Below are 54,439 nucleotides of genomic sequence, written 5' to 3' on the forward strand. Positions count from 1 at the left end.
CGACACGTCGCTGCGCAGGACATCGCGCACGAGATAGACTGGCCGGTCCTTGCTTTCCGAGAGTGTGACCCAGACATATTCGCCGATCAGTCCGAGCAAGGTGAGGTTGAGGCCGCCGAGCAGCACGACGGCGACCATCAGGCTGGGGTAGCCAGGCACGGCGATGCCGTAGAACATCACTTCGAAGAACACCTTGGCGCCGTAAACGATGCCCGCCAGCGCCGCCAGCATGCCGCTCAGGCTGATGATGCGCAGCGGGATGACCGAAAACGACGTAAAGCCTTCCAGCGAAAAGGCGATCAGGTTGAGCCGGCTCCATTTCGAGGTGCCGATGGCGCGGTTCTCCGGCGAATAGGGTATGGCTTTCTGGCGGAAGCCTGCCCAGGCGAACAGGCCCTTGTTGAAGCGCCGCTTGTCGCGCAGGCTGGTCAGCGCGCGCGCGACGGCACCGCGCATGACACGAAAGTCTCCCGCGTTCTCGGGGATGTCGAAACGCTGGCTGCTGTTGATCAGGCTATAAAACAGCTTCGCCAACTGGCTGCGCCGCCAGCTGGCCTCGCGCCGGTCGTTCTGGGCGTAGACGACGTCTATATCGGGGTGCTCCACCAACTCGGCAATCATCTGCAGGCTGATGTCCATGGAATGCTGCAGGTCTGAATCCATGATCAGCACCATGTCGCCGCGCGAGTGGTCGAGGCCGGCAAGCACCGCGACCTCCTTGCCGAAATTGCGGCTGAGGCGGACGATCTCCCACGATCCCGACAGGGCCTGGGAAAATCGCCCGGCGCCATCGTCGCGGCTGCCGTCGTCGACCAGGATCTTGTGGATGGCCATGCCGAAACGGCTCGATACCGCTTCCTCGAGCCTGTCGAGCAGCGCGGCAAAGGCCGACGCCGACTGCGCCTCGTTGAAGAAGGGCGCTACGATATCGAGTTTCTGACGCAACTCAGCCATGTGCAACGGGTCCGACATTCAGTGTCTTTTGGCGCGCCTTGGCCCAGAACCACCAGATCAGCGAACAGGCGATGAAGGTGATCGCGAGCGGCCGGAACCAGGGGTAGAAGAAATCATGCATGTGGCGCTCGACGCCGGTCAAACCTGTGAGGAACAATACCGTCGACAGCACCGAAGCCAGGACACCGCCACGCTCCTCCCGCCACAGTATGGCGATAGCGAGGCCGGCAGGCACGGCGATCATGGCATAGGTATTTGGCTCGACGCGCGGATTGAAGACGCACATGTAGAAGGCGGCCGTCAGGAAGATCGCCAGTCCCGCCATCCCAGGCTGGAGCTTGCGGTCGAACCAGAGGACGATCGATAGCGTGAGCAGTGCCACGACGACACGCACGATCGTGGCGGCGAATTCAGGCATGGGCACTCCCGCCGAGGTGAAAGGCGCCGTGAAGTCGGTGGGGACGAAGTGGCCGGACTTGTCGACGGCCATAGAAGTCAGCATGCGGGCGAAATCACCGTACTGCTCGTTGACGTAGCCTGCAGGTGCGAAGGCATATGGTATGGCGAGCACGAACAACACCGCCAGCGCGAGCATGGGTATCAGCCGTAGGCGCAGAGCCCCGACCAGCAAAAGCATGATGATCGCGGTTGGTTTGGCGATGATGGCGACCGAAGCCCAGAAGAAGGTCTCGGCGCGCCGCCCTTCGAGCGCCGACAGGGTCAGGAGCCAGCATGCGCCGGTCAGGAGGATCGTCGCCTGGCCGTTGCGGACAGCACCCAGCGCCATCGGCAAGGCAAGGAAGAGCCCGAAGGAAAGCAGCCACGGCAATTCTTCACCGCCAAGCTTGCGCACCTGCCGCATCGCCGCGAAGGTGAGCGCCGCGAAGCCCACCGCATGCCACACCACGCCGCCCAGATACGGTCCAAGCTTCAGCACCGGAATGTAGAGCGCGGCGAAGGCCGGCGCGTAGAGATAGCCCATTTCCGACTGGAGATTGTACAGTGGCTGGCCGCTGAGGAATGCCTCGCTGCCATATCCGTAGGCCTGCATCACCGTGCGCGTGTAGGGCGACCATAACACCAGGCCGAGAACGACCAGGAATGCCCCGACCCACATACCCAGCCCCAAACGGTCGAAAACCGGCTTGGAAATCGTCATCAATACACCCCGCACGCCATCGCGGAAGACGCTTCAGCCTGGCGCCTTCCCGGCATTCGATGGCGGCGACATATCACGGACAAAGCGACGAGGCATAGGGGGCTCAATGGTGCAAGCCGCGATCCGGCCGGTCCGATGGCAGCCGGACACGTGATTGTGTCGACCGTCGAGAGCAAGGTCACCCCTTTAGGGCCGGATGAAAACCTTGCCGTTGGGCTTGGCCAGTTCCGCCGGCACGCGCACCATTGCCTCGGCCAGCGGAATGACCGCCGTCACGTCGGTCGACCAGCGTCCGTCGGAAAAACGCTTCTGCGCTTCGACGATCGCCGGGCCACGGCGATCTCTAGATTGCCGCATCCATTCGCTCAGCCAGAAGCCCTCGATGTGCTTGTGCTGAAAAATCAGCTGGCCGGGCTCGCGGATGATGGTGGCCTCGGGATCGAGCCGGCCGTAGATGATCCAGCGCGCCCGTTTCGGCATCGCATTGAAGATGGCTGACGCCAGCGGGCCAGTGACCGCATCGAGGAAGATGCGCGGCTGTTCGGCCTTCATCACCTCGCGCAGCGTGGCCTCGAAATCCGGCGCCTTCTCGTTGAGGACATGCGCCGCGCCAAGCTCTTTCAGCAACGCGATCTGCTCGTCGCGGCGCACGGTGACAACAGGCCGGAACCCTTCCTCGCTGGCGAGGCCGATGATCAGCTTGCAGAGCTGGCTGGCGCCGGCGGTCATGACGAAGGCCCTTTCGCCTTCCTGTTTGACGATGTCGAACATGGCGATCGCGGTCAGCGGATTGACGATCATCGCCGCGCCATCCTCGTCGCGGACCGTATCGAGGAGCGGAATGCAGGCTGCCGCTTCGGCGACGGCATATTCAGCCCACGAGCCCCAATTGCTGAGGCCGGTGGCGAAGGCGACACGCTTGCCGACGAGGCTCTTGGCATAGGGCTCCTCGCCACCCGCGACGACCGTGCCCACGCCCTCGAAACCGGCCGGCTGGCCCTTGGCGCGTGGCTGGCCGTACTGGCCCTTGATGAAGGCGATATCCGACGGATTGATCGAAGCCAGGCTGACCTTGATCAGCACCTGGCTCGGTTCGGGCGCCGGCACCGCAATGCTGCCCGGCTGGAGATACGGCTCCATCGCCTCGAGCACACTGCCGCTCGGCGTCCTGGTATAGCCGTCACCGACCAAGAGCAGCGCCTTCATTTCGGACGGAATCGTCATTGGTGATATTCCTTTTTCGTCGGCGGCAAGGCGGCCGGACAGCGCTCAGACCTTCTCCTGCGTGTATTTCTTCAGCTCCGTCCGCGCCACCTGCCGCCGATGCACGGCATCCGGCCCGTCGGCGAGGCGCAGCGTTCTGAGATGCGTCCACGAACGCGCCAGCGGCGTGTCCTGGCTGATGCCTTGCGCACCGAACATTTGCACCGCCTCGTCGGTGACCTTTAGCGCGACACGCGGTGCGATGACCTTGATCTGGCTGATCCAGGGCGCCGCGGCGCGCGCGTCGCCCTGGTCGATCATCCACGCCGCCTTGAGGCAGAGCAGCCGGGCCATCTCGATCTCCATGCGGCATTCGGCGATGATGTCGAAATTGGCGCCGAGCTTCGCCAGGGGCTGGCCGAAGGCCTCGCGGCGCACGGAACGCTGGCACAGCATCTCCAGCGCCATCTCGGCCTGTCCGATGGCGCGCATGCAGTGGTGGATGCGGCCCGGCCCGAGCCGGCCCTGCGCGATCTCGAAACCCCTGCCCTCGCCGAGGATCAGGTTCGAGGCTGATATCCGCACATTGTCGAAGCGAAGATGCATGTGGCCATGCGGCGCGTCATCGTCGCCATAGACCTGCATGGCGCGGACCTTGGTCACGCCCTTCGTGTCCGAGGGAACCAGGATCATCGAATGACGGCGATGCCGTGGCTCGTCATCGCCGCCGGTCCGCACCATGACGATGTAGATGGCGCAGCGCGGATCGCCGGCGCCCGACGCCCACCATTTCTCGCCGTCGAGCACATAGTCGCCGCCTTGCCGCTCGCAGCGCATGGAAATGTTGGTGGCGTCGGAGGAAGCGACATCCGGCTCCGTCATCAGATAGGCCGAGCGGATTTTTCCGTCCAGCAACGGCTCGAGCCATTCCCGCTTATGCTCGGCCGAGCCGTAGCGCTCCAGAACCTCCATATTGCCGGTGTCGGGCGCGGAGCAGTTGAAGGTTTCGGCGCCGAGATGGGCCTTGCCCATCTCCTCTGCCAGATAGGCGTATTCGACGGTGGACAGGCCGTAGCCGCGTTCCGAGCCGGTCAGCCAGAAGTTCCACAGCCCTCGTTCCCAGGCGGTCTTCTTCAGCCCTTCGAGGATCTCGCTCTGTCGCTTGCTGTAGACCCAGCGGTCGCCGGCCTTGCCGACTTCGCCCAGAAATTCCTTGTCGAGCGGCATGATCTCGTCGCGCACCATGGCCGCGACGCGTGCGTGGATCGGCTTCAGCCGCTCGGTCATGCCGAGATTCATCTGCGTCATCGGTCGCTAACCCTTCATGCAGGCCGGGCATTTTATCCGTGGCAAGGATGACCGTACTTCGGATAGCCTTGTCAACGCGAACTGTTTTGCCCGCAGGCGAGGCAAAGGCGCGGAGAATTTGGATGAGCTATCTGGATGAGCTGTTTTCGGTTGCCGGCAAGACGGCGCTGGTGACGGGAGCGGCGACCGGCATCGGCCGTATGGCGGCAACCGCGCTGGTCAAGGCCGGTGCCAGCGTGATGATCGCCTCGCGCAAAGGCGAGGACTGCATCAAGGTCGCCGGCGAATTGAACGGACTTGGCGCCCCGGGCCGGGCGGAAGGCTTTGCCGGCGATGTCTCCAGTGAGGCTGGCATTGCCGCTCTGGTCGGCGAAGTCAAGGCACGGACCGAAAGACTGCATATTCTGGTCAACAATGCCGGCGTGTCCTGGGGCGCGCCGCTGGAGAGCTTCCCTTATTCGGCATGGGCCAAGGTGTTCGGCGTGAATGTCACCGCGGTCTTCCATCTGACACGCGAATTGCTGCCGCTGCTCGATGCTGCTGCAAGCGACGCCGATCCGGCCCGGGTGATCAATCTGGGCTCGGTGATGGGCACGCAGCCGCTGGCCGATGACGCCTACTCCTACACTGCCTCAAAGGCCGCGGTGCACCACCTGACACGCACGCTGGCGATCGAATTCGCTGGCCGCCGCATCACCGTCAACGCCTTCGCCCCAGGCCCGTTCCAGAGCCGCATGACCGCATTCGCCACCGGCACGGACGAACAGGCCAGGCATGTCGGCAGCCATGTCCCGATCGGCCGCATCGGCACACCGGATGACATTGCCGGCGCAACGCTCTATTTGTGCAGCCGTGCAGGCAGCTATGTCACCGGCGCCATCCTGCCGATCGACGGCGGGCAGTCGGTGCAGCATGGGTTGACCTTGTTCAAGGAATGACATTTTCCGGCCGCAGAAGCCGGGGGTGAAACAGGAGGACATGAGCGTGGAACCGATAAGTCTCGATGTGCTTCTGGCCAGCGTCGGCAAGGAGGTCGGCGTTTCGCCCTGGCGTGTGGTTACGCAGCGCATGATCGACCAGTTCGCCGACGCCACCGACGACCACCAGTTCATCCACTGCGATCCAGAGCGGGCCAAGCGCGAAACACCGTTCGGCGGCACCATCGCGCATGGTTTCCTGTCGCTGTCGCTGCTGTCGGCGATGACGTTCGAGACCATGCCACCGCTGGAAAACGGCAAGATGGGCGTCAACCATGGCTTCGATTCGCTGCGCTTCCTGGCGCCGGTGAAGACCGGCGCGCGCATCCGCACCCGTTTCGTGCTGGCCGACGTCAAGGTCAGGCCATCGGGCTGGGTGCAGACGGCGCACGACGTGACCATCGAGATCGAAGGTTCGAAGAAACCGGCGCTGACCGCCCGCTGGCTGACGCTGACCTTGATTGAACGTCAGCCCGAGACTGCATGAGCGACCCGAACGCGCTCGACCAGGCGGCGCTTGCGCCTTACCTCGAGGCGCACATCCCGGGCTTTTCCGGGCTCACGGCAATCGAAAAATTCAAATCCGGCCAATCCAACCCGACCTATCTCCTGACGGCGGCAAGCGGCCGTTACGTGCTGCGCGCCAAGCCGCCAGGCCAACTCCTGAAATCGGCGCACCAGGTCGACCGCGAATTCCGGGTGATGAAGGCGCTTTTGGGCACCGCCGTGCCTGTCCCAGAAATGCTGCATCTGTCGGCCGAGGATTCGCCGATCGGCCGCATGTTCTACGTCATGGATTTCCTCGATGGCCGCATCTTCTGGGATCCGGCGCTACCTGACGCCCGCGACAACGGTGAGCGCGCCGCGATCTACGACGCCATGAATGCGACGCTCGCCGCCCTGCACGATGTCGATGTCGAGGCCGTGGGTCTCGGCGATTTCGGCCGCCCCGGCAATTACTTCGAACGGCAGCTGGCACGCTGGACCAGCCAGTACCGTGCCTCCGAGACCGGCACCATTGCCGAAATGGATCAACTGATTGCCTGGCTGGAACCCCATATGCCGGCCGATGATATCAGCGTGTCGCTGGTGCATGGCGACTACCGGCTGGACAACCTGATCTTCGCGCCGGACCAGCCAAAGGTGCTGGCGGTGCTCGACTGGGAATTGTCGACGCTTGGCCACTCCTTCGCCGACATCGCCTATCAGTGCATGCAATGGCGCCTGCCGCATGATTCCGGCTTTCGCGGCCTGGGCGGCGTCGATCGCTCGGCACTTGGCCTGCCCGGCGAAGAAGATTATGTCACCGCCTATTGCCAGCGGCGTGGGCTCGCCGGCATCGACAACTGGACGTTCTTCCTCGCCTTCTCCTTCTTCCGGTTGGCGGCAATCTGCCAGGGTGTCTACAAGCGGGCGCTCGACGGCAATGCTTCCAACCCGGAGAAGGCCAAAACCTATGGCGAGGCGGTCAAATTGCTCTCGCACCTCGCCGCCAAAATGATCGACGAGCAGACGTAAAGGGGGAGACGGATGGGTCGCTTCGACGGCGCAACGGTGCTGATCTCGGGTGCGGCCGGCGGGCTTGGCCGGGGAGCCGCAAAAGGCTTTGCCGCCGAAGGCGCGCGGCTAGTTCTGTCTGATATCGACGGGATGGCGCTGGCCGTCGATGGCGGCGTCCGTGCCATCTGACGCCTGCCGCATGGGAACCGGCGGCACCCTTGTTCGTTTCCGTACAGCGTATATAATTTAGCCAGGCACCAACCAGACAAGGGCAACTGACTTGCCGCTGAGCGTCCAGAAACGCCGCGAGAAACAAAAGGCCGAACTGCGCTCGGAGCTTGTCGCGGCCGCGCACAAGCTCGTCCAGGAAGAAGGCTATGAAGGCCTGACCATCCGCAAGCTGGCCAAGCGGGTCGGCTATGCGCCGATGTCGGTCTATTCCTACTTCGCCGACAAGCAGGACATCCTGTTCGCGCTGGCCGAGGACGCGTTCGAAACGCTTGCCCGGCGCATCGAGGAGCACCCATCGGACGATCCGATCGAGGCCTTGCAGGCGGTCATGACCGAATATGCCGCCTTCGGGCTCGGCAATCCCAACGAATACCGCACCGTCTTCATGACCGAAAAGACCAAGCTGCCGGAAGGCAGGAGTTACGAGGACATGGAGGAAGGCAACCCGGCGATGAAGGCGCTGATCAGCAGGGTCGAGGCCTGTGTCGCCGCCGGCAAATTGCATGGCGATCCGCGCGCCATTGCCACCATGCTGTGGGCGGTCGGCCATGGCACGATCTCGCTGTTGATCACCTTCCCCTTTTATCCGTTCGGCGACCCGCAGGCTTTCGTCAAACGCATGTGCGATTTCACCCTTGCCACGCTCAGCACGCAAGATGTGCCGCCGTTGACCGAGACACCGGTCAACTGCTGAGCGCCAGCCCTTTCGTCTTCCCGTTTCCTCACCGCCCTCGCAGCCAAGTCTAATGCATGTCGCCCGGAAGTGTCCTCGGTTCCGGGATAACGACATGCATAAAATCAGAAGCTTACAGCAGGTCGGGCGAATCTTATTCGCCGCGACACGCTGTAGGCGAATTTCTTGGTTAACAAAAATTTACCGTACATGTACGATTTTCCCTTGAACTCCCCGATCGTCGGACGTATCTGTACGAAGCAACGTACATGTACGGAACAAATTCACCGTCAAAAACGGAGACCGACAATGAAAAAGACACTTCTCACCCTCGCCGCCGTGCTGGCACTTTCGGGCTCGGCTTTTGCCGCCGGCTCCGCTCACCCGGTCAAGCACCCGGCTGCCGCGACCTGCGTCGACACCAGGACCAATGTGAAGCTCGATTGCGCTTCGACCGGCTCGGTCGACAAGAAAGCCTCTACGGAAGCCACCACCGACGGCAAGGGCCCGCGGCTCGGCATCACGGTGAACCCGTGGATCATGCCGAGCGCCTACTGAGATTTTCCGAAAGCCGGTTCTGGCCGGCTCGGCCGGCCAGATGCGGTTTCAGGCGACCGAGACCGGCAGCTTGGTCGCGGAACTTTCGAAGGCCGCGTCGATCAGCTTTTGCATGTCGGCAGCCCGCCGGAATGACGGATCGCCGTTCTGTCCCGCGTCCAGCGCATCGGCAAAGCGCCGGGCATTGTGCTTGACGTCAGGCGGCGTCAGCGTCCGCCAACGGTGCTGATCGACGTCGTCACCCAGGCAAGCCGACAGCCGCGAAACCTTGCCGTCGGTTTTGACCTTGAGCGCGCCCTTGGTGCCGTGCAAGGCCAATGACAGATCATTGCCATGGCCCGTCGTGTAGCGGCTGGCCATGATCGTGGCCAGCGCGCCTGATCTGAGGCGCGCCGTCATCGCCAAGCTGTCATTGACGTCGAGCACATAGTCGCCGATGCGGTCGCCCTCCGCCTTCGGAAACGTCACCAGATCGGCATGCAGACTGACGATATCCTGGGCCGCCCCATAGGTCGCGAAGTCGAGGATATGGATTCCGACATCGCCCAGCACGCCCGTCGAACCGTGCCGGCTCGACAGCCGCCACAGCCATTTGTCGTCGATCCGCCAGTCGCCCCAAAATTTGCTGACCAGCCAGCTTTGCCTGTAGCTCGCCTCGACATGGCGCAGCTCGCCGATCTCGCCGGCCTGCACCATGCGTCGGGCCTCGTGGATCACGGGTGAGTTGCGATAGGTCAGGTTGACCATGTTGAAGAGCCCGGCCGCCTCGGCGGCTTCGGCCATCGCAAGCGCATCGGCATGGTTCGGCGCCAGCGGCTTTTCGCAGAAAACATGTTTCCCGGCGGCAAGCAGGGAGAGCGTCGTCGCCTTGTGGACTTGGTCCGGCGTCGCATTGATGGCGGCATCGAACTCGCCCCAGGCGATCGCCGCTTCGAGGCTCTCGAAGAAAGTGCCTATCTTGTTGGCGGCGGCGAACGCCGCCGCGCGGCCCGGCAGATGATCGACGCAGGCGACGATGCTGCAGCCGGGAACCTGACCGAACTCCTCGATATGATGCGCCGCGATCCAGCCGGTGCCGAGCAAAAGCAGGCGATGCATCAGCTCAACCCCTTATCGCCGTCGGCATGCAGGCGCAGGCCTTTCTGGACGATCTTCTCCTTGGCCTTGTCCGTCGGCACGTTCGGCGCGTTGGTGATGCCGGACCAGGCCGAGGCCGGGTTTTGTGCCCAATGCACGGCGTTGCGCAGCACCTGCTGAACGCCTTCATTGTGATAGATCGGATAGGTTTCGTGGCCCGGGGAGAAGTAGAAGATTTTTCCCGCGCCCCGCTGGTAGGTCAGCCCCGATCGGAACACCTCGCCGCCTTCGTACCAGGAGATAAACACCGTCTCCAGCGGCTCCGGCACCGCGAACGGCTCGCCATACATTTCCGTCTCGCCGATCTCCAGGCATTCGCCGATGCCTTGGGCGATCGGGTGGCCGCGGTTGATCGCCCAGACCCGCTCGCGCTCGCCCGCCTCGCGCCATTTCAGCGAACAGGGCGTGCCCATAAGCCGCTTGAATATTTTCGAGTAATGGCCGGAATGAAGCACGATCAGCCCCATCCCTTCCCAGACCCGCTTCTGCACGCGCTCGACGATCTCGTCCTTGACCTCGCCATGGGCGGCATGGCCCCACCATAGAAGCACGTCGGTGGCCGCCAGGCGCGTCTCGCTCAGGCCGTGTTCGGGTTCCTGCAAGGTCGCGGTGGTCGCCTCGATGCGCTTGTCCTGGTTGAGCGCGGCGGCAATGGTGCCATGCATGCCCAAGGGATAGAGGTCGCGCACGGCGGCATTGGTCTGTTCATGGACGTTCTCGCCCCAAACAACGGCTCTAACAGGCATTTTTCCTCTCCAAAGCGCTTTGAATACCGCATCCGCCGAGGCCTTGGGAAGATGCCTTCAGCCAAATTTCAGAAATCAGGGCTTGCGGGTCTTGCGGCCAGGAACAGTCTTGGCCTTGCCGGCTTTGGCCGGTGCGCCAGAAATGGACGACCCCGTAATCGACACGGGATCGCTGGCCGGGAACGTATCCTCGAGACCTTCCTCGAGCTCTTCTTCGGCGTCGGCTTCGTGGCGCCGCTCAAGTTCTAGCGAACGGACTGCCGCGGTTTTCGGCGACTTCGGCGCGGACTTCGACGGCATCGGCATTCTCCTCGACCTGTCGCCGCACAACGGACGCGGGCGGCAAACGTTCCGGGTCAGCCGGCGGCGTCGCGGGCTCCCTCGGACAGGAAAGTAAAGACATAGTCCGAGAAGGAACGCCAGCATTCGACCCTGAAAGCCTCGTCGGCCGTGCGCAACAGCACGATCTCGGCCTTGCCCAGGATGGTGCGCGAAGCGGCGCCCACCGGGAAGGCTTCGAGCGACAGATCCTGCGGGCAGCCCGAATTGATCGCGGCTTCCGCCGCCGGACCGGTGACTGCAATCGCGATGTTGCGATGCGAGATACCGACCGACGAGTGCAACGCTGAAACCTTTGCGCAATCGGCGAGTGGGTCCTTGCCGGCCTCGTCGATGACAAGCCACTCGTCCGGCCCAAGCCACAGCGCCGTTCGCCCGCCCTTCGACGCCGAGGTTTTCGGCTGCTTCGGCAAGAATACGCCGAGTGCCTTCGACAGGGCAGCGACCGAAGCTTCCGGCGCGCGCAGCGAGACGCGCTCGGCCGGCGGCAGCACCTCGACCTTAACACCCGTTGCGGAGACGGTGCGCCCGGCCAGTGCCGGACGCCGCTCTGCCGAGGGCGAAACCGTCGCGGCCGTCTTTGCAGCAGCCTTAGCCATTGAGGCGCCCTCCCGTCTCGTCGAAGAACACCATGCCGGTAACCTCCACTTCGATCACCCCGTTCGGCATCGGCACGTAGAGCGTATCGCCCATCCGGTCACGACCGCCGGCGACCAGCGCCAGCGCGATGGAACGGCCGCAATTCTGCGACCAATAGCTCGAGGTGACATGGCCGATCATCTTCATCGGAATCGCCTGCTTCGGGTCCTCGACGATCTGCGCGCCTTCTTCCAACACCACCTTGGAGTCCTTGGTCTTGAGGCCGACCAGTTGCTTGCGGCCTTTGGCCACGAGGTCAGGCCGCGTCAGGCCGCGAATGCCGACGAAGTCGGCCTTCTTCTTGCCGACCGCCCAGTCGAGACCGGCATCGTTGGGCGTCACCGTGCCGTCCGTATCCTGGCCGACGATGATATAGCCCTTCTCGGCGCGCAACACGTGCATCGCCTCGGTGCCGTACGCGGTGGCGCCATGCTTCTGGCCCTCGGCCCACAGCGCTTCCCAGACCGCCTGGCCATGGTCGGCCGGCACATTGACCTCGAAACCGCGCTCGCCGGTGAACGACATGCGAAACAGCCGTGTCGGCACGCCGCAGATCTTGCCCTCGCGCACCGACATATGCGGCAGCGCTTCATCGGACATGTCGATGCCTTCGACCAGCGGCGCGATGATGTCGCGGGATTTCGGACCCTGCACGGCGATGACCGCCCACTGCTCGGTGATCGAGGTCAGCCAGACATTGAGATGCGGGAACTCGGTCTGGAGGTAATCCTCCATGTGGTTCATGACGCGCGGCGCGCCGCCCGTCGTCGTGGTGACATGGAAACGGTCCGGCGCCAGCCTGCCGACGACACCGTCATCATAGATGAAGCCGTCCTCGCGCAGCATGATGCCATAGCGGCAGCGGCCTGGCTCCAGCTTCTCCCACGGGTTGGTGTAGAGCAGTTCCATGAATTTGGCCGCATCCGGCCCGACCACTTCTATCTTGCCCAGCGTCGAGGCATCGAACAGGCCGGCCTGGTTGCGGACGGCGACGCATTCGCGGTCGACCGCCGCATGCATGTCCTCGCCGGCTTTCGGGAAATACCAGGCGCGCTTCCATTGGCCGACATCCTCGAACACCGCGCCTTGCGCCTCGGCCCAGGGATGGATTGCCGTCTTGCGGGTCGGGTCGAACAGCGGCCCACGAGCGTGGCTGACGATCGCGCCGAAGGTGACCGGCGTGTACGGCGCGCGGAACGTGGTCAGGCCGACCTCGGGGATCGGCTTGCCCAGCGTCTCGGCGGCAATCGCCAGCCCGTGCATGTTGGACGTCTTGCCCTGGTCGGTCGCCATGCCGTTGGTGGTGAAGCGCTTGACATGCTCGATCGAGCGCATGCCTTCATGCACCGCCTGGCGGATATCCTTGGCGGTGACGTCGTTCTGGAAATCGACGAAGGCTTTCACCGTCGTGTCCGGCCCGGCGCCGGGTGCCGCACCCAGCATGCCGCGCGACCAGCTCTCCGAGGCGTCCACCTTCGGCTTCACACCCTTCGCGGCTTTCGCGCCAGCATCCTTGGCCGCCTTGGCGCCCGCCGCATAGGCTTCGTCAACCGTTGCCGACAGGCCGTCAGTGCCGTTGCAGGCGCCGACCGAGACGCAGTCCTGCGCATAGGTGCCCGGCACGAAGCGCTTGGTCTCGTCGTTGAAGGCGACCTTGCCGCGCGACTGCGAGAACAGATGCACCGACGGCGTCCAGCCGGCCGACATCAGGATCGCATCGACCGAGATGGTGCGTTCGCCGCCGCCATTCTTCGGCTGCACCGTCATCGACGACACGCGCAGCTTGCCGCCGGCGCGGATCACGGCACGGCCGAAATTGATCTCGATGCCGAGCGCCCTCGCCTCGTCGATCACCGGGCCGGTCGGGTTGTCGCGCAGATCGACGATCGCCGCCACGTTGACGCCGGCCTTCTTCAGGTCGATCGCGGCGCCGTAGGCTGAGTCATTGGCCGTGTAGACACCGACATTTTTTCCGACCGCGACACCATAGTGATTGAGGAAGGTGCGCGCCGCGCCCGCCAGCATGACGCCTGGCCGGTCATTGTTGGCGAACACCATGTGGCGCTCGATGGCGCCGGAGGCCAGCACCACGCGCTTGGCGCGGACCTGCCAGAGCCGTTCGCGCGGCAGGTCGTGGCCGGGAGCCTTCAGGTGATCGCTGACCCGCTCGACCAGGCCGACGAAATTCTGCGCGTAGTAGCCGAACGCCGTGGTGCGCGGCAGCACGCGGACATTGTCCATCGCACTCAGCCTGGCGATCGCCGCTTGCGCCCAGGCAAAGCCGCCCTGGCCGTCGATTTTCGCACCAGACTCGAAGCGCAGGCTGCCGCCGAACTCGGCCTGCTCGTCCGCGAGGATGACGCGCACGCCGGTCTCCGCCGCGGCAAGTGCCGCCGCGATGCCGGCGGCACCGCCGCCCAGCACCAGAACGTCGCAATGGGCGTAGCGCGAGGAATAATGGTCGGGATCGGGCCTGTCGGGAGAGGCGCCAAGGCCGGCGGCCTCGCGGATCTTCGGTTCGTAGAGGCTCTTCCAGGCCGCCTTCGGCCACATGAAGGTCTTGTAGTAGAAACCGGCCGAGAACAGCGGCGATGCCAAATCGTTGACCGCGCCGATATCGAAGGACAGCGACGGCCAGCGGTTCTGCGAATTGGCGGCGAGCCCGTCATAGAGCTCCTGCACGGTGGCGCGCACGTTGGGCGTCTTGCGCGCGTCATCACGCACGATCTGCACCAGGGCGTTGGGCTCTTCCGCGCCGGCCGACAGGATGCCGCGCGGGCGGTGGTACTTGAACGAACGGCCGACCAGATGCACGCCGTTGGCAAGCAGCGCCGAGGCCAGCGTGTCGCCCTCGATGCCGGCGTAGGACTGGCCATCGAAGCTGAAGCGGGCGGTCTTGGCCTGGCTGAGGCGTCCGGCACCCGGAATGCGCAATGCGCCGCTCATTTGGCAACCCCTTCGTTGGAGTTCTTGGGCAGCTTGGAAGGTTTCGGCTCGCCGGCCTTGTAGGTCATGACGAACTTGTCGGTGACGGTATCGCGCACCGCGTTGAAGAAGCGCGCGCAGCCATGCATGTGCCGCCAGCGCTCATAGATGATGCCCTTGGGATTGGAGCGGATGAAGAAGAACTTCTCGAAGTCGTCGTCGCTCTCGCCGGCCATGTCGGCCGAGCGCGCTATATGCGCCTCGCCGGCGTTGCGGAATTCGAGTTCCGGGCGCTCTTCCTCGCAATAGGGGCAGCGGATGAGAAGCATCGTGTTTGTTCCTACAATTCGCCGTGGCCGACGCGCGCGCCGGGGGGTTGGTCGCAAAGCTTCTGGCCAATGATCATGAATGGAGTCCCCGCCAGCATCAGCGGCATCGCCACAGCCATCTCGGTCATCATCAGTGCGCCACCGCCGCCGCAGCAGCCTCGTCGATGAGGCGGCCGGTGCGGAAGCGTTCGATGGTGAAGGGCGCGTTGATCGGATGCGGATCGTCCTTGGCGATGGTGTGTGCAAAGACATGGCCCGAGCCAGGCGTGGCCTTGAAGCCGCCCGTGCCCCAGCCGCAATTGACATAGAGGCCTGGCACCGGCGTCTTGGCCAGGATCGGCGAGCGGTCGGGCGTCACGTCGACGATGCCGCCCCACGAGCGCAGCATCTTCATGCGCGTGAAGATCGGGAACATTTCGCAGATGGCGTCCAGCGTATGCTGCAAGATGTGAAGCCCGCCGGTCTGCGAATAGGAAACATACTGGTCGGTGCCGGCGCCGATCACCAGTTCGCCCTTGTCGGACTGCGAGATATAGGCGTGCACCGTGTTCGACATCACAACGCAGGGCACGACCGGCTTGACCGGCTCCGACACCAGCGCCTGCAGCGGATAGCTTTCCAGCGGCATGCGCACGCCTGCCATGTTCATGATGACGGAGGAGTGTCCGGCGGCAACGACGCCGACTTTCTTGGCGCCGATGAAGCCGCGCGTCGTGTCGACGCCGGTCACCGCGCCATTGGCGGCCCGCTTGACGCCGGTGACCTCGCAGTTCTGGATGATGTGGACGCCGCGCGCCGAAGCGCCGCGCGCATAACCCCAGGCGACCGCGTCATGGCGCGCCGTGCCGCCGCGGCGCTGCAAGGCCGCTCCGACGACCGGATAGCGCGCGTCTTTCGAGATGTTGAGCGGCGGACAGAATTCCTTGGCCTGCTCCGGCGACAGCCATTCATTGTCGATGCCGTTCAGCCGGTTGGCATGGACATGGCGCTTCAGCACCTGGATGTCGTGCACATTGTGCGCCAGCATCATGACGCCGCGCGCCGAATACATGACGTTGTAATTGAGCTCCTGGGAGAGCCCATCCCACAGCTTCAGCGCATGGTCGTAAATCCCAGCGCTCTCGTCATAGAGATAGTTGGAACGGATGATGGTGGTGTTGCGGCCGGTGTTGCCGCCGCCCAGCCAGCCCTTTTCCAGCACCGCGACATTGGTGATGCCGTGCACCGTGGCCAGATAATAGGCGGTGGCCAACCCATGGCCGCCGGCGCCGACGATGATGACGTCGTATTCCTTCTTCGGCTCTGGCGAGGACCATTGTTCCTCCCAGCCCTTGTGGCCGCGCATGGCCTCGCGGGCGATGGCGAATACAGAGTATTTCTTCACGGTCCAGCCTCGCAAATGGCAGCCGGGCGTTCATCATCAAGCCCCGGCGCGCGAGGTGTATCACTAGCGAAACAGCGCTGCCATCCTTGCGCTGTTTGCGACGGCGCTTGCCGTTTTGCGCCGCGCTGAAAAAGAGGTATCCGGTCTGGCCCCGATGATTGCCTTCAGTCACACTCCTCGGCGTCGGGGATTCGGAGGACGATGGTGGGCAACGCCTGGTGGAATCTTACATTGCGCTTCCTGCTGGAGCTTGCCGCGCTGCTTGGCCTCGGCATGGCAGGCTGGAGCCTCTTCGAAGGCTTGTGGCACTGGATCCTGGCCCTTGCCCTGCCACTCGTTGCTGCAGCGCTATGGGGGATTTTTGCCGTGCCCGGCGATCCGAGCCGCTCAGGAAGCGCACCGGTGCCGGTGCCGGGCGCCGTCAGGCTGGCGCTGGAATTCGTCGTCCTGTTCGGCGGCGCCGCGGGGTTCCATGTGGCAGGCCATGCCACCACGGCCATCATCATGGCCGTGCTGATCGTCATCACCTACGCGTTCTCGCTAGACCGTCTGGCATGGCTGCTGCGGCAATAATTGGTGCGAACCTCTGCAGGTATCGGGTGGCTGCTCCTGAAGCGGATGGCCCAGCCGCAAGAGATCGCCCGCTCCGCGCTCTACCTTGCCTCCGACGCCTCGAGCTTCACCACGGGAACCGCGCTGTTTGCAGATGGCGGCGTGTCGATCAACCGGACGTGAAGGATTTTTATGGGGAACGGGCCTGTTCGTCGTTGTGACGCAGGCCGCAGGACTTGCTTTTTCGGCGCGATTTGGCGATTCCGTTTTCTGTCTAAACGGGTCTTCTTGCCAAGACGGGTCCTGGAACCATGATGCTGATCCGAACCTATGTCGCCCAGAGCGCAATCGAAGGCGTCGGCATGTTCGCCGCCGAGCCCATCCGCAAGGGCGCCTCGATCTGGCGCCTGGAGCCGGATTTCGATCGGCTGATCCCGATGAACAAATACGAGACGGCGCCGCAGGCCCTGAAGGAATTGCTCGACCGTTATGCCTATCCGAGCCCGGACAAGCCCGGCTTCATGGTCTACGAGGTCGACAATGGCCGCTTCATGAACCATTCGGCGACCCCGAACACCGATTTTTCGCAATATGGCGGCGCCATCGCGACCCGGGATATCGCCGTTGGCGAGGAGATCACCTGCGATTACGGTGAGTTCTTCGACGATTTCGAGCGGCTGCACCTGGCGACGGCGTAACGGGCACACTATCTCCAGGCGACCGTGGCAATTTGGCTGTCGTCTCTCATTTCGACTGTGGACAGCGAGGCTTGATTCTGCTATCAGCCGCCACAATTCGTGGTGTCGAGCGCCGCGGAGGCTTGTGGCTATGGCTGCTTGCCTGTTGATATCAAACCCGAAAGACAGGATTGCCCGTGCAGGTACTCGTCCGCGACAATAACGTTGATCAGGCGCTTCGCGCGCTGAAGAAGAAGATGCAGCGCGAAGGCATTTTCCGCGAAATGAAGATGCGCGGCCACTACGAGAAGCCTTCCGAGAAGCGAGCCCGTGAAAAGGCCGAAGCCGTTCGCCGCGCTCGCAAGCTGGCCCGCAAGCGCGCACAGCGCGAAGGCCTGCTGCCGATGACCCCGCGTCCGGTCGCTGCTGGCGGTGCCGCGGGTGCAGCGCGTCCGCCGCGCTGATTATCGCCAATATTTCGTCCTTTTCGAAGGATACCAGGGTGGCGCGATGCGGAATCGCCGCCACCCTTTTATTTTGATTGTGACCCGGCCCGGAGGGGGGAACCGGACCTGAACGACGGCGCAAGTGAGGACAGGGCAGACATGAACGCAACAAGCGTGGAGCGCGGGACCGCATTGCGTGGTTTCGCCCTGACAGCGGCCCTGCTTTCCGGACTGGTGCTTGCGGGCTGCCAGACATCGGGCCCGGCCGGCGAGTTCAACAACATCGATAAGGCGCAAGGGTCGAGCGAGAACATCTCCTCGCTGTCGGCGGTCATCCAGCGCAATCCCCAGGATCCCGAAGGCTACAATGTGCGCGGTTCCGCCTATGGCCGCGGCGGCCAGTACCAGCAGGCGCTCAAGGATTTCAATCAGGCCATCCAGCTCAACCCGAATTTCTACCAGGCCTATTCGAACCGGGCTCTCATCCAGCGTTTCCTCGGCAACCAGGAAGCCGCACTCGCGGACTACAACCGTTCGATCCAGATCAACGGCAATTATGACGCCGCTTATATCGGCCGCGGCAATCTCTACCGCAAGGCCGGCCGCACCCAGGATGCCTTCAACGACTTCCAGAAAGCGATCCAGCTCGATACCACGGACGCCCGCGCCTACCACAATCGCGGCCTGATCTATCAGAGCCAGGGCCAGCACAAATTCGCCATCGAGGATTTCTCGACCGCTATCTCGCTGGCCCCTGACGCCGCCGAACCTTACAATGGCCGTGGCCTCTCCTATCTGGCGACGGGCGACGAGGACAATGCCTTCTCCGACTTCAACATGGCGATCAAGCTCGATGGCCAGAACGCCGAGGCCTGGGCCAACCAGGCGCTGATCTACGAACGGCGCGGCGACAAGGCAAAGGCGGCGAAGGCCTATCGCGAGGCCGTGCGCCTCAACCCCAGCTACCAGCCGGCCAAGGACGGCCTCGCCCGCGTCAGCTGACATCGGCTTCGTCAGGCCCGCGCCAAGCGCCCCACTGCATCGTGTGCGTGTCCGAAAGGACACGCGGCGTTGAAGATCGCCGCCAATCCGGCAACCCTGTGTTAACCCCCGCGGCAAGCCGTTGACCCTTGCCTTGTTCGCGCCAAGTTTTCGGCGGAACGGTCTGACCATTCAAGCCGTTATCACGAAGCGATTTGCGAAAGGACCCTCCCCATGATCAAGAAACTCGCCTGCGCCGCCGCCCTTGCAACGACTGTCTTCGCTGCCGCCCCCGCCAGCGCCGGTAGGTTGCAACTCGGCACGCTCGACTGCACCATCGATGGCGGCACCGGCTATATCGTGACCTCCAACAAGGGCGTGTCCTGCGTCTTCCGGCCCCATCATCACGGGCCGTCGGAGATTTATACCGGCGTCATCTCCAAGCTCGGCGTCGATGTCGGCAAGACGCATCAGGGCCAGCTCATCTGGGCGGTTTTTGCCGCGACCCGCGACCGTGACGCGGGCGACCTTGCCGGCAGCTACTACGGCGTCAACGCCGAGGCGAGCGTCGTGACCGGCGGCGGCGCCAACCTGCTGGTCGGTGGCTTCGACAGCGCCTTCATGCTGGAGCCGCTCAGCGTCCAGGCGCAGACCGGCGTCAATCTCGCCGTGGCGGTGACTTCGCTGGAGCTGATCCACTCGCTCAAATAAGTGGTTTGGAGCTCGGCTCCAGGCCCTTCACTCTGCGGCGCGGAACCGGACAGGATGGTTCCGCGCCGTTTGATTTTTGGGGGGACGAGGACAGCCATAGCCGCTGCCATCACTGCAACCTGCCGGCAAGCAGTCCATCCAGGTCGACGCTGGCTCAAACATATCTTGAAAAATCCCTTGAGCTCAACCGAGGTTGAGGTTCTACAAACCCGCCCCGAGCAAGGCCGCGTCTCGACGCCGCGCCCATGGTCCTGCCAGAAGCCTCGCGCTGGCTCCTGGCGCCATGCGGCTGCATCGCGATATGCAAAAGCAGGGGATGGACATGACTGAAATCAGCACAAACAGGGTTGATTGGCGCGCATTGTGGGCGAGCGGCGACCTGGCGCGCTTCTGCTTCATCAGCCTCGGCATCCTGCTGCACGCCACCAATGAGACTATGGTGGCCACCGTCATGCCGGCCATGGTCGGCGAACTGGCCGGCGTCCAGCTCGTCGGCTGGTCGCTGGCGATCTACGAACTTGGCGCCATCGTCGCCGGTGCCGCGGCCGGACGGCTCGTGAGCTATGTGGCGCTGCGCACCAACATGGTGGTCGCGGCTCTGCTCTACGCGGCCGGGGCGCTGATCTGCGCCACCTCGCCTTCCATGCAATTGTTCCTGGCCGGCCGTCTGATCGAGGGTCTTGGCGGCGGCGCGCTGGTGTCGCTGGCCTTCGTCTCGGTCGAGCGGCTGTTTTCGCGTGCCATCTGGCCGCAGCTTTTCGGCATCATGTCGGCGATCTGGGGCGTCGCCGCCTTCAGCGGCCCGCTACTCGGCGCAATCATGACCGAATTGCTGTCCTGGCGCTGGGCCTTCGGCGTCTTCACCCTCGGCGGCACCGCCATGGCGCTGGCAAGTTTCCTCGTGCTCGACACACCGGAAGCGACAAGACCCGGCACGAGGGCCGGCAAGGCGCCGCCCTTCCCGTTCACGGCGCTTGGCTGCCTTGCCATTGCCGTGGTGCTGATCGCCTCGGCCGGCGTCGACATCGCCCTGCTGCGTTCCTCGCTGTTGATCATCCTCGGTCTGGCGGGTCTCGCGCTGTTCTTCTACATCGATGCGCTGAAGCCGCGCTCCCGGCTGTTCCCGGCGCGGCTGTTCTCCTGGCGCACGCCGGTCGGCGCCGGCATGACCATGGTCGCCGCCTTTTCGATCGCGACCTGCTCCTTCGGCGTCTACGGGCCGCTGCTGCTGACCAGCCTGCACGACATTCCGCTGCTGACCACCGGCTATATCATCGCCGCCGAATCGATCGCCTGGTCGATCCTGTCGATCCTCGTCGCCAACGCGCCGCCACGGCGCGAACGTATGATCATCGTCTGCGGCGCCCTGATGATCGCGGCGGGCATCGCCGTCTTCGCCTACACCATACCGCTGGGCTCTATCCCGCTGATCCTGGTCTGCGCCCTGCTGCAGGGCGGCGGTTTCGGCATTGCCTGGCCGTTCCTGACCCGCGTCATCGTCGCCTCCGCGCCGGACGAGCAGACCATCGCTTCGGCCGCGGTGCCGACCATGCAGCGCATCGGTTATGCCGTGGGTGCCGCCCTTGCCGGCATCGTCGCCAATGCCAGCGGTTTTTCGCAAGGGCTGAACCATGACGCGGCCGCTGGTGTCGCGAGCTGGCTGTTCCTTGCCTTCGTGCCGCTCGGCATTCTCGGCTGCCTCGCCGCCTTGCGGACCTCGGCGGCGGCAAATCGTCCGCTCGCAGCCATTGGCTGACGCGGGGTTGTATCGGGCGGGTTATTTCACTCGACACGCAGGCGGTATCCGACGCCGGTTTCGGTGGTGATGTAGCGCGGCTGGTCGGGGGTTTTTTCGATCTTCTGCCTGAGTTGGCGCACATAGACCCTGAGATACTGCACGTCGGTCGAATCGTCCCAGATCTGCTTCAGGATGAAGTGGTGGGTCAGCACCTTGCCGGCATGCTGCACCAGGATGCGCAGTATGTCATACTCCTTCGGCGAGAGCTTCACCTCCCTGTCCTCGACCTTGACGATGCGCTTGACCAGATCGACGCTCAGGTCGCCGCTCTGGAAAACCGGCTTCTCGCCCTGTTGCTGGAACTTGTGGCGCAGCGCCACGCGGATGCGCGCCACCAGTTCGTTCATGCCGAACGGCTTGGTGACATAATCGTCGGCGCCGAGTTCGAGCGCGCTGACGATGCCGGCCTCGTCGGTGCGGCTGGAGAGGATGACGACGGGAATGTCGACGCCGTCGTCACGCCATTGGCGCAGGAGCTCATGGCCCCCCATCCCGGGCAGGCCGAGATCGAGCAACACCAGATCCGGCTTTTCCTGTTCCATCAGCTCGATAGCGACCTTGGCGTTCGGCGCCTCGCTGACCGCATACCCCTGGCTGGCGAGGCCGACCCGCAGCAGCTTGCGGATCGGCGGCTCGTCATCGACAACCAGTATCCTGACATTCGAATTGGTCATCGGGGCTGGTCCACGCCGGGCTCATCGCCGCGGTTGTCGATATCGCGCGCTTGCGCCGGCACGGGCATCCTGATGGTGAAAGCGGCACCGGGGCGGTCGGTCCGGTTGGCGGCCGCGATCGTGCCGCCCATCGCCTCGACGAAGCCACGGCAGATCGACAGGCCGAGCCCGGTGCCGGCGCGCACCTGATCGCCCTTGCGCACCCGGTAGAAGGTATCGAACACGCGTTCCAGGTCTTGCGCCGGAATGCCCGGCCCCTCGTCCATGATCTGCACGACGACGGAGCCATTGTCGGTCCATCCCTGGACACGGATCGTCGAGCCCGGCGGAGAATATTTCGAGGCATTGTCGAGAAGGTTGAACAGGACCTGCTCGAACAGCACGGGATCGAGCCGCAACATCGGCAGGTCGGGCGGAATATCGACCTCGATCTCGTGTTCGCCGGTGATCTTGCGGGCGCGGTCGAGTGCCGTGCCGACGATATCGCCGAGATAGTGGAGGGCGTAGTTGGGCTCCATCGCCCCGGACTCGATCTTGGTCATGTCGAGCAGGTTGGCGATGAAGCGGTTCAGCCGTTCCGATTCGTCGATCACAGTCGACAGAAGCTCCACCCTGTCCTGCTCGGGCAGGTCGGGCGCGAATTCCTTGAGTGTGCCGGCCGCGCCCATGATGGCCGAGAGCGGCGTTTTCAGGTCATGTGAAATCGATGTCAGCAGCGCCGAGCGCAGCCGGTCAGCCTCGGCGGCGAGCTTGGCACGGTCGACATCGGCGACGAGCTGGACGCGTTCGATCGCCACCGCCGCCTGGTCGGCCAGCGCGTCGAGCAGCCGCTGCTGCTCGGGCGTCAGCAGCGGGCCCTGCTTGTCATTGTCGAGGCCGACGACGCCGATCGCCGTGCGCCCCGTACGCAAGGGGAGATAGAGGCGCTTGGCGCCAGGCAGCGTGTCCGCGCCGCGTCCTGCGGCGCGGTTGTGCTCCCAGGCCCAGCGGGCGGCGGCGATGTCGGCCTCGGCCAGCGTGTCGTCGGGCGGATAGCCTGCCTTGACTGTGATGGTGCCATCTTCCGGCAGAAGCAGCACCACGCGCAGCTTCAGCATCGAGGCGATCTGGAAGGCGGTGGCCCAGAGCACGTCATCGAGCGTGCCGGCGCCGGCGAGCTTCTTGGAGAACAGATAGATGTCTTCGGTTGCCCGCGCCCGCGAGCGGGCGGCGGCGGCCTGACGCTGCACGCGCGCCGTCAGGTTGCTGGCGATGACGGCAACGGCGAAGAAGACGGCAATCGCAACGATGCTCTCCGGATCCCGGATCGTCAGCGTGTAGCGCGGCTCGAGGAAGAAATAGTTGAAGGCAAGTGTGCTCAGGAAACAGGCGTAGAGCGCCGGCCAGAGACCCCCGGCCACCGCCGATGTCAACACGGAGAGCAGGAAGACGATCGCCAGGTTGCGAACGTCGAGAAACTGGTCGAGGGCGGAGCTGACGGCCAATGATCCGGCAACGTAAGCGGTAGCCAGCAAATACGGCTTGGGCTGGAACCGCCTCTGCTCGGCGGCCGCGCTCACTCTCCTGGAAGGCGTCTCGGTGTCCCGCTCCGTTCCGGAGATGACATGGACGCTGATGTCGCCGGCATTGCGGATCAGATCGTAGGTGAGCGACCCCTCGATCAGTTCCCGCCAGCGCGAACGGGTCGGCCTGCCGACCACGATGTGCGTAAAATTGTTCACCGTCGCGTGGCGCACGATATCCTGTGCCAGGTTCTGCCCTGGAATGGTCGTCACCTCGGCGCCGAGCTGCTCGGCCAGGCGCAGGAGTGTGGCGAGCCTGTCCTTGTCGTCCTCGGACATGCCGGCCGAGCGAGGCGTGTCGACATGAAGCGCCGTCCACGGCGCACGAAGCCTGTCGGCCAGCCTGCGTGCATAGCGAATGCGGGCTGCACCGCCCGGACGCGCATCGACGCAGACGAGAACCCGTTCCCCGGCAGCCCACGGACCCTGGATGGCGTGGGACTGCATGTGGTTGAGCAACTGCTCGTCAACGCGCTGGGCGGTACGGCGCAACGCCAGTTCCCGCAACGCCGTCAGATTGCCCGGCGAAAAATAGTTCTCGACGGCACGCTGCGCCGTGTTGGGGAAATAGACCTTCCCCTCCTCCAGCCGCTTGATCAGGTCGTCGGGCGTCAGGTCGATGATTTCGACGTCATCGGCCTGGTCGATGATGGAATCGGGCACCGTCTCGCGCACCCTGACCCGCGTGATCTGGGCGACGACGTCGTTCAGGCTTTCGACGTGCTGGATGTTGAGCGTCGTATAGACGTCGATGCCCCGCGCCAGGATTTCCCGGACGTCGAGATAGCGCTTGGGGTGGCGGCTGCCGGACGCGTTGGTGTGGGCGAGTTCGTCGACCAGGACCAGCGCCGGGTGCCTGGCAAGGATGGCGTCGATGTCCATCTCGTCGAGGACACGCCCTTTGTAGTCGACCTTGCGGCGGGCAATGACTTCATACCCCTCGACCAGGGCCTGGGTTTCCTTGCGGCCATGCGCCTCGACCACGCCGACCACCACGTCGACGCCGTCGGCCAGCCTGGCACGGCCCGACATCAGCATCTCGTAAGTCTTGCCGACACCCGGTGCCGCGCCGAGGAATATGCGCAGACGGCCGCGCCCTTCCCGCTCGGCATGCTCGAGCAGCGCGTCGGGGGATGGTCTGTTTTCGACGTTGCTTCTGTCGTTCGGCATCGGATCCGATCATGAATGGCGCCGGGGACCGTGTCGATCCCCGGCGCCGGCCATCACCTATTTCGCGGCATCCAGCGCCAGGTTGAGAGCCAGCACATTGACCGCCGGCTCGCCGAGCACGCCCAGTTCCCGGTCCTCGACCTGACTGTCGACGAGCGCCTTGAGCTTGGCTTCGTCGATGCCTCTGGCCTTGGCCACGCGCGGAACCTGGAAATAAGCGGCCTGCGGGCTGATCTGCGGGTCGAGGCCGCTGCCGGATGTGGTCACAAGGTCCATCGGCACCGGCTGGTTCGAGTTCTCCGCCGTCAGCTTCTCCGCATCGCCCTTGATGCGTTCGATCAGCTTCGGGTTGGTCGGGCCGAGATTGGAGCCACCCGAGGCGCCGGCATCATAGCCATTGCCCGCGGCTGAAGGTCGTCCGTGGAAATACTTGTCGCTGGCGAAGGCCTGGCCGATCAGTTCAGAACCGATCACCTTACCGTCCTTCTCGATCAGGCTGCCATTGGCCTGGCGCGGGAACAGCGCCTGGGCGATGCCGGTCATGCCCAAGGGATAGATGAGCCCGGTCAGCACGGTGAAGAAGACGATCATGATGATCGCGGGTCTGATTTGCTTGAGCATCGCAATGATCCTTATGCAAGGCCGAGCGCCGTGACGGCCATGTCGATTGTCTTGATGCCGACGAATGGCACGACGATGCCGCCGAGGCCGTAGACGAGAAGGTTGCGGCTGAGCAGCGCGCCGGCGCCGATCGCCCGGTACTTCACCCCGCGCAGCGACAGCGGGATCAACGCGATGATGATCAGCGCGTTGAAGATGATGGCCGACAGGATGGCGCTCTGCGGTGTCGCAAGGTGCATGATGTTGAGCGCCTGCAGCGGGCCGGTCGTCTGGCCGGGCGCGACGTAGAAGACGGCGAACATGGCCGGGATGATGGCGAAGTACTTGGCAACGTCATTGGCGATCGAGAAGGTCGTCAGCGAACCGCGCGTCATCAACAACGCCTTGCCGATCTCGACGATCTCGATGAGCTTGGTCGGATCGCTGTCGAGGTCGACCATGTTGCCGGCCTCGCGGGCGGCGACCGTGCCGGTGTTCATGGCGACGCCGACATCGGCCTGCGCAAGGGCCGGCGCATCGTTGGTGCCGTCGCCGCACATGGCGACCAGCTTGCCCTTGGCCTGCTCGTCGCGGATCAGCTTCAGCTTGTCCTCGGGCGTTGCCTGGGCGAGGAAGTCGTCGACGCCGGCTTCCGCCGCGATGGCTGCCGCCGTCATCGGATTGTCACCGGTGATCATCACCGTGCGGATGCCCATGCTGCGCAGCTCGGCGAAGCGCTCGCGGATGCCGCCCTTCACGATGTCCTTGAGATGGACGACGCCGAGCAGCCGCCCGTCCCTCTCGACCGCCAGCGGCGTACCGCCTGATTTGGCGACCTCGTCGGCGATCGCCTGCAGGTCGCGCACGGTATCGCCTCCAGGCCGTGTGCCATGCGTGGCCGATGTCGACTGTCTGACATAGGTCAGGATCGAATCGACCGCGCCCTTGCGCACCGAGGAGCCGTCTATGTCGACTCCGCTCATGCGGGTCTGCGCGGTGAAGGGCACGAAAGTGGCGTGCAATGTCGCCATGTCGCGGGCACGGATGGCATATTTCTCCTTGGCCAGCACCACGATCGAGCGGCCCTCCGGTGTCTCGTCGGCGAGCGAGGCAAGCTGTGCCGCGTCGGCCAGCTCCTGCTCGCTGACGCCCTTGACCGGGCGGAACTCGGTCGCCTGGCGATTGCCGAGCGTGATCGTGCCGGTCTTGTCGAGCAGCAGCGTGTCGACGTCGCCGGCGGCTTCCACGGCGCGGCCCGACATGGCCAGCACGTTGAAGCGCACCAGGCGGTCCATGCCGGCAATGCCGATGGCCGACAGCAGCGCACCGATCGTGGTCGGGATGAGCGTCACGAACAGCGCGACGAGCACGGTCACCGAAATGTAGCCGCCCGAGTAGGAGGCGAAGCTCGGGATGGTCGCGGTGGCCAGAACGAAGATCAGCGTCATGCCGACGAGCAGGATGTTGAGCGCTATCTCGTTCGGCGTCTTCTGGCGCTCGGCGCCCTCGACCAGCGAGATCATGCGGTCGAGGAAAGTATGGCCGGCGGCGGCGGTGATGCGCACGCGGATCCAGTCGGAGAGCACCTGCGTGCCGCCGGTGACCGCCGAGCGGTCGCCGCCGGATTCGCGGATGACCGGCGCGGACTCGCCCGTGATCGCCGCCTCGTTGACCGAGGCGACGCCTTCCACCACCTCGCCGTCGGACGGGATGATGTCGCCGGCCTCGACGAGAACGATGTCGCCGACCTTCAAACCGGTGCCCGGCACCAGCTTGAATTTCGTCCGATCCTCGCCGGCCAAAAGCTTGGCCTGGGTTTCGGTGCGCGCCTTGCGCAGCGAATCCGCCTGTGCCTTGCCGCGACCTTCGGCGACGGCTTCGGCGAAATTGGCAAACAGCACGGTGAACCACAGCCAGATGATGATCTGCAGCGTGAAGCGCGGATCGCCGCCTCCGGTGACGAGGTCCTTGACGAACAGCACCGATGTCAGTGCCGAGACGACGGCGACGACGAACATCACCGGGTTGCGGGCCAGCGTGCGCGGATCGAGTTTGCGGAAGGCACCGCCAATGGCGGGCCACAGGATGCCGGCATCCATGATGTTGGCCGATTTTGAGTGGCTCATTTTGAAGCTCCGGCTTCAATGTTGATGTGCGGCACCGATTGGTCGGTCCGGAAAAAGATGAGGAAGTCCGTAGGCCAGCAGCCAGAGCGCGATCATGGCGGCGGCAAGCCCAAGAAATGTCGACAGGGTCGGGAAAGGAGGCGGCATTCCCTCCTTCTCCGGATCGGCCCGATGCCTGACATTGCGGCGCTTGTTGTTGAACCAGGACATGTCCGCCTCAGAATGTCTGTCCATGGATCATCGCCAGGTGCTCGACAACAGGTCCGACGGCGAGCCCCGGGAAGAAGGTCAGGCCGCCGACGATGACGATGACGCCGACCAGCAGCCCGACGAACAGCGGGCCGTCGGTCGGGAAGGTGCCTGCCGAGGCGGGCACGGTCTTCTTCGCCGCCAGCGCGCCGGCGATGGCGAGCGCTGGGATGATGACCAGGAAACGGCCCATCAGCATGCCGATGCCGAGCGTGATGTTGTACCAGGGCGTGTTGCCGCTGAGACCGCCGAAGGCGGACCCGTTGTTGGCCGCCGCCGAGGTGTAGGCATAGAGGATTTCGGAGAAGCCGTGCGGCCCGCCATTGGCGATCGAGGCCACCGCGCTCGGCAGCACCACCGCGATGGCCGTGAAGACCAGCATCGCCAGCGGCAGGCACAGGATGGCCAGCATCGCCATCTTGACCTCCTTGGCCTCGATCTTCTTGCCGAGATATTCAGGCGTGCGGCCGACCATCAGGCCGGCGACGAAGACGGCGATCAGGATGAACATCAGCATGCCGTAGAAACCCGCGCCGACGCCGCCGACGATGACCTCGCCAAGCTGCATGTTGATGAGCGGGATCATGCCGCCGAGCGCGGTGAACGAGTCATGCATGGCATTGACCGCGCCGCATGAGGCCGCCGTGGTGATGACCGCGAACAGCGCCGAGAGCGCGATGCCGAAACGGGTCTCCTTGCCTTCCATATTGCCACCGTCGATGCCGAGCGCATGGACCAGCGGATTGCCCGCGGCTTCCGCCCAATAGCAGACGGCGACGCCGGCGATGAACAGCGCGCCCATCGAGGCCAGGATTGCCCAACCCTGACGCTTGTTACCGACCATGCGGCCGAAGACGTTGGTCAAGGCAGCGCCGATGACGAAAATCGACAGCATCTGGATCAGGTTGGAGGTGGCGTCGGGATTCTCGAAGGGATGTGCCGCGTTGGCATTGAAGAAACCACCGCCATTGGTGCCGAGCATCTTGATGGCGACCTGCGAGGCGACCGGGCCGAGCGCGATCGTCTGCCTGGCGCCCTCCAGCGTCGTGGCATCCACGTAAGGCCCGAGCGTCTGCGGCATGCCGAGCCAGACATAGACCAGGGTGAGCACGATGCAGAGCGGCAAAAGCACATAGAGCGTGGCGCGCGTCATATCGACCCAGAAATTACCGATCGATCTTCCGGAGGAGCGCGCAAATCCGCGGATCAGCGCAATCGCAATGGCGATGCCAGTAGCGGCCGAAACGAAATTCTGGACCGTCAGGCCGGCCATCTGCACGAGGTAGGACATCGTGCTTTCGCCGCCGTAGTTCTGCCAGTTGGTGTTGGTCATGAAGCTGGCGGCGGTGTTGAAGGCGAGCGCCGGGTCGACCGCGCTCATGCCGGCCGGATTGTAGGGCAGGCTGCCTTGCAGGCGCTGCAGGACATAGAGCACCAGGAAGCCCGCCAGGTTGAACAGCAGCAGGGCCACCGCATAGGTGGTCCAATGCTGTTCCTCGCGCTCGCTGGTTCCGCAAATGCGGTAGAGCCCCCGCTCGAGCGGGCGGAAGACTGGCGAAAGCGGCGTGCGATCGCCTTTGAAGACGCGGTGCATGTAGAAGCCAAGCGGCTTCACCAGCAAAGCGAGGATCCCGCAATAGAGGACGATCTGTATCCACCCGTTCAGTGTCATGGCTGTGGCTTTCCGCGCCTTCAGAAGCGTTCTGGACGAATGAGGGCGTAGGTGAGGTAAGCAAGCAAGAACAAGGTTACGCCTCCACCGAGGATGTAATCGAAAAGCATGATTCGATCCTTCCGCTCAGATTCTGTCGCAGGCTTTGACGTAGACGAGGGATAGAGCGAAGAACAAAACCCCGATCCCGACAACAATGACGTCCATGATTGCCTTCCTTGCTTCTACTTTGTCTTTCGGCCACGATGGAAGAGGCCAAAAACCGTTCGCGCTTGCTCGTCGCCTCGATGGCGACGGCATTCAAAGCTTCTGTGGCGTGTTATATGGACCCGATCGCCATAAAGGTTCGAGACGGGGCGGATGGGAAAGAAATAGGAATTTTATAAAGGTTTTCGGGGTGGGCGGCGGGCCACCCTAGACGCAGTGACGCGCTATAGATGCCGTTGCACCCAGTCGCATCCAATGGCATTCTGAGGATTTATGGCGGAGAGAGCGGGATTCGAACCCGCGTTACGGTCTCCCGTAAACACACTTTCCAGGCGTGCGCCTTCAACCACTCGGCCACCTCTCCGTCCTTGCATTTTTCGCGATGGCCGGTTTCGCCGCGCGGGTTGGGGACAATGCAGTCCCTTCAGGGAGGCCGGTACGCGATATCAGCGCCGTGGATGCCGCCAACCAGCGAACACCTTCCCTTCGCACCTGAGCCGTCGAAGCAACAGGCGCGGGGCTCATCTAGTCGATCCCGCGCCGAATGCCAAGCCATAACGGCAGTCTATTCGCTTTGCCGGCCACACACCGCTCCGCCAGGGCGCGCTCGCGCCCGTCTTTCAGGCTGCCGCCCCCCGAATGATGTGCACAGCCAAGGCCACAAGGCCGGCCGCGCTTGACTTCGCGGCGGGCCACCTGTCGAGTGAAACGGAGGCTTTGCGGGGGCATCGTCCGGACATGACATCAAGCAATGAACAACCGGCCAGTGGGCAGCAGCCAGTCGGGCGCCCAGGCAGCGACCTGTCTTATGTCCCGGTGGGCTGGCTCATCTTCGTCATGGCGTGGTCGGTCTACGGCCTGGCCTCGGCCTGGTGGCTGACCGGCAATTCCGGCCTGCCGGACAGGATCTTCTATTTCCTCCTAGGCGGGCTTGCCGTCGACGTCATCACCATCCTGTGGGGGCTTTACCTGCTCGGCCTTGCCTTTGGCCGCTCGGCGCGCTTCCCGCGCCACTTCATCATATGGCAGGTGGCGACCATCGTCTGGGTGCTGGCGAGGCTGGCCTATGTGCTGGCCGTGCCCGATTTCGTCTTCTCGGCCAGGAGCTTGCTCATAGCCGGCGCCGAGATCGCCATCGGCCTGCTCTGCATCTATCTGCTGCGCCGCGGCTCCGGCGCCGAAGGCGTCTATTCCAGGCCGTCGACCGAAGCGCCGTCGGTCTTCGTTTCCGTCGTCGCTGCCTTGCTCGGCATCATCCTGGGCGCGGTCATCGGCGCCGTTGGCGGCTTCCTGGCTGGCTCGGTGATCGCCGATGTCGCCGAGGTCAGTTGCTTCGAGGGCGGCTGCGGCTACTTTGCGGCCTTCATCGGACTGGCCGGGCTGGTGGTCGGCGCCATTGCCGGAGGCATTCTTGCCGTCTTGCTCGTTCACCGCCGCGGGCGCAAGCCAGTCGCATAGGGTTCAGAAGGCGCCGCCTTCAAATTCGCGTATCGCGATTGCGGACAAACCGCACGCATTCTATTTCTGGTTTCGGGACATGTGCCGGAGGTCTCCTGGTTAGCGTCCAGGATCAGCCGGGGGAGAGCCTTGATGTTTCGCTTCGTCTTTCGTCTTGCGGCCATGATCGCGCTGTCGGTTTCCGTCATCATGGCGGTGCTCGACACGACGCGCACGGTGGCGGCTTCGGCCCTTGTGCTGACCCCGCTCAACGCGAGCTGGCTGGCCGTCTCGCCGGACACGCGGGCCGCCTTCGAAAGCTTCGTGCGCGCCAAGGCCAGTCCACTGCTGTGGGATGGCGCCATCGCCTGGGTGCTCAACCAGCCGGGCTTTGCCGTCTTCGCGGTGCTGGCTTTCCTGCTTTACGCCATCGGCTACCGGCGGCAGCGGCGCACGGGACAGTTCGCCGCGAACTGACCCGGCGCCATTCCGGCCACCTCCCGACGGCTTGCGCGCAAGGAGCGGATCGCAGCGTGGCTTGCCCGTGGCACGCTTTTCCAAAAGGTCAAAATTCCGCGTGAATTTTGTTTCGGGCCGTGCCAGATTGCCCGGGAGCTGGAGGGGAATACACTCCTGGCTGACGTCGTTTGCCGGCCGGAGAACCGGGCAGGCAGGCGGTGCGTAACGGAAAAAATAACCGACAGGGTGTGGATCACATGAAACGTATCGTTCTCGGCCTCCTGGCCGCAACCGCAATGGTTCTTCCGGCTTTCGCCGCGGATGTCCAGCCGGCCATCCTCTATGATCTGGGCGGCAAGTTCGACAAATCCTTCAACGAGGCTGCCTACCACGGCGCCGAGAAGTTCAAGACCGAGACCGGCACCCCCTATGTCGAGTTCGAAGTGTCGAACGCCTCGCAGCGCGAGCAGGCGCTGCGCCGCTTCGCCGAGGACGGCCACAACCCGATCGTCATGGCCGGCTTTGCCTGGGAGGATGCGCTGAAGAAGATCGCGGCCGAATATCCGGACCTCAACTTCGCGATCATCGACGATGCCGTCGACCTGCCCAACGTCCGCTCGCTGGTGTTCAAGGAGAATGAAGGCTCCTATCTCGTCGGCATCATGGCGGCGATGGCGTCGAAGTCGAAGAAGGTTTCCTTCGTCGGCGGCATGGACATCCCGCTGATCCGCAAGTTCGAATGCGGCTATGTCGGCGGCGCCAAGTCGGCCGGCGCGACCGAAGTCATCCAGAACATGACCGGCGACACGCCGGCCGCCTGGAATGACCCGGCCAAGGGCGGCGAAATCGCCAAGACCCAGATCGACCAGGGCTCCGACGTGGTCTATGCGGCCGCCGGCGGCACCGGCGTTGGTGTGTTGCAGGCGGCGGCGGATGCCGGCAAGCTTGGCATCGGCGTCGATTCCAACCAGAACGGGCTGCAGCCCGGCAAGGTGCTGACCTCGATGCTGAAGCGCGTCGACGTTGCCGTCTACACCGCCTTCATGGATGGCAAGAACGGCACCTTCAAGGGCGGCGTCGAGAATCTCGGCCTCAAGGAAGGCGGCGTCGACTACGCCATGGACGACAACAACAAGGCGCTGGTGACCGACGAAATGAAGGCGGCCGTCGAAAAGGCCAAAGCCGACATCATCGCCGGCAAGATCCAGGTGCACGACTACACCGCTGACAACGCCTGCCCCTATTGATCGGTGGCCATACGGCAATGACTGGAACCGCCGGGCGTTGCCCGGCGGTTTTGCATCGGCCTATAGCTTGCCGGCCAAGTAACCGAGCGCGAAGACCGCCATCAGCCCGATGGCAATGACAAGTCCAAGCCGGCCGCCAAGCGCGTGCACGCCAACGCCATGTGGTGGCCGGGACAGGCTTCGGATCACCGTCGGCGACCTGGCATCGTTGCCGCCCAGGCCAACGCTGCGCATTTGCGGCAATTCGGCGAGGCGTTGCGTAACCAGCGGCCAATGATTGGCGCCCGCTGGTTTTTCTGCGCGGTCGAAAACATGCATGCGTTCGGCGAGCTGCACCACCGCGTCGCGGAAGGCAGGATCGATTTCGAGATCGCGCTCGGCCCGCTCGCGCTCGGCATCGTTCATCAGGCCCAGCACATAGTCGCCGGCCCTTGCGATGCGGTCGCTTTCACCGGCCATGGCCAGGCCCCTCCCCTTCTGCTTACCAGTGTGGCGGTTTGGTCACCGGCACATCCGGTGCCGCCTGCTCTTCAAGCGCCAGGAAGCGGTCGGTCAGCGCGTCGAGCTTGCGCTGCATGCGTTCGATCACCTTCCACTGCTCGGCGATCTGGCCCGATAGTTCCTCGATGGTCTTCTCCTGCTCGGCAGCGCGGATTTCCAGCGTCGTCAACCGGTCGGCGGGCATGATCATGCAAAGTCCTCAGTTTTGTACCGCGACACCTTGCGCCGCAACGTCAAATCGACCTCGGCATATTAGCGAAGGCGAGAGCTTCGGCCACGTTCGAAATTGACAAGCGCGCGCGGATTTGTCGAGAGTGGACGCTGCTCCGGACAATTGGCACGGGCGGAGCGTCATGCTAGGCGTCTTGACCAAGCGATAAAAAAATTATGAGTGGGACGGGCTGCATGGCGCAAGCCGCAATCGAACTGATCGGTATCAACAAGAGTTTCGGCGCGGTGCGCGCCAACCGCGACATCAATCTGGAGATCGCGCGCGGCACCATCCACGGCATCGTCGGCGAGAACGGCGCCGGCAAGTCGACGCTGATGTCGATCCTCTACGGTTTCTACCAGGCCGACAGCGGCGAGATTCGCGTCGGCGGCAAGCCGGCGTCGATCAAGACCCCCAACGACGCGATCGCGCTCGGCATCGGCATGGTGCACCAGCATTTCATGCTGGTCGACAATTTCTCGGTGCTGGAGAACATCATCCTCGGCGCCGAGACCGATGCGCTTCTGAAGAGCAGCATCGCCAAGGCGCGCTCCGAGCTTGACCGGCTGGAACGCGAATACGGGCTGGAAGTCGATCCCGATGCGATCATCGAGGAACTGCCGGTCGGCCTGCAGCAGCGCGTCGAAATCCTGAAGGCGCTCTATCGCGGCGCCGAAATCCTGATCCTCGACGAGCCGACGGGCGTGCTCACACCGGCCGAGGCCGACCACCTGTTCCGCATCCTCAGGCAATTGAAGGAACAGGGAAAGACGGTGGTGCTGATCACCCACAAGCTGCGCGAGATCATGGCCATCACCGACACCGTGTCGGTGATGCGTCAGGGCACGATGGTGGCGACCCGGGAGACCAGGAAAACCACCGTCGAGGAACTGGCGGAACTGATGGTCGGGCGCCGCGTACTGCTGAGGGTCGAAAAGGGCGAGGCCGATGCCGGTGCCATCAAGCTCGCGGTGAAGAATCTGACGGTCAGGGATTCCCGCGGCGTCACCATGGTCGACGACGTCTCCTTCGATTTGCGCGCCGGCGAGATCGTCGGCATCGCCGGCGTCGCCGGCAACGGGCAATCCGAATTGCTCGAGGCGATTTCCGGCATCAGGCATGCCGTTTCCGGTTCCGTGATGCTCGAGGGCAAGCCGATCGATCTCACCGGCAAGGCCGATCCCGGCGAATTGCGCGACCGCGGCCTCGCCCATGTGCCGGAAGACCGCCACCATGTCGGGCTGGTGCTGGCCTTCGAGGAAAACGAGAATTCCATCCTCGGTTACCACGACGATCCCCGCTACCTCAAAGGGCCGTTCCTCAACGTCGACGCCATCATGGCCGACGCCAAGGACAAGATCGAGAAATACGACATCCGTCCCGGCAATCCGCGCCTGAAGACGGCCAATTTCTCCGGCGGCAACCAGCAGAAGATCGTGCTCGCGCGCGAAATCGAACAGGATCCCGGCGTGCTCATCGTCGGCCAGCCGACGCGCGGCGTCGATGTCGGCGCCATCGAATTCATCCACAAGCGCCTGATCGCCATGCGCGACCAGGGCAAGGCGGTGCTGGTGGTCTCGGTCGAACTCGACGAGATCCGCTCGCTCTCCGACCGCATCCTGGTGATGTTTGCCGGCCGCATTGTCGGCGAGCGCGGCCCCGACGCGACCGAAGGCGAGCTTGGCCTGTTGATGGCCGGTGTCGAGCATCAGGAGGCAGCACAATGAGCACGCCTTACGCCAAATTGCCGGCCTGGGCCGACTACGGGCTGATCCCGCTGATCAACCTGTCGGTCGCCTTCATCGTCGCCGGCTTCGTCGTCATGCTGGTCGGCGAAAACCCGTTCCGCGCCGCCGTCATCCTGGTCGAAGGCGCCTTCGGCAAGGGAACAGGCATCGCCTTCACCCTATTCTATGCCACGACCTTCATATTCACCGGGCTTTCGGTGGCGGTGGCGGCGCATTGCGGCCTGTTCAACATCGGCACCGAGGGGCAAGCCTACATCGCCGGCCTCGGCATCGCCATCGTCTGTCTTTCCTTCGACAGCACGCTGCCCTGGTGGCTGACATTTCCGCTGGCCATCGTCGCCTCGGCGCTTGTGGGCGCGTTGTGGGCGTTAATTCCCGCCTACCTCCAGGCCAGGCGCGGCTCGCACATCGTCATCACGACGATCATGTTCAACTTCATCGCCGCATCGATCATGGTCTACCTGCTGGTCGGTCCGCTGAAGCCGGCCGGGTCGCAGGCGCCGCAGACGCGCAACTTCCTCGCCGGCGCCGAACTGCCGAAGCTCAACTGGATCATCGAACTGTTCGGGGCCAAGATCCGCTCGGCCCCGCTCAACATCTGCTTCCTGCTGGCGCTGGTGATGGCCTTCCTGGTCTGGCTGCTGATCTGGCGCACAAGGCTCGGCTACGAGATGCGCACCTATGGCCACAGCCCGAAGGCGGCCCGCTATGCCGGCATTTCGGAAACCCGCATCATCATCACCGCCATGATGATTTCGGGCGCGCTGGCCGGCATGATGGCGCTCAATCCGGTGATGGGCGACCAGCACAACGTCGCGATCGACTTCGTTTCGGGCGCCGGTTTCGTCGGCATCGCGGTGGCGCTGATGGGCCGCCTGCATCCGGTCGGGATCGTGCTGGCGGCAATCCTGTTCGGCATGCTCTACCAGGGCGGCGCCGAACTCGCCTTCGAGATGCCGGCGATCAGCCGCGACATGATCGTCATCATTCAAGGGTTGGTCATCCTCTTCGCCGGCGCACTGGAGCACATGTTCAGGCCCTATATCCAGGCTCTGTTCGCTTCGTTCAGCCCGAAATCGGTAGGCATGCAAGCGGTCAACGGAAAGGGCGCTTGAGATGGATATCTTCAACGCAATCATCCAGGTGTTGGACTCGACCATCCGCCTGTCGGTGCCGCTGCTGCTTGCCTGCCTCGCCGGCCTCTATTCGGAGCGGGCCGGCATTTTCGACATCGGCCTCGAAGGCAAGATGCTGGTCGGCGCCTTCGCGGGTGCCGCCGCGGCTTCCGTGTTCCATTCGGCGGTTCTCGGCCTCGGCATGGCGATCCTGATCTCTGTCGCCTTCGCGTTGGTGCACGGCTTTGCCTCGATCACCCATCGCGGCAACCAGATCGTTTCGGGCGTAGCGATCAACTTCGTCGCCGCCGGATCGACCATCATCCTCGGCCAAGCCTGGTTCCAGCAGGGTGGCCGCACGCCGGCGCTGCAACCGGGCGAGCGGTTCGAGGCGATCATCTGGCCTGGCGCCGACGCGGCCAGGGACGTGCCGATCATCGGTCCGGTCTATGCCGAACTGATCTCCGGCCATTCGATCCTCGTCTATTTCGCCTTTGCCATGGTGCCGTTCACCTGGTGGGTGCTGTTTCGCACGCGCTTCGGTCTCCGGCTGCGCGCGGTCGGCGAAAACCCGGCCGCGGTCGACACCGCCGGCATCTCGGTCGCCTGGCTGCGCTACCGGGCGCTGATCTGCACCGGCATCCTCACCGGCGTCGCCGGGGCGTATCTGTCGATGGTGCAGAATGGCGGTTTCGTGAAGGACATGACGGCGGGCAAGGGCTACATCGCGCTGGCCGCGCTGATCTTCGCCAAGTGGAAGCCGGTCAACGCCATGTTCGCCTGCCTGCTGTTCGGCTTCCTCGACGCTGCGTCGATCCGCCTGCAGGGAACACCGCTGCCCATTGTCGGCAAGGTGTCGGTGCAGTTCATGCAGGCCCTGCCCTATATCCTCACCGTCATCCTGCTCGCCGGCTTCATCGGCAAGGCCATCCCGCCGCGTGCTGGCGGCGTGCCTTATGTCAAGGAACGCTGAGGGTCGAGAGCACATCGGAGAGAACAACTGAATGTCGCATGATCTGTTCGAAGCGGCCAAGGCCGCCATGGCCAAGGCCTATGCGCCCTACTCGAAATTTCCGGTGGGTGCCGCTTTGCGCACCGAGGATGGACGCATCTTCTCCGGCGCCAACATCGAGGTCGCCTCCTATCCGGAAGGCTGGTGCGCAGAGACCACCGCGCTTGGCCACTACATCATGGCCGGCGGCGGCAAGATCGTGGAAATCGCCGTCCTTGCCGAACGCATGGCCAAATGCTCGCCCTGCGGCGGCTGCCGCCAGCGGCTGGCCGAATTCTGCCGTCCGGAAACCAAACTCTACCTCTGCGATAATACAGGCGTCACAGAAACGGTCACCATGGGCGAAATGCTGCCCTACGGCTTCCGGGGCGACACTTTGAAATGAAACGTTGGCTGAAATGAAGCGTTGGCTGAAATGATGGGCTGGCCGGGATGACGGAAAAGGCGCTGGACCATCTTGTCGAAAGGCTGGACGGCCTGGCGCCGTCGACCGCGCTGGTGCTGGGTTCGGGCCTGGGCGACCTGGTCGACCGGATCGAGAATCCCATCCGCGTGTCCTATGCCGACCTGCCCGGCTTTCCCAGGAGCGGTGTCAGCGGCCATGCTGGCGAAGTGGTGGCGGGGCTGTTTGCCGGCGTTCCGGTGCTGATGCTGTCCGGCCGCGCCCACTACTACGAGCATGGCAATGCCGCGGCGATGCGTCCGGTGCTCGAAGTGCTTGCCGGCATCGGCATCACGAAACTGATCCTCACCAACGCAGCCGGCTCGGTCGATCCGGATATGCCGCCGGGCTCGGTGATGCTGCTCACCGATCACATCAACTTCTCCGGCACCAATCCGCTGATCGGCGAGCCGAGCGACCGCCGTTTCGTCGGCCTGACCGAAGCTTATGATGCCGGCATCCGCGACGCGATCGAACGCGCGGCGATGGCGACCGGCACAGCGCTGCACAAGGGCGTCTATATGTGGTTCTCGGGCCCCTGCTTCGAGACCCCGGCCGAAATCCGCATGGCGCGCGTCATGGGCGCCAACGCCGTCGGCATGTCGACCGTGCCGGAAGTCATTCTCGCCCGTTTCCTCGGCCTGCGCGTCGCCGCCTGCTCGGTCATCACCAACCTGGCCGCCGGCATGACCGGAGCCGAGCTTTCGCACCAGGAAACCAAGGACATGGCGCCGGTTGGCGGATCGCGGCTGGCAACGGTGCTGCAGCGCGTGTTTCGTGACGGGCTTCTGGAGAGCTGATGCTTCCACAGGAAATCATCCGCCACAAGCGCGACGGCCATAGGCTGGCGCCTCAAGAGATCGCCGCCTTCATCGACGGCGTGACGTCGGGCGCCGTGACCGACGGCCAGGTCGCGGCCTTCGCCATGGCGGTGTTCTTCAACGGCATGAACCGCGACGAGGCCGTGGCGATGACGCTTGCCATGCGCGATTCCGGCGACGTGCTCGACTGGTCGGATTTGCCGGGCCCCGTCACAGACAAGCATTCGACGGGCGGCGTCGGCGACAATGTCTCGCTGATGCTGGCGCCGATCGTCGCCGCCTGCGGGGCCTACGTGCCGATGATCTCGGGCCGAGGTCTCGGCCATACCGGCGGCACGCTGGACAAGATGGATTCCATTCCCGGCTACACCAGCCAGCCCGACATCGCGCTGTTCCGCAAGGCGGTGCTGGAAACAGGCTGCGCCATCATCGGCCAGACCGCCGATCTGGCGCCTGCCGATCGCCGGCTCTACGCCATCCGCGACGTCACCGGAACCGTGGAGTCCGTGCCGCTGATCACCGCATCGATCCTGTCGAAGAAGCTCGCGGCAGGCCTGCAATCGCTGGTGCTCGACGTCAAGGTCGGCAATGGCGCTTTCATGGAGAAATCCCGTGATGCGACCGCGCTCGCCAACAGCCTTGTCGAGGTCGCCAGCGGCGCCGGGCTGAAAGTCTCGGCGCTGATCACCGGCATGAACGAGCCGCTGGCCTCGGCCGCCGGCAATGCGGTCGAGGTGCGTAATGCCGTCGATTTCCTGACCGGCCGCTTGCGCGACCGGCGGCTGGAGGACGTGACGCTGGCGCTTGCCGCTGAAATGCTGCAGTCGGCGGGGCTGGTATCGTCCAACCAGGACGGCATGCGCCGCGCCACTGAGACGCTCGCCAGCGGCCGCGCCGCCGCCACGTTCGCGCGCATGGTGACCGTGCTTGGCGGCCCTGCGGATTTCATCGAAAAGCCGGAAAAATACCTGCCCGAGGCGGCAACGGAATTCGCGATCAAGGCGACGACGGACGGCTTCGTTACCGGCATAGCCACCCGCGACATCGGCCTCGCGGTGGTCGGGCTGGGCGGCGGGCGCGCACGGCCCGACGACAAGGTCGACCCCGCGGTCGGCATCACCAGGTTGCTGCCCATAGGCGCGGAAGTAAACGCCGGAGATGCGCTGGCGCTGATCCACGCCCGCTCACAATCCGATGCCGAGGCGGCCGCCGCGACCGTGCTTTCAGCCTATGCGATCGGTGCTTCGAAGCCGGCCGCCGACAAGTCTGTCATCCGGCGGATTCTGCCGCGCGGCTGAGTGGACACTACTGAACCAATAGCAATGTGCCGTTCTCGGCCTGGTATTTGCCGAGCCGACTGAGGAAGCTCATGCCGATCAGGTTGGTGCGCAGTGCCTTGTCGTCGAGCACGATCGCCTGCACACTGTCGACGCTGATGCTGCCGATCTGCAGGCGGTCGATCATCACCACGGCTGCCTTGATGGTGCCGTTGGCGGTGTTGACCTCGTGGCTGAAATCGGCGGGATTGAGCGACAGCCCGATCCGGCGCGCCGTCGACGTATTGACCGCCACCAGCGTCGCGCCGGTGTCGATCATGCCGTCGATCTGACGGCCGTTGAGCTTGAAGGTGGACGAGAAGTGTCCACGCCCGTCCGCCGCGACCACGACCTTGCGGCCGGTCGGCAGCAGCGCCACCGGCTTGTCGGGAACGGACGCCAGGCTGACCTCGGGTTGCGTCTCGGCCCCAGGCTTGGTTGTCACCGCCGATTTCAGCAGGTTTTCGAATATTCGCGGATTCGACTGGTAGACAACCGGGATCGATGCCGACGCACCGGCAAAGACGCTGAGGATAAGAAGCTTGCGCAGCATGGATCGGCCTTTGTGATGGCCGATCCTTTTTAGCCCCGTATGGTGTTCGCCGCTTTAATGCGCGTCGAAACCGCGTCTTTGCGTAAACATTTGGTAAATCACACCAGCATTTTGCCTGATGTTACTTCGTCCCGTACATGCGATCGCCGGCGTCGCCAAGGCCAGGCATGATGTAGCCCTTCTCATTAAGCTGGCGGTCGATGGACGCGGTGAAGACCGGAACATCCGGATGCGCCTTGGTGAAGCGCTCGATACCTTCGGGCGCCGCCAGCAGGCACAGGAAGCGGATATTGGTGGCGCCGCGCTCTTTCAATTTGTCGATCGCCGCGATCGCCGAATTGGCGGTCGCCAGCATCGGGTCGACGACGATCACCAGCCGGTCGGCGAGGTCGCTCGGCGCCTTGAAGAAATACTCGACAGCCTCCAGCGTTTCGTGGTCGCGGTAGAGGCCGACATGGGCCACGCGGGCCGCCGGCACCAGGTCGAGCAAGCCTTCGAGCAAGCCGTTGCCGGCGCGCAGCACCGAGGCGAAGACCAGCTTCTTGCCCTCCAGCGTCGGAGCCTCCATCGTCTCCATAGGCGTTTCGATCGTTGTCGTCGTCAGCTCGAGATTGCGGGTCACCTCATAGCCGAGCAGCAGCGAAATCTCGCGCAGCAGGCGCCGGAAGCCGGCCGTCGAGGTCTCCTTCTTGCGCATGATAGTCAGCTTGTGCTGGACAAGCGGATGGTCGACGACGGTGACGCCCTTCATGATGTTCTCCTGATGCATGTCGCCCGAAACCGCGCCTGGATCCCTTCGGACGTGCCGCGCTTCAAGCTGCTTGGGAGAACCCTAGCGATATTGGACCGGCCAAGGAACCGCTTGGCCCGCACCGACCACAGCTTTGTCGGAAGAATCAGCGAGCGGCGCTGTTCAGCCGGACAAGAAGCGCCGCTTTGGTCTTGCGGTCGACGAAAGCCGCCTCGATCGCCGTCCTAGTGACCGCGACGAGCGCTTTCTCGCTCATCGCGAAATGCTCCGCCGCAATGTCGTACTCCCGCTTCAGCGAGGTCCAAAAATAAGGCGGGTCGTCGGAGTTGAGTGTCACTTTGCAGCCGGCCGCCTGCAGGGCCGGAAACGGATGATCGGCGAAACTGTCGAACACCTTGAGCGCGATGTTGGAACCGGGGCAGCACTCCAGCACGACGCCCTCGTCGGCGATGCGCCGGACAAGGTCGGGATTCTCGATGGCACGCACGCCATGGCCGATGCGCGACGGGCGGATATGGTCGAGTGCCGCCTGGACAGTCTGCCAGCCCGTCAGTTCGCCGGCATGGACGGTGACGCCGAGCCCGGCCTCGCGCGCGATCTCGAAAGCCCTGACATAGTCTTCCATGTCGCCTATGCGCTCGTCGCCGGCGACGCCGAAACCGGTGACCAGCGGGTGCCCGCAACGTGCCGCGAAGCGTGCCGCCCGTTCGATCGATTCGACGCCGAGATGGCGCACGCCGGTGACGATCATGCGCCCCTCGATGCCGGTCTTGGCCTTGGCGCGCAGCATGCCTTCGCCGAGCGCGTCGGTGTAGGCCTTGGGTGACAACCCGGCTTTCGTCGCGTGGTCCGGCGAGGTGAACACCTCGGAGTAGATTGCCCCGTCGCGCGCCAGGCTGGTCAGATAATGGTCGGCCAGCCGCGCATAATCCTCCTCGGTCCGGAACAGGTCGGCGGAAAAGTCGTAAGCCGCGAGAAAGGAGGTGAAATCGTCCCAGACGAAGGACCCGTTCTGGATGTAGGGCGAGGTATCCTTGCCGTATTTCTGCGCCTGGCGGATGACGAGATCGGGCGCCGCTGCCCCTTCGATGTGGCAGTGCAGTTCCGCTTTCAGAGGCATTCAAACATCCCGTCGGTCAGTCCAGGTCTCGAAAACCCGCCACCTGGAAGCGCGGCTGAACACCGCGCCTTAAACAATAGCGCCCGCACCATCGATCGGCTATGGTCCCGCCGGTTTTATGACGGATCAAAAAAATGTCAGTTGAGAGAACCACGGCCGCCGGCGGCATGGAAACCTCCTATGGTTTCAAGCGTGTAGGGGAAGGCGAGAAGCAGTCCCTGGTCAACGATGTTTTCCACAAGGTCGCCAATCGCTACGACCTGATGAACGACCTCATGTCTGGCGGCCTGCACCGGCTGTGGAAGGATGCCATGGTCGCCTGGCTCAATCCGCCAAAGCGGGCAGGCTGGCGTGTGCTCGATGTTGCCGGTGGCACCGGCGACATCGCCTTCCGCATCGTCGCTGCCAGCCATGGCCATGCCCATGCCACCGTGCTCGACATCAACGGCTCGATGGTCGCCGTCGGCCGCGACCGGGCTGAAAAGAAGGGCCTGTCCGGCAACACCGATTTCGTCGAGGCCAACGCCGAGGAACTGCCCTTCGCTGACGCCAGCTTCGACGCCTACACCATCGCGTTCGGCATTCGCAACGTCCCGCATATCGACGTGGCCCTGGGCGAGGCGTTCCGCGTGCTGAAACCCGGCGGCCGCTTCCTGTGCCTGGAGTTTTCCGAGGTCGAGATGCCGTTGCTCGACAAGGTCTACGAAGCCTGGTCGTTCAATGCCATTCCCAGGATCGGCAAGTTGGTCACGGGCGACGGCGAGCCCTATTCCTATCTGGTCGAATCGATCGCGAAATTCCCCAATCAGCAAAACTTCGCGGCGATGATTTCCCGCGCCGGCTTCGACCGCGTCTCCTTCCGCAACTATTCAGGCGGCATAGCGGCCCTGCATTCGGGCTGGAAGCTTTGACGCCGTCGCCCATCTCCAACACGCGACGTGCCTTGCGCCAGTTCGATGAACCGGTGGGGCGGACGCGGCCATGAGCACCGTCAGCGCGGGATTCCGGCTCGTACGGGCCGGTTGGGTGCTGGTGCGCGAGGGCGTCGTCGCGGCCTTGCCCGGCGAGGAACTGTCCGGCCTGCCGAAACTCGGCTGGCGGCTGGCGCGGCTGTTCACCCGCCGCCGCGCGCTCGCCTATGAGCGCAGCGATCGGCTGGCCAAGGCAGTGGTCCGGCTCGGCCCATCCTACGTCAAGCTTGGCCAGTTCCTGGCGACGCGGCCCGATGTCGTCGGCAACGACATGGCGCTCGATCTCGCCATGCTGCAGGACAAGATGCACACATTTCCGAAGGCCGAAGCGATCGCGGCCGTCGAGGCCTCGCTCGGCCGCAAGGTGGGCGATCTCTACGCGCGGTTCGGCGATCCCGTCGCGGCTGCCTCCATCGCCCAGGTGCATACCGCCGACACCATGCATGATGGCGTGACCACCCAGGTGGCGGTGAAAGTGATCCGGCCGGGCGTTCGCCGCCGCTTCTTCCACGATCTCGAAAGCTATTTTCTCGCCGCCCGCCTGCAGGAGAAATACATCCCTTCCTCGCGCCGGCTGCGGCCGGTCGAGGTGACCGAGACGCTGGCCCAGACCACGAAGATCGAGATGGACCTGCGCCTTGAGGCGGCGGCACTCTCCGAACTCGGCGAGAACACCAGGGAAGACCCTGGCTTTCGCGTCCCTTCGGTGGACTGGGAACGCACCGGCCGCGACGTGCTGACCATGGAATGGGTCGATGGTGTCAAGATGAACGACATCGCCAGCCTGCAAAGCGCCGGCCATGACCTGAAGGCGATCGCCGCCAATCTCATCCAGTCCTTCCTGCGCCATACGCTGCGCGATGGCTTCTTCCACGCCGACATGCATCCGGGCAATTTGTTCGTCGAGGCAAACGGCACCATCGTCGCCGTGGATCTCGGCATTGCCGGACGCCTCGGCAAGAAGGAGCGCCGCTTCCTCGCCGAGATCCTCTACGGCTTCATCACACGCGACTATCTGCGCGTCGCAGAGGTGCATTTCGAAGCCGGCTATGTGCCGCGCCAGCACAATGTCTCCGCCTTCGCGCAGGCGATCCGTGCCATCGGCGAGCCGATCCACGGCCAGCCCGCCGAAACCATTTCGATGGCCAAGCTTCTGACGCTGCTGTTCGAGGTGACCGAACTGTTCGACATGGCAACGCGGCCTGAACTCATCCTGCTGCAGAAAACGATGGTGGTTGTCGAGGGCGTGGCGCGCACGCTCGATCCGGCCTTCAACATGTGGAAGACAGCCGAGCCGGTGGTCAGTGGCTGGATAGCCGGGAATCTCGGGCCGCGCGGCTTGCTGACCGACGCGCGCGACGGCGGCAAGGCGATGCTGGCGCTGGTCCGCCAGGCGCCGGAACTCGCGCTCCGTACGGAACGGCTGTCGCGAGAGATCGACCTGATGGCCGAGCACGGCCTGCGCTTCGATGAGGCGACCGCCCGCGCCATCGGGAAGGCCGAGGCGCGCTACAGCCGTTCCGGCCGTGTGGCGTTGTGGGTGATCGCGCTGACGCTGGTCTATATCGCCTGGAAGATATTTTAGGCCCTGCCTTCGAGGCGAGGCCCGCGGCTTGCGGCAATTTGATTGCATTGCTATCATCGCTATCAGGCAGGATGGGGTGGAGTGCAATCATATGGCCAGCATCACGATCCGCAACCTGGATGATGAGGTCAAGGAACTGCTGCGCCGGCTCGCGGCGGAAAACGATCGTTCCATGGAAGAACAGGCGCGGGTGATGATCCGGGCCGCTGTCGACGGTCAGATCGGCCCGGTCGGCCGTCTCGACCAGATCGAGAAAGCCCTCCGCGAACTGGCCGGTCCGCAAGGCGCCTCGACCCCGACGTCAGCCTTGGCAGGCAACAGCTTGCCCCGAGGCTCACTTTCCAACAGACGCATCCTGCTCATCATCGGCGGCGGCATCGCCGCCTACAAGGCGCTCGACCTGATCCGCCGGTTGCGCGAGCGTGGCGCGGCGGTGCGGGTGGTCATGACGTCGGCGGCGCAGGAATTCGTGACGACGCTGTCGGTCGGGGCGCTTTCCGCCGACCATGTCTTCACCGACCTGTTCGACCGCAACGATGAACACGATGTCGGCCACATCAGGCTGTCGCGCGAGGCGGACCTCCTGGTGGTGGCGCCCGCCACCGCCGACCTGATGGCCAAGCTCGCCAATGGCCATGCGAACGATCTGGCCTCGACCGTGCTCATCGCCACCGACAAGCCGGTGCTGATGGTCCCGGCGATGAACCCGAAGATGTGGTCGCATCCCGCCACCCGCCGCAACCGCGCGACGTTGAGCAAGGACGGCATCGCCTTCGTCGGCCCCGCCAAGGGTGAAATGGCCGAGAGCAACGAGGCCGGCGAAGGCCGCATGGCCGAACCGCTCGAGATCGTCGCCGCGGTCGAGGCGCTGCTCGATGCCGGCCCCAAGCCGCTGGCGGGGCGCAAGATCATCGTCACGTCAGGCCCGACGCACGAGCCGATCGATCCCGTGCGCTATATCGCCAACCGGTCGTCCGGCAAGCAGGGCCACGCGATTGCCGCGGCACTGGCAAGGCTTGGCGCCGATGTCCGCCTTGTCTCGGGTCCCGTGAGCATTGCCGACCCAGCCGGTGTGAAAACCATCCATGTCGAGCGAGCGCAGGAAATGCGCGACGCGGTGGAACAGCTGCTGCCCGCCGACGCCGCGGTATTCGTCGCCGCCGTTGCCGACTGGCGCACCGAGAATTCAGCCGGTGAGAAGATCAAGAAGGTCGCGGGCGAAGGCCCGCCGGTGCTGCGCATGCTCGAAAACCCCGACATCCTGGCTGATGTCGGCCACCACGGGCAGCGACCCGACCTGGTCGTCGGCTTTGCCGCCGAGACGCAGGATCTCTTGCGCAACGCCGAGGCCAAGCTGAAGAAGAAAGGTGCCGATCTCATCGTCGCCAACGATGTATCGCAGACCAGCGGCATCGGTCCTTCAGGTGTGATGGGCGGCGATCGCAACCGGGTGCGGATCGTGTCGAAGTCCGGCGTCGAGGAATGGCCTGAAATGACCAAGGACGAGGTGGCGGCGCGGCTCGCCGCGCTCATCGCCGAGCGGTTGAAGACGATCGTTGTCTGACAGGGTGTTGGCGGAAGCCGCCAACACCCTGTCGCTCGCGGTGACCTAGAGCAATTCCAGGAAAGTTGCGCAGCGGTTTTCCGTCCGGAATTGCGTGAAAACAAATAGTTAGAGCGGTCCAGCGATTCTATCAAACGCTGAACCGCTCTAAGCCGTCAGTTGGCCAAAAGCTCCGCCGTGCGGGCAAGCGCCCCGCCGAAGCCGTTGAGCGGAATGGAAAAGCTTACGACTTGCCCGGTATCGGCCGCGAACGCGTCGATCTTCAGCGTGGTGCCGTTCTTCAGCAGCGGCGTGACATTGGCATCGAACGCCACCGGCACCAGGCAGCCGACCACCTGGCAGGTGTTGAATGGAAGGCTGCCGTCGAGCTTCTGGTCGTCTATGGTCAGCGCGACACCCTTGGCAAGCGCCAGGCCGAACGGCAGGGCAAGGGTTCCGCTCGCATCCTCGCCGGTCTTGCTCGACAGTTCGATCGCCAGCAGTCGCTGGTTGCTTTGCTTGTTGAATTGCTGATGCGACAGGCTGCAGACCTTGTTCGTGCCCGATATCTGGCAATTGACCGTCCAGTCGCCATGGGTTTCGGACAAGGCCGATGCACCGCCGGGCAGCTGCGGCGCGGCGACTGCGGCGGGCGGTGTTGCCGCCACCTTGTCGCTCTTGGTTTGCGCCGCCATGGCCGGCAGGCCGGCGATACAGGCAGCACCCAGCACTGCTGCGAAATACGCGTATTTCCTCATCAAGATCTCTCTCGCCCGGCCCGGCCCTGAGCCAGCCTAGAAACTGACCTTGAGAGACGCGCTGACTGCATTCTGTTGACCGTTTCCCCGAAGGCGCCATTATACCTGACGGACATGCCGACACCATTGACGCCATTCAACTCGAGGCCGGCGCCGACCCGATAGAGCGGCGAATCGATCGCTTCCGTCAAGTGCAATGCCGGGTTGCCGGGCAGATTCTCCGCAGCCGCAAAGCGGCCTTCGATCTCCCACTGCTTGGTGGAAAACTCCACCCCGGCCTTTCCATAGAGGCGAAGACTGGCAATATCGCTGAGTGCGATGTCGGTTCCGATTTCGAGCGCCGGCGTCGCCGCATAGAAGGTGTCTGCCGATCCATCGAAGTTGAAACCGGCAACCGACCCTTCTTCCTTTCCGGAAACACGCAGCCAGCGCGCGTCGAACTGCAAGGTCGGCTGCAGGTAGAACGCGCCCATCTGTTGCGTGAAGCCAAGCCTTGCACGCACCTGTCAGCGCCAGGGCGTCGCGATCTGGTTGTTGAGGTCCACGTCGCGGTTGGAGTGAGGGCGGTCAACATTCCCGCCATGGCATCGCCGGACAAACACCCTATATATCTGGTGTGATGAGATTTTTTTGCAGGAATGAGCGGATGTACACGCGTCGTTCGCCGATGATTTTCGTACTGGCAATGCTGGCTGGTGCCGCCGGCATTACGTCGCCCGCTTCCGCGCAGGTGCTCAATCCAGCCGTCAGAAACAATATGCTCATCCAGCAGGATGATCTGCAAGCCTTGCAGAACCGGATTCAGCGGCAGCAATTTCAGCAGCAGCAACAGCAATATCGTGCCCAGGATCGCGTCATCGTCCAGCAGCCTCCGCCTGTCGTTCCGCAGGTCAGGCCGAGCTGCCAGATGCAGATAATCGGCAATACCGCCGTCAGCACCTGCCGCTGACAGCCGGGCAACCTTCTTTTATTTAGCCGACTTACATGATAGGGCACTTTGGGTGCCCCTGCGGCAGTTTGGATTTTGCAAAGGCGTCGCATCACGCTAAGGGGCATTACAGCGACTGGATTGTTGAGATGGCAGCCACCAAGAAAAAGGCCGTACGCCAGGCCGAGAATGGCCAAAGGATCCGCCAGGTGGCGGCGATTCCCTTTCGGCTGAACACTCACGGTGACATCGAGGTGATGCTGGTCACATCGAGAACGACGAGACGCTTCATCGTGCCCAAGGGGTGGCCTATGAAAGGCAAGAACGGGCGCAAGGCAGCCACCATCGAGGCGCTGGAAGAAGCCGGCGTGGTTGGCAAGACGCTGAAGCAGCCGGCGGGCACGTATTCCTACTGGAAACGCTTGGCCAACCGCTTTGTCCGCGTCGACGTCGTCGTGTTTCTGCTGGAAGTGACGGAAGAGCTTGCCGACTGGCAGGAAGCCAAACGGCGGCAGCGGGCTTGGCTGGCGCCGGCCGACGCCGCGATGCTCATCGACGAGCCCGATCTCGCGACGCTGGTGAACACCTTGAAGCTTCCCGGACCTGCGCCGCTCGAGCAGGCATAAGCCCGTCGATGCGGCTTTCCTGCAACGTGTGAAAGCGCGCCCGAGCCTCGCGGCGGAGACTCTGCCTTAGCTCCCGCGGCTCTTGAAAAGGGCCGCTAAATTTCGAAGTCCTCGTTCAGGCTCTGGTCGCCAGCCCGAGCCTCCATACGCTTTCGGCGGTTCGCGCCTATGTCGGCGGCGAAAGGGGCTAGAACTGCCTCAGGACAGCCGCTCCAGCAGGATTGTCGGGGCGTCGTGATAGACGGTTCGCACCGCTTCCCGGTAGCCGCATTTCGTTGCGACGTTCAAGGAGGCGGTGTTCTCGGGATCGATGATGCAGACGGTTCTGACAGACCCGAACGTCTCTTCGCCCCATGCCAGGACGCGGCCGACGACCTCGGAGGCAAGACCCGCCCCGTGCGCGGCCGCCGCCAGCGCCCATCCGGCCTCCGGAATGCCTTCAATCGACGGCTGCATCTCACGCTTCAGATCATGAAAACCGGCTTCACCGATAAAATGGCCGGTGGCCTTTTCTTCGATGGCCCAGAATCCGTAGCCCAGCAGCGACCACAGGCCTGCGTGACGCAGGAAGCGCATCCAGCTTTCTTCGCGTGTGCGGGGCTTGCCGCCGATGAAACGGGTGACGACCGGATCAGCCCACATCGCGGCATAGGCATCGAAATCACCGAGCCGGTGTGCCCGCAGAATGGTTCGCGGCGTCTCGATGACCGGAGCGATGGTCGCTTGCGTCGTGTTCATTGCATTTGCCTCGCGTTACGGCCTGCGGTTAGCAAATCACCGGCGCGGTGCAAGAGCCAGGGAACCAGGAACCGTCATCCAGGACAAAGCCGCAACGTCCGGCAAGCCTTCATGACATCCGGGCCGCGCTATGGGATTTTCGCGCGGCGGTGTTATTTTCGACATGGGCTGATTCAGCGCGTCCCATTCATTCAGGCGCCGGCCGGTGCCGCCGATCCAAGGAAAACCGCATGGACACCACCGACCTCGTGCTCGCCATCCTCCACCATGTGCTGGTGTTCTCGCTGGCCGGGATCATCGGCGCCGAATTCGTGCTGATCCGTGGCGATATGCCGGCCGCCACGCTCAAGCGGCTCGCCGGCATCGACCGCCACTACGGCATCATCGCCGCGCTCATCATCATCGTCGGCATCGGCCGTGTCGTCTGGGGCCTCAAGGGTTGGGAGTTCTACGTCCACAACTGGGTGTTCTGGGCCAAGATGGCGGCGTTCGGCATCGTCGGCCTGCTGTCGATCGTCCCGACCGTCCGTTTCATTTCCTGGAACAGGCAGGCCCGCGCCAATCCTTCCTTCGGCGTGCCCTCGAGCGAACTGGCCTCGGTAAAGACCTTTATCCGCGCCGAGGCGTTCGTATTCCTGCTGATCCCGGTCTTCGCGGCGGCGATGGCGCGTGGCTACGGCTACTGATCTTCTGCAACCAAGGTTTCGAGCGGGGCGATCGGCACCAGCGGTGCCGGAATGCTGGTCGTCTTCACCTCCGCCTTGCAGATATCGGCGATGACGCAGGCCGGGCAATCCGGCTTGCGCGCCTTGCAGACATAGCGGCCATGCAGGATCAGCCAGTGATGCGCATGGCGCATATATTCGTCCGGGATGATCTCCAAAAGTCCCTGCTCGACCTGTTCCGGGGTCTTGCCAGGCGCCAGGCCAAGTCGGTTGCCGATGCGCAAAATGTGGGTGTCGACCGCCATCGTATGCTGGCCGAAGGCCATGTTGAGCACGACATTGGCGGTCTTGCGCCCGACACCAGGCAGCTTGACCAGCTCATCGCGGTCATCCGGCACCTCGCCGCCATGGTCGCGGATCAACGCCTCCGATAGTGCGATGACGTTCTTGGCCTTGTTGCGCCAGAGCCCGATGGTCCTGATATAGTCGCCGACCTTGGCTTCACCCAGCGCCAGCACCTTTTGCGGCGTATCGGCGGCCTTGAACAAAGCCCGCGTCGCCTTGTTGACGCCGGCATCGGTCGCCTGCGCCGACAGCACCACCGCCACCAGCAGCGTGAAGGGGTTGACATGTTCGAGCTCGCCTTTCGGCTCCGGCCGCTGCACCGAAAAGCGCCGGAATATTTCATGCACTTCGGCCGGGCTGTAGCGCGAAGTCTGCCGCGCGGGTCGTGGACGCGGCTCGGCGTTGGAGCCATCGCGCCGTCCGGGCGGCGGCTCTTTTTCGGACATGGATGATTCTTTGGACTTGGGGCGCGCCATTTCCCTCCTATAATAGTCTGTCATGAGCGATACAAACGCCTCGTTCCAAGCTGACGAGCCCTTCTTTCACGCATTGCTGACCCCACATCGGTCGCTGGGCAGGACGGGCTTCCTAATCCTGATGGGCGCGCTGCTCTTCGGCTGGCTGGTGACGGGTGCGTTTTTCCTATCGCGTGGCGCCTGGCCGGTGTTCGGCTTCTTCGGCCTCGACGTGATTGCAGTCTATATCGCCTTCCGCGTCAATTATCGGGCTGCCCGCGCCCGCGAGGAAGTATCGGTCTCGCGCACCAGCCTCGATATCCGCAAGACGGCCCCTTCGGGAAAGTCGGAAGCGCATCGCTTCAATCCGTTCTGGGCACGGTTTTCGGTCGCCCGTCACGCCGAGATCGGCATCACCGGAATGACCGTGGAAGCACAGGGGCAGAACGTGCCGATCGGCGGCTTCCTCGACCCCGATTCCCGCGAGAGCTTTGCCACCGCCTTCTCGCGCGCGCTGGCGACCGCCAAGGCGCGCTAGAAGCAATTCCAGGAAAAACGTGAAGCGGTCTTCCGTCAGAAGCGATAACGCAGCAGCCTGCCGACCTTGCGCAGCGCCGGAATGTACTTCCAAAGGCGGACGAACAGCTTGGCGGACCAGCCCATGCGAGCAGCGTGCTCAGGCTTGTAGGCCGAGATATCCTCGACAAAGCGCAGCTTCGGAATCGCCCTTTCCAGCTCGTGCGGGTCGTCGATCGCCCAGTGGACCTCGGCGCCCGTCGCCTTGATGGTCGGGTTGAGCCGAAGCAGCATCAGCCCGAAACGGCTGTAGGCGTCGAACATCAGTTCGCCACCGGCAAGATGCGAGACAAGCCGTGAAAGCAGGCGCAGCCCTTCGTCCGCCGGGAGATAGGGCGTCAGCCCTTCCGCCACCACGATGGCCGGGCGGTTGCTGGGTACGTCAGCCAACCAGCCGGGCTCGGTCACCGACGAAGCGATGGGGTGGTAATGGTCGCGGAACGGGTAGAGCTTGCGCCTGAGTCCGATCACCTCGGGATAGTCGACATCGAACCAGTCCACTCCCGGTGGGGGATCGACCCGGAAGATGCGGGTATCAAGCCCGCAGCCCAGATGCAGCACAATGGCCTCAGGATTTCTGGCCAGGAAATCCTCGACACGGACGTCCAATGTCTTGGCTCGGATCGCCAGGCCGATGCCGAGATTCTCGTCGACCTTGAGCCTGGCGAAATCATAGTCGATCTTGCGCACTGCCACGTCCGCGAAATGATCCTCAAGCAGCGAATCCGGCATCCGGCTCTCCAGCGCCTTGCCGTAGAGCGTCATGAGCAAGGTCTCTTTTGCCCCCGTCAAATGTACTTTTTCGCCAGCCATCAGCGGCTCCCTGGCTCGAATCCCGAGTCTATCTGGGCAAGTGCTGCAAGAAGGCAAGTTTCGGGTGGCGATGGGCGCCCCAAGGGGCGATATTCCAGCCCAAGGAGACAGGTCCATGAGCACACACACGGCAGTCCTCAAGAAGGACATCACGCCCGAAGGCAGCGACTACGAAATCGTGCGCCGCGCCATCGAGAAGATCAGCCTCGACTATCGCGACCAGCCGTCGCTGGAGGAACTCGCCGAAGAGGTCGGCGAGACGCCGACCGGCTTGCAAAAACTCTTCACCCGCTGGGCCGGCCTTTCACCCAAGGCCTTTCTGCAGGCGGTGACGCTGGACCATGCGCGCAAGCTGCTCGATTCCGGCATGCCGCTGCTCGAAACCTCATTCGAACTGGGCATGTCCGGCCCCGGCCGGCTGCACGACTTGTTCGTCACCCATGAGGCGATGTCGCCGGGCGACTACAAGACGCGCGGTGCTGGCCTCACCATCCGCTACGGCTATCATCCCTCTCCCTTCGGCACCGCCCTGATCATGGCCACGGACCGCGGGCTTGCCGGCCTCGCCTTCTGCGACGCCGGCGAGGAGCGCGCCGCCTTCGCCGACATGTCCAGCCGCTGGCCCAACGCCCTCTATGTCGAGGACAGGGAAGCGACAGGCCCCTATGCCGCGCGCATCTTCGAGCCGACGCTGTGGCGCGCCGACCAGCCGCTGCACGTCGTCATGATCGGCACCGATTTCCAGGTCCGCGTCTGGGAAGCCTTGCTGCGGATCCCGATGGGCAAGGCCCGCACCTATTCCTCGATCGCCGCCAGCATCGGCGCGCCGAGCGCCAGCCGGGCGGTCGGCGCCGCCAACGGCGCCAACCCGCTCTCTTTCGTGGTGCCTTGCCACCGCGCCATCGGCAAATCAGGCGACCTCACCGGCTACCACTGGGGCCTGACCCGCAAGCGCGCCATCCTGGGCTGGGAAGCGGGACAGATTTCGTCCTGAAGGACACTGATACTGCAACACCGGCGAAGCCTTTCGCGGATGCCTTATCTACGGACAAACGATATTACCCTGCTGATCTGCAAATGGCGCAGCACGTTGGCGCCTGCCATAACAGCATCCTCTGGAAAGCCATGATCTTACAGGATAGCTTCCGGCGCATTCAGCAGGAGGCATTCTTTGATTATCGTAGTCGGCTCGATCAACCTCGACCTTATCGCCAATGTCGACCGCTTGCCGAGCTCCGGTGAGACGGTGAGCGGTTCCGGTCTCACGACGGCGCCCGGCGGCAAGGGCGCCAACCAGGCGCTCGCCGCCGCACGTGCCGGCGCTCAGGTGCGCATGGTCGGCGCCGTCGGCAAGGACACTTTCGCAGCCGAAGCCCTGGCGTTGCTGCGCGAGGCCAAGGTCGACCTGTCAGGCGTGGGAGAAACCTTTGCCTCGACCGGCACGGCGCTGATCATGGTCGGCGACGACGGCGAGAACATCATCGCCGTGGTTCCCGGCGCCAATGCTTCCGTGGTGCCCGGCGACCTCTCCAAGGCGTTTCTGAAAAAGGGCGACGTCGTGCTGCTGCAGCATGAGATTCCGCTCGCGACGATCGATGCGGCACTCGACCAGGCAAGGACGGCCGGCGCGGTCACGGTGCTCAACACGGCCCCGTTCCACGCCGAAGCGGCCGGCTTCCTCGGCAAGGCTGACTACGTCGTCGCCAACGAGACCGAGTTCGACCTCTATGGTGAAGCGCTGGCTTTGAAGGGTCGCGATCGTGCGGCGCGCATGCGCGATTTTGCGGGGAAAACCGGACGCGCCATCGTCGTCACGCTTGGCGGCGAAGGCGTGATGGCGGCGACGCCGAGCGATTTCCTGACCGTTCCCGCGTTGAAGATCACGCCGGTCGACACGGTCGGGGCCGGCGACACTTTCTGCGGCTATTTCGCGGCCGGCCTGGCGTCGGGCTTCACGCTCGAACAGGCACTGGCGCGAGCCGGCGCCGCCGGCTCGCTGGCCTGCCTCAAGCCCGGCGCCCAGCCGGCGATCCCGCTGGCGAAAGACGTCGACCAGGCCTTGCAGGAAACCCGTTGAAATGATGCGCCCCCGCACCAGACATGCCGTACCCGCGGCCAGCGAGATCTGCCGCCTGTCGGCTGTCGAACTCGCCGACGCGATCCGCCGAAAGAAGCTCTCCGTACGCGAGGTGGTGACGGCGTTCCTCGATCGCATC

General features: G+C 64.0%; 59 protein-coding genes, 1 tRNA gene and 1 pseudogene (2 of these 61 only partly in view). 32 read left to right on the forward strand and 29 right to left on the reverse strand.

From position 1 onward, the window contains the following. The 4 genes from LB543_RS07055 to LB543_RS07070 all read right to left on the reverse strand — a co-directional run. Positions 1–954 carry the 5' portion of a glycosyltransferase family 2 protein gene (locus LB543_RS07055; protein ID WP_224613576.1) on the reverse strand. The gene continues 30 nt to the left of window position 1, outside the view, so only the first 954 of its 984 coding nucleotides appear in the window; it begins with the start codon at positions 952–954; its stop codon lies beyond the left edge, outside the window. Beyond that, positions 947–2,113 carry a glycosyltransferase family 87 protein gene (locus tag LB543_RS07060; protein ID WP_224613577.1) on the reverse strand — a complete coding sequence of 389 codons (1,167 nt, stop codon included), beginning with the start codon at positions 2,111–2,113 and terminating at the stop codon, positions 947–949. The genes LB543_RS07055 and LB543_RS07060 overlap by 8 nt, the downstream gene beginning before the upstream one ends. Before the next feature lie 186 nt (positions 2,114–2,299). Next, the gene (locus LB543_RS07065) at positions 2,300–3,337 is read right to left on the reverse strand and encodes a zinc-binding dehydrogenase (RefSeq protein ID WP_224613578.1); all 1,038 of its coding nucleotides are present in this window, start codon (positions 3,335–3,337) and stop codon (positions 2,300–2,302) included. A 45-nt stretch (positions 3,338–3,382) separates the two neighbouring features. Continuing rightward, the gene (locus tag LB543_RS07070; protein WP_224613579.1) at positions 3,383–4,624 is read right to left on the reverse strand and encodes an acyl-CoA dehydrogenase family protein; all 1,242 of its coding nucleotides are present in this window, start codon (positions 4,622–4,624) and stop codon (positions 3,383–3,385) included. A gap of 122 nt (positions 4,625–4,746) precedes the next feature. Here LB543_RS07070 and LB543_RS07075 point away from each other — a divergent pair, with 122 nt between their 5' ends. The 6 genes from LB543_RS07075 (at position 4,747) to LB543_RS07100 (ending at position 8,563) form a co-directional block, all read left to right on the forward strand. Beyond that, positions 4,747–5,562, forward strand: a complete 816-nt coding sequence (locus LB543_RS07075; RefSeq protein WP_140810616.1) for an SDR family oxidoreductase — start codon at positions 4,747–4,749, stop codon at positions 5,560–5,562. Between the two features lie 40 nt (positions 5,563–5,602). Beyond that, the gene (locus LB543_RS07080) at positions 5,603–6,088 is read left to right on the forward strand and encodes a MaoC family dehydratase (protein ID WP_019861112.1); all 486 of its coding nucleotides are present in this window, start codon (positions 5,603–5,605) and stop codon (positions 6,086–6,088) included. Next, entirely contained in the window at positions 6,085–7,119 is a 1,035-nt protein-coding gene (locus tag LB543_RS07085; protein ID WP_224613580.1) for a phosphotransferase, read from the forward strand. Before LB543_RS07080 ends, LB543_RS07085 begins: the two co-directional genes overlap by 4 nt. A 12-nt stretch (positions 7,120–7,131) precedes the next feature. Next, positions 7,132–7,290: a hypothetical protein gene (locus tag LB543_RS07090; RefSeq protein WP_224597164.1), complete on the forward strand. Its 159-nt coding sequence runs from the start codon at positions 7,132–7,134 to the stop codon at positions 7,288–7,290. A gap of 91 nt (positions 7,291–7,381) precedes the next feature. Next, positions 7,382–8,026: a TetR/AcrR family transcriptional regulator gene (locus LB543_RS07095; protein WP_140756132.1), complete on the forward strand. Its 645-nt coding sequence runs from the start codon at positions 7,382–7,384 to the stop codon at positions 8,024–8,026. A gap of 288 nt (positions 8,027–8,314) precedes the next feature. Next, positions 8,315–8,563, forward strand: a complete 249-nt coding sequence (locus LB543_RS07100; protein ID WP_224613581.1) for a DUF680 domain-containing protein — start codon at positions 8,315–8,317, stop codon at positions 8,561–8,563. Positions 8,564–8,611: 48 nt separating this feature from the next. Here the strand turns inward: LB543_RS07100 and LB543_RS07105 are convergent, their stop codons facing one another. The 7 genes from LB543_RS07105 to LB543_RS07135 all read right to left on the reverse strand — a co-directional run bounded on the left by LB543_RS07105 (position 8,612) and on the right by LB543_RS07135 (position 16,062). Further along, a complete protein-coding gene (locus LB543_RS07105; RefSeq protein ID WP_224613582.1) occupies positions 8,612–9,661 on the reverse strand; it encodes a Gfo/Idh/MocA family protein in 1,050 nt (349 codons plus the stop codon). Continuing rightward, positions 9,661–10,446: a ThuA domain-containing protein gene (locus LB543_RS07110; protein WP_224613583.1), complete on the reverse strand. Its 786-nt coding sequence runs from the start codon at positions 10,444–10,446 to the stop codon at positions 9,661–9,663. The genes LB543_RS07105 and LB543_RS07110 overlap by 1 nt, the downstream gene beginning before the upstream one ends. A gap of 75 nt (positions 10,447–10,521) precedes the next feature. Beyond that, the gene (locus LB543_RS07115) at positions 10,522–10,746 is read right to left on the reverse strand and encodes a hypothetical protein (protein WP_140813504.1); all 225 of its coding nucleotides are present in this window, start codon (positions 10,744–10,746) and stop codon (positions 10,522–10,524) included. A gap of 56 nt (positions 10,747–10,802) precedes the next feature. After that, a complete protein-coding gene (locus LB543_RS07120) occupies positions 10,803–11,384 on the reverse strand; it encodes a sarcosine oxidase subunit gamma (protein WP_224613584.1) in 582 nt (193 codons plus the stop codon). Further along, positions 11,377–14,370, reverse strand: a complete 2,994-nt coding sequence (locus tag LB543_RS07125; protein WP_224613585.1) for a sarcosine oxidase subunit alpha — start codon at positions 14,368–14,370, stop codon at positions 11,377–11,379. Before LB543_RS07125 ends, LB543_RS07120 begins: the two co-directional genes overlap by 8 nt. Further along, positions 14,367–14,678 (reverse strand): sarcosine oxidase subunit delta, encoded by a 312-nt coding sequence (locus LB543_RS07130; RefSeq protein WP_224613586.1) that lies wholly within the window; start codon positions 14,676–14,678, stop codon positions 14,367–14,369. The genes LB543_RS07125 and LB543_RS07130 overlap by 4 nt, the downstream gene beginning before the upstream one ends. A gap of 130 nt (positions 14,679–14,808) precedes the next feature. After that, positions 14,809–16,062: a sarcosine oxidase subunit beta gene (locus LB543_RS07135; RefSeq protein WP_140813507.1), complete on the reverse strand. Its 1,254-nt coding sequence runs from the start codon at positions 16,060–16,062 to the stop codon at positions 14,809–14,811. A gap of 201 nt (positions 16,063–16,263) precedes the next feature. On the opposite strand from LB543_RS07135, the gene LB543_RS07140 reads away from it, so the two are divergent. The 7 genes and pseudogenes from LB543_RS07140 (at position 16,264) to LB543_RS07170 (ending at position 21,185) form a co-directional block, all read left to right on the forward strand. Continuing rightward, positions 16,264–16,635, forward strand: a complete 372-nt coding sequence (locus tag LB543_RS07140) for a DUF2568 domain-containing protein (protein ID WP_224613587.1) — start codon at positions 16,264–16,266, stop codon at positions 16,633–16,635. Between the two features lie 36 nt (positions 16,636–16,671). Continuing rightward, positions 16,672–16,797 (forward strand): annotated as a pseudogene (locus LB543_RS07145) (SDR family oxidoreductase); the annotation flags it as partial. A 128-nt stretch (positions 16,798–16,925) separates the two neighbouring features. Then, positions 16,926–17,312 carry an SET domain-containing protein gene (locus LB543_RS07150; RefSeq protein ID WP_224613588.1) on the forward strand — a complete coding sequence of 129 codons (387 nt, stop codon included), beginning with the start codon at positions 16,926–16,928 and terminating at the stop codon, positions 17,310–17,312. A 176-nt stretch (positions 17,313–17,488) separates the two neighbouring features. Next, positions 17,489–17,755: a 30S ribosomal protein S21 gene (gene rpsU, locus LB543_RS07155; RefSeq protein WP_010911429.1), complete on the forward strand. Its 267-nt coding sequence runs from the start codon at positions 17,489–17,491 to the stop codon at positions 17,753–17,755. 141 nt (positions 17,756–17,896) lie between these two features. After that, on the forward strand, positions 17,897–18,739 hold the full coding sequence (locus LB543_RS07160) for a tetratricopeptide repeat protein (RefSeq protein ID WP_140756152.1): 843 nt from the start codon (positions 17,897–17,899) through the stop codon (positions 18,737–18,739). Between the two features lie 213 nt (positions 18,740–18,952). Further along, the gene (locus tag LB543_RS07165) at positions 18,953–19,429 is read left to right on the forward strand and encodes a DUF992 domain-containing protein (protein WP_140756154.1); all 477 of its coding nucleotides are present in this window, start codon (positions 18,953–18,955) and stop codon (positions 19,427–19,429) included. Positions 19,430–19,751: 322 nt separating this feature from the next. Further along, on the forward strand, positions 19,752–21,185 hold the full coding sequence (locus LB543_RS07170) for an MFS transporter (protein ID WP_224613589.1): 1,434 nt from the start codon (positions 19,752–19,754) through the stop codon (positions 21,183–21,185). 26 nt (positions 21,186–21,211) lie between these two features. Here LB543_RS07170 and LB543_RS07175 read toward each other — a convergent pair whose 3' ends face one another. The 8 genes from LB543_RS07175 to LB543_RS07210 form a co-directional block, all read right to left on the reverse strand. Continuing rightward, a complete protein-coding gene (locus LB543_RS07175) occupies positions 21,212–21,901 on the reverse strand; it encodes a response regulator transcription factor (RefSeq protein ID WP_224613590.1) in 690 nt (229 codons plus the stop codon). Continuing rightward, positions 21,898–24,633 carry a sensor histidine kinase gene (locus LB543_RS07180; protein WP_224613591.1) on the reverse strand — a complete coding sequence of 912 codons (2,736 nt, stop codon included), beginning with the start codon at positions 24,631–24,633 and terminating at the stop codon, positions 21,898–21,900. Before LB543_RS07180 ends, LB543_RS07175 begins: the two co-directional genes overlap by 4 nt. Before the next feature lie 57 nt (positions 24,634–24,690). Further along, complete coding sequence (gene kdpC, locus LB543_RS07185) at positions 24,691–25,254, reverse strand: potassium-transporting ATPase subunit KdpC (RefSeq protein WP_224613592.1); 564 nt, start codon at positions 25,252–25,254, stop codon at positions 24,691–24,693. An 11-nt stretch (positions 25,255–25,265) separates the two neighbouring features. Continuing rightward, positions 25,266–27,359 (reverse strand): potassium-transporting ATPase subunit KdpB, encoded by a 2,094-nt coding sequence (gene kdpB / locus LB543_RS07190; protein ID WP_224613593.1) that lies wholly within the window; start codon positions 27,357–27,359, stop codon positions 25,266–25,268. 15 nt (positions 27,360–27,374) lie between these two features. Then, positions 27,375–27,569, reverse strand: a complete 195-nt coding sequence (locus LB543_RS07195) for a hypothetical protein (RefSeq protein WP_224613594.1) — start codon at positions 27,567–27,569, stop codon at positions 27,375–27,377. Positions 27,570–27,576: 7 nt separating this feature from the next. Further along, positions 27,577–29,280, reverse strand: a complete 1,704-nt coding sequence (gene kdpA, locus LB543_RS07200; RefSeq protein WP_224613595.1) for a potassium-transporting ATPase subunit KdpA — start codon at positions 29,278–29,280, stop codon at positions 27,577–27,579. A gap of 20 nt (positions 29,281–29,300) precedes the next feature. Beyond that, positions 29,301–29,390, reverse strand: a complete 90-nt coding sequence (gene kdpF / locus LB543_RS07205) for a K(+)-transporting ATPase subunit F (protein WP_032919213.1) — start codon at positions 29,388–29,390, stop codon at positions 29,301–29,303. A gap of 371 nt (positions 29,391–29,761) precedes the next feature. Then, positions 29,762–29,851, reverse strand: a tRNA-Ser gene (locus LB543_RS07210). Between the two features lie 374 nt (positions 29,852–30,225). Here LB543_RS07210 and LB543_RS07215 point away from each other — a divergent pair. The 3 genes from LB543_RS07215 to LB543_RS07225 all read left to right on the forward strand — a co-directional run bounded on the left by LB543_RS07215 (position 30,226) and on the right by LB543_RS07225 (position 32,630). Continuing rightward, a complete protein-coding gene (locus LB543_RS07215) occupies positions 30,226–30,945 on the forward strand; it encodes a DUF2569 domain-containing protein (RefSeq protein ID WP_224613596.1) in 720 nt (239 codons plus the stop codon). A gap of 132 nt (positions 30,946–31,077) precedes the next feature. Continuing rightward, the gene (locus LB543_RS07220; RefSeq protein WP_140811520.1) at positions 31,078–31,401 is read left to right on the forward strand and encodes a hypothetical protein; all 324 of its coding nucleotides are present in this window, start codon (positions 31,078–31,080) and stop codon (positions 31,399–31,401) included. Between the two features lie 239 nt (positions 31,402–31,640). Further along, the gene (locus LB543_RS07225; RefSeq protein ID WP_140756210.1) at positions 31,641–32,630 is read left to right on the forward strand and encodes a BMP family protein; all 990 of its coding nucleotides are present in this window, start codon (positions 31,641–31,643) and stop codon (positions 32,628–32,630) included. A 60-nt stretch (positions 32,631–32,690) separates the two neighbouring features. Here LB543_RS07225 and LB543_RS07230 read toward each other — a convergent pair whose 3' ends face one another. Further along, a complete protein-coding gene (locus LB543_RS07230; RefSeq protein WP_224613597.1) occupies positions 32,691–33,089 on the reverse strand; it encodes a hypothetical protein in 399 nt (132 codons plus the stop codon). Positions 33,090–33,111: 22 nt separating this feature from the next. Next, positions 33,112–33,318, reverse strand: a complete 207-nt coding sequence (locus tag LB543_RS07235; RefSeq protein WP_123151274.1) for a SlyX family protein — start codon at positions 33,316–33,318, stop codon at positions 33,112–33,114. 218 nt (positions 33,319–33,536) lie between these two features. Between LB543_RS07235 and LB543_RS07240 the strand changes: the two genes are divergently transcribed. Genes LB543_RS07240 through deoA form a run of 6 tightly spaced genes read left to right on the forward strand, consistent with a single transcriptional unit; the run spans position 33,537 to position 39,778 of the window. Next, positions 33,537–35,069 carry an ABC transporter ATP-binding protein gene (locus LB543_RS07240; RefSeq protein ID WP_224613598.1) on the forward strand — a complete coding sequence of 511 codons (1,533 nt, stop codon included), beginning with the start codon at positions 33,537–33,539 and terminating at the stop codon, positions 35,067–35,069. Further along, a complete protein-coding gene (locus LB543_RS07245; RefSeq protein WP_140811524.1) occupies positions 35,066–36,205 on the forward strand; it encodes an ABC transporter permease in 1,140 nt (379 codons plus the stop codon). The genes LB543_RS07240 and LB543_RS07245 overlap by 4 nt, the downstream gene beginning before the upstream one ends. 1 nt (position 36,206) lies before the next feature. After that, positions 36,207–37,178 carry an ABC transporter permease gene (locus LB543_RS07250; protein ID WP_224613599.1) on the forward strand — a complete coding sequence of 324 codons (972 nt, stop codon included), beginning with the start codon at positions 36,207–36,209 and terminating at the stop codon, positions 37,176–37,178. A gap of 31 nt (positions 37,179–37,209) precedes the next feature. Beyond that, positions 37,210–37,602: a cytidine deaminase gene (cdd, locus tag LB543_RS07255; RefSeq protein WP_224613600.1), complete on the forward strand. Its 393-nt coding sequence runs from the start codon at positions 37,210–37,212 to the stop codon at positions 37,600–37,602. Positions 37,603–37,649: 47 nt separating this feature from the next. Then, the gene (locus LB543_RS07260) at positions 37,650–38,459 is read left to right on the forward strand and encodes a purine-nucleoside phosphorylase (protein WP_224613601.1); all 810 of its coding nucleotides are present in this window, start codon (positions 37,650–37,652) and stop codon (positions 38,457–38,459) included. After that, on the forward strand, positions 38,459–39,778 hold the full coding sequence (gene deoA / locus LB543_RS07265; protein WP_224613602.1) for a thymidine phosphorylase: 1,320 nt from the start codon (positions 38,459–38,461) through the stop codon (positions 39,776–39,778). Before LB543_RS07260 ends, deoA begins: the two co-directional genes overlap by 1 nt. A 7-nt stretch (positions 39,779–39,785) precedes the next feature. On the opposite strand, the gene LB543_RS07270 is transcribed toward deoA, so the two are convergent. The 3 genes from LB543_RS07270 to LB543_RS07280 form a co-directional block, all read right to left on the reverse strand. Further along, positions 39,786–40,349: a TIGR02281 family clan AA aspartic protease gene (locus tag LB543_RS07270; RefSeq protein ID WP_224613603.1), complete on the reverse strand. Its 564-nt coding sequence runs from the start codon at positions 40,347–40,349 to the stop codon at positions 39,786–39,788. A 121-nt stretch (positions 40,350–40,470) separates the two neighbouring features. Then, positions 40,471–41,100 carry a uracil phosphoribosyltransferase gene (gene upp / locus LB543_RS07275; protein ID WP_015315749.1) on the reverse strand — a complete coding sequence of 210 codons (630 nt, stop codon included), beginning with the start codon at positions 41,098–41,100 and terminating at the stop codon, positions 40,471–40,473. Between the two features lie 145 nt (positions 41,101–41,245). Next, positions 41,246–42,220 (reverse strand): adenosine deaminase, encoded by a 975-nt coding sequence (locus tag LB543_RS07280; protein WP_224613604.1) that lies wholly within the window; start codon positions 42,218–42,220, stop codon positions 41,246–41,248. A gap of 134 nt (positions 42,221–42,354) precedes the next feature. Here LB543_RS07280 and ubiE point away from each other — a divergent pair, with 134 nt between their 5' ends. The 3 genes from ubiE to coaBC all read left to right on the forward strand — a co-directional run bounded on the left by ubiE (position 42,355) and on the right by coaBC (position 46,340). Next, a complete protein-coding gene (ubiE, locus tag LB543_RS07285) occupies positions 42,355–43,131 on the forward strand; it encodes a bifunctional demethylmenaquinone methyltransferase/2-methoxy-6-polyprenyl-1,4-benzoquinol methylase UbiE (protein WP_224613605.1) in 777 nt (258 codons plus the stop codon). A 70-nt stretch (positions 43,132–43,201) separates the two neighbouring features. Further along, the gene (gene ubiB / locus LB543_RS07290) at positions 43,202–44,776 is read left to right on the forward strand and encodes a 2-polyprenylphenol 6-hydroxylase (RefSeq protein ID WP_224613606.1); all 1,575 of its coding nucleotides are present in this window, start codon (positions 43,202–43,204) and stop codon (positions 44,774–44,776) included. A gap of 91 nt (positions 44,777–44,867) precedes the next feature. Continuing rightward, positions 44,868–46,340 carry a bifunctional phosphopantothenoylcysteine decarboxylase/phosphopantothenate--cysteine ligase CoaBC gene (gene coaBC, locus LB543_RS07295; protein ID WP_224613607.1) on the forward strand — a complete coding sequence of 491 codons (1,473 nt, stop codon included), beginning with the start codon at positions 44,868–44,870 and terminating at the stop codon, positions 46,338–46,340. 155 nt (positions 46,341–46,495) lie between these two features. Here the strand turns inward: coaBC and LB543_RS07300 are convergent, their stop codons facing one another. Both LB543_RS07300 and LB543_RS07305 read right to left on the reverse strand, forming a co-directional pair. After that, a complete protein-coding gene (locus LB543_RS07300) occupies positions 46,496–47,077 on the reverse strand; it encodes an invasion associated locus B family protein (RefSeq protein WP_140756230.1) in 582 nt (193 codons plus the stop codon). Beyond that, positions 47,077–47,550 carry an autotransporter outer membrane beta-barrel domain-containing protein gene (locus tag LB543_RS07305; RefSeq protein WP_224613608.1) on the reverse strand — a complete coding sequence of 158 codons (474 nt, stop codon included), beginning with the start codon at positions 47,548–47,550 and terminating at the stop codon, positions 47,077–47,079. The genes LB543_RS07300 and LB543_RS07305 overlap by 1 nt, the downstream gene beginning before the upstream one ends. A 173-nt stretch (positions 47,551–47,723) precedes the next feature. Here LB543_RS07305 and LB543_RS07310 point away from each other — a divergent pair, with 173 nt between their 5' ends. Continuing rightward, the gene (locus LB543_RS07310) at positions 47,724–48,026 is read left to right on the forward strand and encodes a hypothetical protein (RefSeq protein ID WP_140756231.1); all 303 of its coding nucleotides are present in this window, start codon (positions 47,724–47,726) and stop codon (positions 48,024–48,026) included. 128 nt (positions 48,027–48,154) lie between these two features. Further along, complete coding sequence (locus tag LB543_RS07315) at positions 48,155–48,631, forward strand: NUDIX hydrolase (protein ID WP_140756233.1); 477 nt, start codon at positions 48,155–48,157, stop codon at positions 48,629–48,631. A gap of 198 nt (positions 48,632–48,829) precedes the next feature. On the opposite strand, the gene LB543_RS07320 is transcribed toward LB543_RS07315, so the two are convergent. Further along, positions 48,830–49,369: a GNAT family N-acetyltransferase gene (locus LB543_RS07320; RefSeq protein ID WP_140756490.1), complete on the reverse strand. Its 540-nt coding sequence runs from the start codon at positions 49,367–49,369 to the stop codon at positions 48,830–48,832. Positions 49,370–49,599: 230 nt separating this feature from the next. Between LB543_RS07320 and LB543_RS07325 the strand changes: the two genes are divergently transcribed. Further along, a complete protein-coding gene (locus LB543_RS07325) occupies positions 49,600–50,055 on the forward strand; it encodes a DUF2214 family protein (protein WP_224613609.1) in 456 nt (151 codons plus the stop codon). On the opposite strand, the gene nth is transcribed toward LB543_RS07325, so the two are convergent. Next, positions 50,049–50,855 carry an endonuclease III gene (gene nth, locus LB543_RS07330; RefSeq protein WP_224613610.1) on the reverse strand — a complete coding sequence of 269 codons (807 nt, stop codon included), beginning with the start codon at positions 50,853–50,855 and terminating at the stop codon, positions 50,049–50,051. The genes LB543_RS07325 and nth overlap by 7 nt on opposite strands. A gap of 22 nt (positions 50,856–50,877) precedes the next feature. Here nth and LB543_RS07335 point away from each other — a divergent pair, with 22 nt between their 5' ends. Continuing rightward, on the forward strand, positions 50,878–51,372 hold the full coding sequence (locus LB543_RS07335) for a DUF2244 domain-containing protein (protein WP_224613611.1): 495 nt from the start codon (positions 50,878–50,880) through the stop codon (positions 51,370–51,372). A 35-nt stretch (positions 51,373–51,407) separates the two neighbouring features. Here the strand turns inward: LB543_RS07335 and LB543_RS07340 are convergent, their stop codons facing one another. After that, positions 51,408–52,223 (reverse strand): class I SAM-dependent methyltransferase, encoded by an 816-nt coding sequence (locus LB543_RS07340; protein ID WP_224613612.1) that lies wholly within the window; start codon positions 52,221–52,223, stop codon positions 51,408–51,410. Positions 52,224–52,338: 115 nt separating this feature from the next. Here LB543_RS07340 and LB543_RS07345 point away from each other — a divergent pair, with 115 nt between their 5' ends. The 3 genes from LB543_RS07345 to LB543_RS07355 form a co-directional block, all read left to right on the forward strand. Further along, entirely contained in the window at positions 52,339–53,217 is an 879-nt protein-coding gene (locus LB543_RS07345) for a methylated-DNA--[protein]-cysteine S-methyltransferase (RefSeq protein ID WP_224613613.1), read from the forward strand. 177 nt (positions 53,218–53,394) lie between these two features. After that, the gene (locus LB543_RS07350) at positions 53,395–54,300 is read left to right on the forward strand and encodes a ribokinase (RefSeq protein WP_224613614.1); all 906 of its coding nucleotides are present in this window, start codon (positions 53,395–53,397) and stop codon (positions 54,298–54,300) included. Between the two features lies 1 nt (position 54,301). After that, on the forward strand, positions 54,302–54,439 hold the beginning of the coding sequence (locus LB543_RS07355) for an amidase (RefSeq protein ID WP_224613615.1). 1,305 nt of this gene lie beyond the right edge of the window; only the first 138 of its 1,443 coding nucleotides appear in the window; its start codon is at positions 54,302–54,304; its stop codon lies off the right edge, out of view.

The sequence above is a fragment of the Mesorhizobium sp. ESP7-2 genome (genome assembly GCF_020164715.1).
Lineage (GTDB): Bacteria > Pseudomonadota > Alphaproteobacteria > Rhizobiales > Rhizobiaceae > Mesorhizobium.

What these genes read in the sequence shown, in the direction of transcription:
- LB543_RS07240 (WP_224613598.1), top strand. Translation starts at nt 33,537, where the DNA reads ATGGCGCAAGCCGCAATCGAACTGATCGGTATCAACAAGAGTTTCGGC.
- coaBC (WP_224613607.1), top strand. Translation starts at nt 44,868, where the DNA reads ATGGCCAGCATCACGATCCGCAACCTGGATGATGAGGTCAAGGAACTG.
- LB543_RS07305 (WP_224613608.1), bottom strand. Translation starts at nt 47,550, where the DNA reads ATGGGCGCGTTCTACCTGCAGCCGACCTTGCAGTTCGACGCGCGCTGG.
- LB543_RS07220 (WP_140811520.1), top strand. Translation starts at nt 31,078, where the DNA reads ATGTTTCGCTTCGTCTTTCGTCTTGCGGCCATGATCGCGCTGTCGGTT.
- LB543_RS07100 (WP_224613581.1), top strand. Translation starts at nt 8,315, where the DNA reads ATGAAAAAGACACTTCTCACCCTCGCCGCCGTGCTGGCACTTTCGGGC.
- kdpF (WP_032919213.1), bottom strand. Translation starts at nt 29,390, where the DNA reads ATGCTTTTCGATTACATCCTCGGTGGAGGCGTAACCTTGTTCTTGCTT.
- LB543_RS07120 (WP_224613584.1), bottom strand. Translation starts at nt 11,384, where the DNA reads ATGGCTAAGGCTGCTGCAAAGACGGCCGCGACGGTTTCGCCCTCGGCA.
- LB543_RS07110 (WP_224613583.1), bottom strand. Translation starts at nt 10,446, where the DNA reads ATGCCTGTTAGAGCCGTTGTTTGGGGCGAGAACGTCCATGAACAGACC.
- LB543_RS07060 (WP_224613577.1), bottom strand. Translation starts at nt 2,113, where the DNA reads ATGACGATTTCCAAGCCGGTTTTCGACCGTTTGGGGCTGGGTATGTGG.
- LB543_RS07270 (WP_224613603.1), bottom strand. Translation starts at nt 40,349, where the DNA reads ATGCTGCGCAAGCTTCTTATCCTCAGCGTCTTTGCCGGTGCGTCGGCA.
- kdpB (WP_224613593.1), bottom strand. Translation starts at nt 27,359, where the DNA reads ATGAGCCACTCAAAATCGGCCAACATCATGGATGCCGGCATCCTGTGG.
- LB543_RS07250 (WP_224613599.1), top strand. Translation starts at nt 36,207, where the DNA reads ATGGATATCTTCAACGCAATCATCCAGGTGTTGGACTCGACCATCCGC.
- kdpA (WP_224613595.1), bottom strand. Translation starts at nt 29,280, where the DNA reads ATGACACTGAACGGGTGGATACAGATCGTCCTCTATTGCGGGATCCTC.
- LB543_RS07115 (WP_140813504.1), bottom strand. Translation starts at nt 10,746, where the DNA reads ATGCCGTCGAAGTCCGCGCCGAAGTCGCCGAAAACCGCGGCAGTCCGT.
- LB543_RS07090 (WP_224597164.1), top strand. Translation starts at nt 7,132, where the DNA reads ATGGGTCGCTTCGACGGCGCAACGGTGCTGATCTCGGGTGCGGCCGGC.
- cdd (WP_224613600.1), top strand. Translation starts at nt 37,210, where the DNA reads ATGTCGCATGATCTGTTCGAAGCGGCCAAGGCCGCCATGGCCAAGGCC.
- LB543_RS07130 (WP_224613586.1), bottom strand. Translation starts at nt 14,678, where the DNA reads ATGCTTCTCATCCGCTGCCCCTATTGCGAGGAAGAGCGCCCGGAACTC.
- LB543_RS07345 (WP_224613613.1), top strand. Translation starts at nt 52,339, where the DNA reads ATGAGCACACACACGGCAGTCCTCAAGAAGGACATCACGCCCGAAGGC.
- nth (WP_224613610.1), bottom strand. Translation starts at nt 50,855, where the DNA reads ATGGCGCGCCCCAAGTCCAAAGAATCATCCATGTCCGAAAAAGAGCCG.
- kdpC (WP_224613592.1), bottom strand. Translation starts at nt 25,254, where the DNA reads ATGCTCAAGCAAATCAGACCCGCGATCATCATGATCGTCTTCTTCACC.
- LB543_RS07180 (WP_224613591.1), bottom strand. Translation starts at nt 24,633, where the DNA reads ATGCCGAACGACAGAAGCAACGTCGAAAACAGACCATCCCCCGACGCG.
- LB543_RS07170 (WP_224613589.1), top strand. Translation starts at nt 19,752, where the DNA reads ATGACTGAAATCAGCACAAACAGGGTTGATTGGCGCGCATTGTGGGCG.
- LB543_RS07125 (WP_224613585.1), bottom strand. Translation starts at nt 14,370, where the DNA reads ATGAGCGGCGCATTGCGCATTCCGGGTGCCGGACGCCTCAGCCAGGCC.
- LB543_RS07215 (WP_224613596.1), top strand. Translation starts at nt 30,226, where the DNA reads ATGACATCAAGCAATGAACAACCGGCCAGTGGGCAGCAGCCAGTCGGG.
- deoA (WP_224613602.1), top strand. Translation starts at nt 38,459, where the DNA reads ATGCTTCCACAGGAAATCATCCGCCACAAGCGCGACGGCCATAGGCTG.
- LB543_RS07340 (WP_224613612.1), bottom strand. Translation starts at nt 52,223, where the DNA reads ATGGCTGGCGAAAAAGTACATTTGACGGGGGCAAAAGAGACCTTGCTC.
- LB543_RS07195 (WP_224613594.1), bottom strand. Translation starts at nt 27,569, where the DNA reads ATGTCCTGGTTCAACAACAAGCGCCGCAATGTCAGGCATCGGGCCGAT.
- LB543_RS07070 (WP_224613579.1), bottom strand. Translation starts at nt 4,624, where the DNA reads ATGACGCAGATGAATCTCGGCATGACCGAGCGGCTGAAGCCGATCCAC.
- LB543_RS07085 (WP_224613580.1), top strand. Translation starts at nt 6,085, where the DNA reads ATGAGCGACCCGAACGCGCTCGACCAGGCGGCGCTTGCGCCTTACCTC.
- LB543_RS07260 (WP_224613601.1), top strand. Translation starts at nt 37,650, where the DNA reads ATGACGGAAAAGGCGCTGGACCATCTTGTCGAAAGGCTGGACGGCCTG.
- LB543_RS07150 (WP_224613588.1), top strand. Translation starts at nt 16,926, where the DNA reads ATGATGCTGATCCGAACCTATGTCGCCCAGAGCGCAATCGAAGGCGTC.
- LB543_RS07310 (WP_140756231.1), top strand. Translation starts at nt 47,724, where the DNA reads ATGTACACGCGTCGTTCGCCGATGATTTTCGTACTGGCAATGCTGGCT.
- LB543_RS07160 (WP_140756152.1), top strand. Translation starts at nt 17,897, where the DNA reads ATGAACGCAACAAGCGTGGAGCGCGGGACCGCATTGCGTGGTTTCGCC.
- ubiB (WP_224613606.1), top strand. Translation starts at nt 43,202, where the DNA reads ATGAGCACCGTCAGCGCGGGATTCCGGCTCGTACGGGCCGGTTGGGTG.
- LB543_RS07065 (WP_224613578.1), bottom strand. Translation starts at nt 3,337, where the DNA reads ATGACGATTCCGTCCGAAATGAAGGCGCTGCTCTTGGTCGGTGACGGC.
- upp (WP_015315749.1), bottom strand. Translation starts at nt 41,100, where the DNA reads ATGAAGGGCGTCACCGTCGTCGACCATCCGCTTGTCCAGCACAAGCTG.
- LB543_RS07225 (WP_140756210.1), top strand. Translation starts at nt 31,641, where the DNA reads ATGAAACGTATCGTTCTCGGCCTCCTGGCCGCAACCGCAATGGTTCTT.
- LB543_RS07080 (WP_019861112.1), top strand. Translation starts at nt 5,603, where the DNA reads ATGAGCGTGGAACCGATAAGTCTCGATGTGCTTCTGGCCAGCGTCGGC.
- ubiE (WP_224613605.1), top strand. Translation starts at nt 42,355, where the DNA reads ATGTCAGTTGAGAGAACCACGGCCGCCGGCGGCATGGAAACCTCCTAT.
- LB543_RS07320 (WP_140756490.1), bottom strand. Translation starts at nt 49,369, where the DNA reads ATGAACACGACGCAAGCGACCATCGCTCCGGTCATCGAGACGCCGCGA.
- LB543_RS07325 (WP_224613609.1), top strand. Translation starts at nt 49,600, where the DNA reads ATGGACACCACCGACCTCGTGCTCGCCATCCTCCACCATGTGCTGGTG.
- LB543_RS07175 (WP_224613590.1), bottom strand. Translation starts at nt 21,901, where the DNA reads ATGACCAATTCGAATGTCAGGATACTGGTTGTCGATGACGAGCCGCCG.
- LB543_RS07245 (WP_140811524.1), top strand. Translation starts at nt 35,066, where the DNA reads ATGAGCACGCCTTACGCCAAATTGCCGGCCTGGGCCGACTACGGGCTG.
- LB543_RS07300 (WP_140756230.1), bottom strand. Translation starts at nt 47,077, where the DNA reads ATGAGGAAATACGCGTATTTCGCAGCAGTGCTGGGTGCTGCCTGTATC.
- LB543_RS07335 (WP_224613611.1), top strand. Translation starts at nt 50,878, where the DNA reads ATGAGCGATACAAACGCCTCGTTCCAAGCTGACGAGCCCTTCTTTCAC.
- LB543_RS07075 (WP_140810616.1), top strand. Translation starts at nt 4,747, where the DNA reads ATGAGCTATCTGGATGAGCTGTTTTCGGTTGCCGGCAAGACGGCGCTG.
- LB543_RS07280 (WP_224613604.1), bottom strand. Translation starts at nt 42,220, where the DNA reads ATGCCTCTGAAAGCGGAACTGCACTGCCACATCGAAGGGGCAGCGGCG.
- LB543_RS07140 (WP_224613587.1), top strand. Translation starts at nt 16,264, where the DNA reads ATGGTGGGCAACGCCTGGTGGAATCTTACATTGCGCTTCCTGCTGGAG.
- LB543_RS07230 (WP_224613597.1), bottom strand. Translation starts at nt 33,089, where the DNA reads ATGGCCGGTGAAAGCGACCGCATCGCAAGGGCCGGCGACTATGTGCTG.
- LB543_RS07165 (WP_140756154.1), top strand. Translation starts at nt 18,953, where the DNA reads ATGATCAAGAAACTCGCCTGCGCCGCCGCCCTTGCAACGACTGTCTTC.
- LB543_RS07315 (WP_140756233.1), top strand. Translation starts at nt 48,155, where the DNA reads ATGGCAGCCACCAAGAAAAAGGCCGTACGCCAGGCCGAGAATGGCCAA.
- LB543_RS07105 (WP_224613582.1), bottom strand. Translation starts at nt 9,661, where the DNA reads ATGCATCGCCTGCTTTTGCTCGGCACCGGCTGGATCGCGGCGCATCAT.